We start from the raw sequence: 56,467 nt of genomic DNA, 5'->3' as shown, positions 1-56,467 counted from the left end.
GCGAACTCATCCTGGCGCGCGGTGTAGAGCAGGTAAGGCGTGAGATTGATATTCACCGAGGTGAATACGCCGCCGTCTTTTACCAACGGGTTACGATACCAGATGGCAATGGCGGGCCTGTTGGGCAACATGGGTGTGCCTGCAAGCAACGCCATATCAATCTGCTTGTCGATGTGCAACTCGGGTATCAGCTCCTCCATCGGGGTATTCATCGGGCCGGTGGCAGAAGAGCAGAAGGCCATTTTGTCTCTGACCAGCAGGAAAGCGCGAACGTTAATGCTAAAGGCGGCGCGCGAGGTGAGCTCCTGGTTGACGTCGTGACAGCTATTTAGCGTGAGCGGCTGGAGAACATCGACAGCGTGCTTTAACTCGTCGAAATAGCTCTCCATATAGATGCTGATATCGTGAATCAGGGTGTCAAATTTGACTTCCCGCTTATGGTAGCTCCAGAAAAATTGCAACGAACCCAGGAGCAGGGCGGCGATCAGGCCTGTGATAATACTGAGGATCAGTATCTTGCGATTGCTGGAGAAGTAGCGGGTGAACATAGACGTCGTGATTCCTGAAATGCCGCTCGATGTATTCAGTGTAATGGGCAAAAAAAAACACTGCCTAAGCAGTGCTTTTTTTCATCATATCGTCAGCCAAGGGATAACCGACGATACAATTATCATATTAACTGCGGGTCAGTACGCGACGCGCTTCGTTGTAGCGCTTCTTCCAGTACGGTTCGTTCATGCTGGAAATGGTCACACCGCTGCTGGTGGAGGCATGGACGAACTGATCGTTACCAATGTAGATGCCAACATGTCGACCTGTAGAACCTGCACGGAACAGAACTAAATCACCGGTGCGCAGTTTGGTACGTGAAATCGACTTGCCCATCTCCTGCTGTTCATAAGTTGAACGCGGAAGATCTAACCCAAATTGTTCGCGGAAGGTACGCTGTACAAAACCGGAACAATCAATACCTGTTTTCGTGCTGCCGCCAAGACGATAGCGCACGCCTTTCCAGTCAGCATACTGGTCCATAATGCGGGACTTCACGTCCAGATTACGTACCATATTTTCAAATTCATCCTGAGAGGCTTGCAGTGAAGAGGAATCTTCCATTCCCACAACACGCGTCTCAGGATGCATATTCTTTGCGGTGTTCGATGTACTACATGCAGATAACAGTACCGCGACTGCTATCGCCGGGATGCCCCGTAAGATATATCTCAGAAACGGTTGAGATTTGACCATTTTGTTTATTTTCCCTTGAAGTCCTTAACGATAAATATCGTTATAAAAATGCCAAACGTGACGAGACTAATTATCTGTTCACATTGAGACAATTCTTTCTGGTCACATTTGTGGCATAGCGCACAAAATTATTCACCATTGAAATAATTATCCCTATGGGGCAAAACGAGTTCGAGATTAACCGATTGCCTGGGGTATTGCGAGTAAAAAAAGCCCTTTTTTTATAAGAAAATGTGATACAGAAAGTAAAAATCCGTAATTGCTCAGAATGCAGTCAGATCCGACGCTTTATCGCGCAATTGCTTCATTTCTATCATGAATATGATGACGAGAATATGACAGTGGGGAAAGATCGTGGCGAGAACGCTATCAGGGATCATGTCGATCCCTGATAGCGCAGGTTAATTTAGGTTAGTTATTTGTTTAATTGTTGTTGCGTTTTACCGGGAAGATAGCGATCGAACATCGCTATTATCCTGTCGCTCAGTGGGGTCATTAAACACCACGGCAGCGCAATCAGCGCCACGGAGAGCGAACCGACGGCAATATCGGTGAACCAGTGAGCGCCAATCATTACGCGCGGGAAGGCAAAAACCACAAAAATAATCAGGGCTATGGCAAACGCTTTTCTGCCGAAATAGCGAAGCATGATTGCGGAAAAAATAAGCAACATCATGCCGTGATCGCCGGGGAAACTGTCCTTCGACGCATCTTTTGTTGGAATATGCAGCAGTTCGCTGACGCGATGAATATCGGTAAAGAAGAGCGTTGGGCTGGAACGCTTAACCGGAATAATCGCGTTGGCCAGCTGGTTAATGACAACGGCAAACAGCAGCATCACCAGGCCGATAATCAAAATACGTCGGCGTCCCGCCTTATCTTCTTTAAGCCAGAACGAGAGCATCAGGCAGCCCATCGCCAGCAGCGAGAAGCCGTCGAAGGCGCGGTTGTTGGTAATGGCCACCAGCCACAGGAACGCGTTGCTCTTCACCAGCTCCTGGTTGAAGAAGTGAAAAATGGCAGAATCCAGCGGGAACCAGAAACCGTGATCTGCCGGGATATACCAGGAGAAGAAAAGCGCCAGACCGGCGACATTAAGCAGTAAAATCAGGGGAAATCGAGTTGTCATAACGTTCAGCATAGTAAGAAAACTGGGGCAACGTTAGCCGCCCGAACTTAAACGAATCCTCAACAGGCTGGACTGCAGGGCATTCCAGTCGGCGTTAACCGCACTAATTAACTCTATACGGCTGTCGGGGGGAGCCACATTTTGCGTTTCAATAAAGAAATCGTCGCCCTGACGGTTGATCCGCACCAGGCCGTCCGGCGTGCGCATGATCCCCTTCACGCGATCGACGGGAGCATGTCGGGCCCACTCCAGGATCCCGATGGTATCGAAAACGGTGTCAGCATCAAAAATCCACCCGCAGGCCTGATATCCCTGACCGCTGTTCAGGTTACGACGCCAGCGCTGATGTTCGGGCAGGCTAAGGGCGGCTAACCCCTGTTTCACAGGATGGCGATGCGCATGTTCCGCGCTGGCCGGAAGTTCAGCCAGGTTGAGACGTGGAAGGTCAAGCAGAGCGATATCAATATTTCCCTGAGTGGCCTGCACCCGCGTGCGATTGCCGCCGAAGTGTTGCCACCACGCGTCCAGCGCGGCCTGGCTTTCAGCCGTGGCGCGATCGTCTTTATTGGCAACGATAACGTCAGCCGAGGCGAGCTGGTCACGGAAGTTCTCATTGGCCACCGCTTTGTCATCCAGGAGCTGGCGCGGATCGAGCAGGCACAGGGTAGCGCGCAGATCGATCCACGGCTCGTAAACCGGGGCGGTCAGTAAATCGAGGATCTGCTTCGGGTGACCCAGCCCGGTGGGTTCAATTAGCAAGCGGTCGGGTTTACCCTGACGCAGCAGCGTATTGAGCCCGACCTGCATCGGCAGGCCATTGACGCAGCACATGCATCCGCCGGGGATCTCTTTAATCATCGCGCCGCTGGATGACAGCAACGCGCCGTCGATGCCCACCTCGCCAAATTCATTGACCAGCACGGCCCACTTCTCGGCCGGATCTTTATTCGCCAGCAGGTGGAGAATTGAGGTGGTTTTACCGCTGCCGAGAAAACCGGTGATGAGGTTGGTTTTGGTCACGTGCGCTCCAGATGAGAATTGTGATGCTGTAACACTTCTCTCTATCCTGGCGAAAAACGTGACCGGTGAGAAGGGGAAGGGCGAACGGAGGCCACATCCGTTCGCCTTAAGCGCAATAATCGTTAAATATTTAACGTTTCGATAACAGCCTGACGCGCGCCGTGGCGGGTAATGCGCCGGTATGCCTGGCCGACAGCCTCCACAAACAGGCTGTTTTGCGGGAGATCGTGACCAAAGACTTCACTCAGCCCCAGCAGCGCGTTGACGCGGTCGGCGTTGCTGCTGGCGTTAACCACCGCGCGGATTTTATCGCTGAGGGGATCGCGAACGTCAATCGCGTTGCCGCGTTCATTGGTACCGCTGACGTAGCGTATCCAGCCGGCCACGCCGAGGGCCAGCAGCGGCCACGGCGTTTTTCGCTCAAGGTGGACGCGGATCCCGTCCAGCATTCTCTGGGGCAGTTTCTGGCTACCGTCCATCGCGATTTGCCAGGTCCGATGCTGCAGGGCCGGGTTGGCAAAGCGCTCAAGCAGGCTGTCGGCGTATGCGGTGAGGTCCACATCCTTAATCCGTAAGGTGGGCGCCTGCTCGTCCAGCATGAGGCGACGGGCGGCGTCGCGGAAAGCGGCGTCCTCCATGCATTCATTAATATGGGCGTAGCCCGCGAGATACCCCAGATACGCCAGGAAAGAGTGGCTGCCGTTGAGCATGCGTAATTTCATCTGCTCCCAGGGCAGAACATCCTGCACCATCTGAACGCCCGCGACTTCCCACGCCGGACGTCCAGCGACAAAGTTATCTTCCACCACCCACTGAATAAACGGCTCGCAGCTGATGGCGCACGGATCGTCCACGCCCAGCGCGTCGGTAATTTCCGCCAGCGAGGCTTCCGTGGCGGCGGGCACAATCCTGTCGACCATCGTTCCCGGGAAGCTCACGTGGCGATCAATCCATTCAGACAGTTCCGCAGAACGCTTTTGCGCCATGCCCAGTACCGCGTTTTTCACCACGTGACCGTTATCAGGGATGTTGTCGCACGAGAGCACGGTAAACGCTGGCAGGCCGCGCTCGCGGCGGCGGTGAAGCGCCTCGACCAGGATCCCGGGGGCGGAATGCGGCTCTGCGGGGTTTTCCAGGTCGTGGATTATCCGCGCGTTGTGCAGATCGAGCTTTCCGGTGGCGGGATCGATGCAGTAGCCTTTCTCCGTGATGGTAAGCGACACGATAGCGACCTGCGGCTCACAAAATTTCTCAATGATGGCGGGCAGGGAATCCAGCTTTGCGTTCAGGCACTCATGGACGGCACCGACGATAATCGCCTCATCACCTTCAGCTCCTTTTTCCAAAACGGTGAACAGATGATCCTGCGCGCGCAGCTGGCTCATCAGCACATCGCCGCTGAAGAGGCTAATCTCGCAAATGCCCCAGTCGCCGCCTTTTTCATTCAGCACCCGATTTGTTAACAATGCCTGGTGCGCACGGTGAAACGCGCCAAAGCCAAAGTGAACGATGCGGGAGCGTAGTTGCGCACGATCGTAGCGCGCTTGTTGAACCTGGGCTGGAAGGACGGCGGAGGCAATTGTCTTCATGAGATACACACCTGATTAACCATTAATTAACAATGTCAGTGTAAAGTTATATGACAGCAAATAAAATTGGTGAGCCGTAAATATCCCCGTTCTGTGAGTTTGATCAATCAATGTGTGGCGCTGTATTGACCCTTCACGGTAAACATGTATGGTAGTCGTCATTGCAGTATCACATATTGGTATAACAACTTAAGAGGGTGAGGCAATGGAACAAACCTGGCGTTGGTACGGGCCGAACGATCCGGTTTCTCTTGATGATGTGCGTCAGGCTGGCGCAACGGGTGTGGTCACGGCGCTGCATCATATTCCTAACGGTCAGGTTTGGCCGGTAGAGGAAATTCAACAGCGTCAGGCGCTGCTGGCGGAGAAGGGGTTAACCTGGTCTGTCGTGGAAAGCATTCCGGTTCATGAGGATATCAAAACCCATTCGGGTGAGTACCAAACCTGGATTGCTAACTACCAGCAGAGCATTCGCAACCTGGCGGCCTGCGGTATTGATACGGTCTGCTATAACTTCATGCCTATCCTCGACTGGACGCGAACCGACCTTGAATATCAGATGCCGGACGGTTCAAAAGCGCTGCGCTTCGACCAGATCGCCTTTGCGGCGTTTGAGCTGCACATTCTGAAACGTCCTGGCGCCGAAGCGGACTATACCGCAGAAGAGCTGCAGCAGGCGCGCGCGTGGTTTAACGCCGCCAGCGACGCGGACATCGAAAAGCTGACCCGCAATATCATTGCCGGCCTGCCGGGCGCAGAAGAGGGCTATACCCTGGATCAGTTCCGCGCGCGCCTGGCGGAATATGGCGATATCGATAAGCAGCAGCTGCGCGAAAACATGGCGTATTTCCTGCGCGCTATCGTGCCGGTCGCGGAAGAGGTCGGCGTGCGTCTGGCGGTGCATCCGGACGATCCACCGCGTCCTATCCTCGGTCTGCCGCGCATCGTCTCCACCCTTGAAGACATGCAGTGGCTGAAAGAGACGGTCAACAGCATCTATAACGGCTTCACCATGTGTACCGGCTCCTACGGCGTGCGTGCGGATAACGACCTGGTGCAGATGATTGAAACCTTTGGGGATCGTATCCACTTCACGCATCTGCGCGCGACCTGCCGTGAAGAGAATCCAAAGACCTTCCACGAGGCTGCGCATCTTGGCGGCGATGTGAATATGGTCGCGGTGGTAGACGCCATTCTGGCGGAAGAGGCGCGTCGTAAGCAGGCGGGCGATGTGCGTCCTATTCCGTTCCGTCCGGATCACGGCCACCAGATGCTGGACGATCTGCGTAAGAAAACCAACCCGGGCTACTCGGCGATTGGCCGTCTTAAAGGGATGGCGGAAATGCGCGGCGTTGAGCTGGCGCTGAAGATGACGAAGTATCCGGAGCTTCTGTAAGCTCTGTTGCCCGGTGGCGCTAACGCTTACCGGGCCTACAAAAAAACCGGCCCGAGAGCCGGTTTTTGCGTTTTGTAGGTCGGGTAAGGCGAAGCCGCTACCCGACACGTGCCGCACTCAGTCAGCGCGACCCATATAGCGTTTTTCTTCGATATGGATGCGGATCTTCTCGCCTGCAGAGAGGTATTCCGGCACCTGCACAACCAGGCCGGTGGTCAGGGTCGCCGGTTTGTTGCGGGCACTTGCTGACGCGCCTTTGATGCCTGGCGCGGTTTCAACGATTTCCAGATCGACGGTCTGCGGCAGCTCCAGCGCCAGCAGCACGCCGTCCCAGGTCAGAACCTGCATGTCAGGCATGCCGCCTTCCGGGATGAAGAGCAGCTCTTCTTCAATCTGATCTTTGGTGAAGATGTACGGGGTGTAATCTTCTTTGTCCATGAACACGTATTCGTTGCCGTCGATGTAGGAAAAATCAACATAGCGGCGGGTCAGGGTCACGGTATCGACGATATCGTCACCCTTGAAGCGCTCTTCCACCTTAAGGCCGGTGCGCACATCGGCGAAACGCATTTTGTACAGCGTTGCTGCACCACGGGCGCTCGGGGCCTGAATGTCGATATCTTTCACAATCAGCAGTTTGCCGTTGTAATTCAGCACCATACCTTTCTTAATTTCGTTCGCTCTTGGCATTGCAGTAATCCTGTTTACGGGAGGTAAAAAATATCGCGCCAAATTACTCGCGCGCGGCCTTTCAGGCAAGCGGAATTCGTGGCTTTTGCTATCAATACGCAAAAGGTGTTACTGTGCGCGCGATGCCCGACTGCGCGGGCATTAGCCCGCGAAAGAGAGCATTTATGGATTGCCGTTCCGATTGTGGCGCGTGCTGCACTGCACCGTCTATTTCAAGCCCCATTCCAGGAATGCCCGAGGGCAAGCCTAATAGTCAATTATTCACAGTTTAAAAATGTCATAGCTAAGTAGAAATGACTTTTTTGCTAAGTGTTTCAATTGAATGTGAAAAGCTTTCTCCATAGCCAGTTTTCGACAGCTGTAATAACTCATTTAGTCCAGAATGACTTGTAAACGAAAGGTTTTCATACAAGCATATAGGAAGTTCTGAATTGTCTTTAAATCTTCTGTCTGGGCCTCCAGACTTGTTCACATACTTCCATGTCCTGCCAACGACTATGGCATCTCCAGGTACACCTTCGCTTTCAATGAATCGACTGTCACCAACATTAACGAATAGCTGGTTATAACCAACAGCGCCAACACCTTCACGGTCATAAACGAGTACTCTATCTGGAAAAAAATGTAATGTTTGACGGCCGACATTGATAGCAATCGTCTCAATATTTGTTTTAACAAAGGGAGGCTTTGATTTGCTGATAGAGGTTATTTTTCTGCGTAGTAAGTTACCAGCCCCGGCATGATACTTGGGGTCATAAACGGCTCCAGAAGCTTCTATATGCCATACTTTTGAGCAGCTTGCGAGCTTGGCTCCACTATCATGAAGTTGCTGGTAACATGCCATCATTTGATCATCAAAGTCATAAAAAAGAACAGTAGTCTTTCTTAGCTGATCGTACATGTAAGCAAAAACAGAAATTGCTGCCCCTAAGATAAAACCTATGGCGAGGCACCACTCAGGCCATGCCTGTGAAAAACCGTAAAGTAACAGCGCAATCGAAAGGCAGAGGATCAAGGGCCATATTTGTGACTTCTTACGTTTGTTGTTCAACTCTTCAAGCAGTTCTCGGGAACTTGAATCAACGATTTCTGAGATATGGGATGACTCGATTTCCTCAAGAGGTGCATGTGTAGTGTCATGTCCTATTGGGGACTCGTCTGGTACATGTTGAACCTTCTTTCTGTTCTGTGGGACCAGGCTTGGTGAAAGCGAAGCACGATAATAGACTCCACCAGCACCGATGTGGATATAATTTCCTCTTGGGCCAGTCCCAAACCTCAGTCCTTTTATGCCAATTGATGCCCCGACTCCTGATTTAGTTAGGTTAAATCTCATCGGTCCAACGCGAATGCTTTTCTTGATATGAAAGCTCATTATAACTCCTGGTAAAGCGAGGGGCAGAATTCATCTTACGCTAGGGCGATCTAACTGATGGATTTTACTGCATACGCTTGAGATTTTTAAATGAGCATTAATCCATATGAGAGGACAATCGCGAATTTTATGCGGAATAGTTCTTAGTTACATACTGTCGCCCTGATTCTGACAATGTGTTAATGTTTTATTCGAATACAAAGAATCTGAGATGTCCTGATGGAATGCCGAATCGATTGTGGGGCCTGTTGCATCGCTCCTTCAATATCCAGCCCTATCCCTGGTATGCCGCAAGGGAAACCAGCAAATGTAAGGTGTGTTCAGCTATCTAATGATAATTTATGTAACATTTTTGGATCCCATCTTCGTCCTAAAGTTTGTAGTAGCCTGCAACCCTCTTTGGATATGTGTTCAACGAATCGAACAGATGCGATGACATACCTAATCAAACTCGAAGATGAAACTTGCCCCACTGCCACTTTGTAGGTATACGCTTATAAACTACTGTAGGGCAGGACTGTCTACCGGGGCGGGCTCAGTCAACTGCGAGTGCTAAGTCGTTTATTGCATGTGCTGCCGCTTTTTTGCTTTGTTTTGAATTAAAAAAACGATAAGATCTTAGTTGTAAACACAGTATATCGATAATTATTTTTACACTGGCTCTATATCTAGTGCCTTAGGTTTTTTGGTTAAAAGTTGTACTTCTATAGTTTGTCAGTCTTTATGCTTCAGCTGGTTTGGCTTTTTCACGTTTAAACCTCACTAGTACGTGGGATGTGATGGATAGAGTTGAATGAAGAGTCATGAGTATATTGTCATATGTGGACTTAATCGTAGTCAGGTTGGCAGATTGCTTGCGATCGTTGCCTCAACTTTGTCTGCTTTTATAATCTTTTCAATGTTGAAAGTGGCCGAGATGCTTAAGCATTTCAACTTCGACAGCCATATCCCTCCTTCTCTCCTATCACTTGGTGGGGCTGGAACCATTTACTTAATTCTCTATAAATTACTGGACAAATCCCTATGGAGAGCGCCGTTAGTAGGCAGAGCTCTGCGCGTGCCTGACCTCTCAGGTAAGTGGCAAGTTCAAGGTTTAACAAAAACGGAGGGGGGTAAGCCTTGGGAAGGTGTGCTAACAATCGTACAGTCATGGGATAAGGTCCGGATTGTTCTCAAAACTGCTCAATCGCAATCTGATAGTGTTACTGCATCGATAATTTACGATGAATGCATTGGTTATCAGTTGCTATACCACTATAAAAACCAACCAAAAATGGGCGAAGAGCACCTTCATGCACATATAGGATTTGCTGAATTCTGGTTTGATGAAGATTTATTAACGGCTGAAGGGCATTATTTCAACGCTCAAGGCCGAGCTACTTATGGCACCATGACAATCAAGAGGATCGCTAATGTCTAGTTCAACTTTCAGTGACCGCATTCAGCGGATGAAAAAACGCCGCAAGGGCTCCCCGGAACAAGTTAAGGTTGCGATGGAGTCTTATAGTGGTGTTGCAATGGATGGTCTTGAGAGTTATGAGATATTAGCAAATGTACTTTCCTCTCAGGAAGAATGGGAGCGTCGTGGCAGGGGAGATAACGCGACACGTTACGTCATAGGTGCTATGCAATCTGTCGAAACTCAATATACTGAGGTATCACTTAATACCGCAAAGCGGATTGAAAACCAGCTTGAAAAAAGACTGAGTGAATATAATCTTGACTTTCGTCTGCAAGGCTCTGTTGCTTTAGATATTCATATTAAGGGTTTCAGTGATGTTGATTTGCTTGTTATTGATAAGCAGATGCTAATGTATGATCGTGATGGGGTTAGACAGAGTCTATATACACCCACATCTAAGAAAGAAGATGATGTTATACTCACATTACGCAATACAGCACGCGATGAACTAAGAAAAGCATTTCCAGAAGCATACGTTGATGATGAAAATAATAAATCTTTGAGAATTACAGGTGGCTCATTACAACGGGAAGTAGATGTAGTACCCGCAATCTGGTGGGATAATATTGACTATCAGTTAAGTCAGGAAGAGAGCGACCGTGGGGTAATGATTCTACAAAGAGATGAGCGTAAACGAATTTATAACTCCCCATTTGTACATATAAAGCGAATTGAGAGTAAATGTGATCGTTCTAATGGTGGCTTGCGTAAAAGCATACGCTTACTGAAGACCATAAAGTCTGACTTCCAAGATGAGGAGGGTACAGAAATTGGTCTTAACAGCTATGATTTAACATCGATTATGTATCACGCCGATGAAAATAATCTGCGTCATAATGCATATTATGAGCTTGCTGTATTGGTGGAAACACATCGATGGTTAAACTATCTTTGTTCGCATCCTATTGAGGCGAAAAAATTGGATGTGCCTAATGGTACTAGAAAAATCTTCGAGGATGATAATTCATTAAATGAGTTGATGAAGCTAACTAATGTGGTTAATAACTTGGTTAATGAAGTAATGAATGAGCACATTGGTAATTTTGGACGGCAATTAGCACTCAACGAAAGTGAATTGCTCAAAGGCATTCAAGTACTTTAGCTTGAAAATAGAGGGGGGCAGTTAGCCTCCCTCTTTAAAATTTGATAGTTTAGTAAAAAGCATTCAGTCAGATTTTTTAAAATGATAATTTTATCATACAGCAATTTTACGTTGTGTGTTTTCGGCTTCTTTGTAGGATGCTATACCTTTACAGTCACGAGTGACGAGTCTTAAAGTTATCTCTCCGTGTGTTGGTGTATTTGTCCAATATGTTCCGTTCAAAGATAATTGATCTCCCGCTAACTTTAATTCCCCTGCACCGCTTGTTATTGAATGTGCGCCTGAAAAAACTTTCCTTAGTTCAAAGACATAGCAAAGCCTGGTCACGTCTGTTTTCGAGCTTCTTAAAAGAGCTTCAAGTCGGGATTCTCCTTCCTGTCTTTCGGTAAAAGATTGAATAGATAGAGTTAGATAGGTTTGTCGTATCACGAAAAAAATTGGAATGACCAATCGGTTTCCGTCAATAGCACCGTAGTCTGACCTTAGCTCTCCAACCCAAACGCCATGGACGAGTGGTCGATTCATCCATTTGGCTAGATGCTGCCAGCGCCAGGCTAATTTTGAAAATACCCCGAAGAATAAAACACAAAGACCAAGCGATGAGCTGAATGCCTTCCATGCAGCAGAGGGTATTGGTTGATGGAGGTAATACCATTGGATAAGAAAAATCAGCAAGCCTAGTAGCCCCAGCAGCCAGCCAAATACTTTTAGTAGGCGTTCAAACTCGGCAGTAGTTAGACTAAGATTATTCATTGGAGCTCACCAATTGTATCTTCAAAACCATTTTTATAAATGTGTATATATCCTTCCGCGGATATTATAGCGGCAGCTTCCACTTGTGGTAAGGTTGATATTAGCTTAGCTGTCATCTGACGAGCACCTTGCGGCCAAACAGCTAATGGGTTGGCAAGAGCAACATCGAGAGGAGGAGATACAAATTGCGCAATATGAGTGAGATCTCCGCTTTTTGCATCAATGAGGTGAAAACCATCATGCATAATGCTTCCACGAGTTGCCAACATTGCAAGAACCTTAAAGACGTGGTCTGCACCCGAAATGGGTAAGCCTTTATCTGCATTAAGGCGCGACCCTAAAGGAACTACAGGCAAGTTCTCGATAGTGCGATAAGCAATAACCCCAATTCCTACAAAATCGGTAGACCTTTGTGCTACTAGTCTAGTTAGAAGTTGATGAAGCCATAACTTGTTTATAAGTCTACCCTCGCCAGTTAAGCATTAACATGTGTGCAAGATCCTACCATCAAACAATTTTTGTATAAAAGGGGTTTATTCACATGAAGGTCTTTGAAACTAATTTTTTTCAATAAAAAAATGTAAGCATATTGCTCATAGGATCCTCTTAGGCATGATAGTAGTGCCTCATTGCGAAAGAAGTTTTGGGAATATACAAAACACAGATTTGCGTCGTTATAGTGACATCCTTGATGTTTCCTCGATGTGAGCTAGACCGTTTCCAGGCTGATCATGGCAAAGCAATATACGAAATGCTCCACCAATTGTGAGAAGAACTCCTAACTTTCGCATCGCGCTCAAAGCATATTATCAGATTCGATTGCATTCCGTCTGCTGAAACTATCAGTTCCAGCCCGTTCTAATAACTCTTTCTTGATGCGGTAAAAGGTTGCACGGCTTATATCTGCCGCTTTCATGATGTGGGCTGGTTTAACGTTCTGCGCCAGCATTTCGCGAACAGTCTCACGGGCTTCCATATCTTTTTCTTTCCCCGTATACAAACCAGCCTGTTTTGCTCTTGCTATACCCTGTGCCTGGCGTTTACGTCGGGTTTCATAATCTTGTCGTGCCATTGTCGCAAGAATATCGATCAGCATTGCATTGACTGCCCGAAGAATGCCACTGGTTAGGTCGTTACCGGATATTTCAACCATCTGCCAACTGGTCGGTAAGTCCATTGATACGATCACCAGCCCTTTACTGTTCAACGTAGCTTTGAGTTCAGCCCATTCTTCATATTGAAGACGACTGAGACGGTCAATCGCTTCAATTAGAAGCAAATCGCCAGGCTGTGCTTCCGCAAGTAGGCGCATCAGTTCCATACGTTCCAGCTTCGCACCGCTGGCATTCTCGATGTATTCTCCGGCTACTTGCCAGTTTTTGCTTTGCGCAAATTCGAGCAGGCTAACTAATGCACGATCAGCATGTTGGCCTTCGGTAGATGCACGGCAATAGATACGGACATTCATTATGTATTCTCTTTTGAATATTAAATGGACACCCATATGATACAGTACGTGTTTTTGTTTTCAATAGAGTTAAATTTAACCCTATTGAGACTTTGTATCATGGTCTTTATCAGGTATACCCAAAAGAGAAAGTACCTATAGTCTTATATCAAGAATGATTCTCATCAACTTACTGCGGAATTTGTGTTGTGTTTAGCAGCGAGGAACTATTTGTTGTGCAAGTAAGCGAGACAATAGAAAACCTCCATCATGAAGTGAACCCCGAAAGTTGGACATCCAACGATTAGGGGTTCACTTCACGAAGGTGGTTAAAGAACCCTGTATCTAACTGCGATCAATGAATGGTCGTCTATCGGACCAGCTCGCTCGATACGTTTATAGAGGCTGGATGCAAAACTTGAAGGGTTTTCTAATGTGTTCGGTGAGAAACGTGGTCTTTTTTCCCAGAATGCATGTGTACCATCTGACATCAAATATACGAATGCTTCGTCACGGTCATTAAGCAGCTCATCATGAGGGATAAAGGTTTGCTGGAAATCGAGCGGGATCGCATTCGCAATTGCCGTAGTGAGAGTATTCTTGCCCGGCAATTGTTTCAGCTCACTCTTGCTGTATATTTTATCATCAAGTAGCTTCTGGTGCTGGGTATGGTCTTTGGTTATTTGTTTGAGTTTAGAATCCGTTTTCACATACAAACGACAATCCCCAACATGTCCAATATGAAGGCCCTCATCATCAACAAAACAAAATGTCAGCGTTGTAGCTGCGTGAGAAAACTTGACGTTCATCTCAGACAATGAAGAAACCCCCTCCTTGAGAGAAAGAAAAAGGCTCGTCATATTTTGCAGATTTCCTTTTCTGACAAGTTCAGGTAGCTCTCTTATAGCTGATTGAGACGCGTTTTGTGCACCGTCATACGATCCAACGCCATCAGCTACAGCAATCAAAAAACCATTATTGATGAGTAGTGGTGGAAGGATGGTATCTTGATTTTCTCTGCGTGGCTCTTTTGAGAAGGAGAACAAGCCACAAGTTAATAATTCAATCATAACCCATTCCCTATAACTATTTTTTCCAAGTCTGCGAGCATTTCATGCACAGAACTATGTCTTTTGGGCGGTTTCCTAGCTGTACTTTTCGTAACCAAGTCATCTACGCCCGGTATTGCCCCTAAGTCCATGTCTTCAATGAGGACACCTAAGGCAAAGATATCTGTTTTTTCTGAATAGATTCCAGCGAAAACCTCTGGAGCCATATAACGCTCGGTACCCATGATTGCAGCTACCTTTGTTATCACCTCCGACTCGGCTTTTTGATCCGCATTCTTGACTAAACCGAAATCAGAAATTTTGTAAGTTCCGTCAGAAAACCTCAAAACGTTTTGAGGTTTTAAATCTCGGTGCCAATAGTTGTGATCGTGGAGGTATGCAACGCCTTCCAGTGTCATGCGAATTGCGCTGATCTTATCCCTTATTGTCATTTCGCCTGAACGCAAAGCCGTTACCAAATCTCCTTCGGCTAAATCCATCACAAACCAAGGCTCATCACCAACCAAGTGATGAAGATAAATAGGCACAATATTAGTATGCTTACAGTCCGCTTGGTAAGTGACCTCTCTTTCGAACCTACGGATGAATTCATCTCTATAGGCTGGGTCTTGTAGCGCGAAGACTTTTCTTGCATATGCTCCGCAGGTGTGACCTTGGTAATTTTGGAGCCGAATCTCTTCAACGTAGCCGAACCCGCCCTTACCAATGCGCCTTATCGGCTTGATAACATAGTTACCATGTGCATCATCCATTTTCACTTCCCGTGCTGGCACTTAATCGTGTGATTTTACATCAATCTTTCTGACGAAGCATGTGCAAACGTCACTGTATCTAAGGACAATCAAACACATGATAAATCTGCTCATAAAATGAGCAATTGTTGATGCCAAATTAATTTCCCGTCGTCTACCAGGAAAAGCTCAGAGCACTGTTACCTAAATGTACTCACTACTTACCTCTGGACTTGCGTGATAGCATGTACCTGTCATGTTGAACTGAGGTGCATTATTAATGAGCTATCCCCACCGCTTTATGAATGGCGAAGAAGACAAAACGGAAGAAATAATAAACACTATCCTTCGCTTCGGAATAAAAGAGGAAATGCTTACCAGAATTAGCGCGCTGCTGATTTTGCAACTTTACGGTTCTTTCATGTCCAGAAGTGAAAACCCTTTCATCATCGTTGATGAAATTTCTTGCCTGGAAGGCAATCCTTTACGGGGCGAAAGCAGAACTAAACCACCGACAATGTTTAACCGGAAGCCTTATCTTAGGGGACTATGGCACAAGCACTATCACGGTGCTGGTATAGATGTTATGGCTAGGAATATACAAATCGCTCTGAAAAATTACGGTTTACCTCGATTAGAAGCAGAAGTTGAAAAAGTCATGAAATCAGGTGAAGAACGATACTTTACAGCTGAAGATGCGGCCCTGATCGCTCATGAGGCTGTAACGGAGAATTGGTTGCGACGTTCGAACGAACAAAAAATAACCGGAGACTGGATTATTTATGCCATCCATGAAGGTAAAAATTACTATTTGAGCCTCGGTCGACATACCGATGATGAAGCAGAGCTTAGGCGACAAATCGAAACCGCATGTATGTATCAATTCCCTTTTTTGTCAGAAATACTTTGCCCCCTCACGGATTGAGTTTGTAGATTGTTCACTAGCCCCATCAGCCCTACCTTACAGATATTTGCTAAAGATCCGTTGGTTAGTATGCAAGCGATGTAAGCAAGCTAGGTCGTGCTGAGAATACGACTGAGAAATTTGCACTACTAGCTGTGTACAAGGTGAGGGGATTTCTGAAATTTCCGCGGCGGGGAGTTGGGTAAGTCGCCGGGAATTTTACCCGGCAGACCGTATGACAGATTACACCTTATTTTTGATAATGATCATTTTATTCTTTGCAACTATCGTAACGTCTTACTTCTTTTGATTCGTATATAGGGGCATATGCCCCTGTATTTGATGAAAATGAATGATACTACTTATGACAAATCTCCCGATCATAAATTCCACCGTTTAAAGCCAACATTTGCCTCTTCTTCTTTGAAACCATTTTTGTCATGATGTGCGAATCATCTAAGAAAATGCCTCCAAATGTTCCTGGTCGTGCATTCCATCCAGCAATAATCACTGTATCGCCCACGTTTAATGCTGCTACAGTATTGTTATCATAATCCGTATTTTCGAAAAAGAACTTCAGGCCTTCACTTGAATCAGGGATATGTAATGTTACTACCGGATTTTTACTGAAAGTGGCTGTGCTAATTCTTTTTATTTTTCCTGTAACCATCAATCGGCACTTTTTGAAGTCGTTTGTTGCTCTGAACTCATGTTCCTGAAATCGAGCATAAACTTCTTCGGTTGTATACATCCTTGGAAGTATATCGATTATCGATGGCTTTGTTGATTGTTCCGGTTGTTGTAAAGATGATGAACCCGCATCTGATACTTGTATTGATTCGGATTCTCTGGCCTGGCATGGGATTATTGCTAATCCATTCGATATATAAAGCCCGAATAACATGACAACAGTTGCAGTTGACTTTTTAAATTTTGAGGCCATTTTATTTCTCCATAACTTCTATTTTAACAATACGCTCTCCATTGCGGTATATTTTTACGTCGTCAGACGGATGTTTCACTGCATTACGGATCTCATCCATTGTGTCTTTAGATAGCATATCGCAACCTTCCATATACATAATCTTGCGGGTATCGGTATCTGATATGTTCGTGAAGCTACTACTGACCCATGAATCAGGTATTTCGATTCCATGTATCAGCTTCATATACTCAACGATAAACGCATCTGTCAGGTGAAATCGTCCGATCGTGTATTGCCCGGCATAGGCATTACCAGAAGACGAAGTTACCCAATCGTTTTTTAAAACCAAAGTCAGCATATTATTTTCCACGTTGAGACTCCAGTTCAGTAATACGCTTATTGGTCATGTCGATAAGACATTTCTGTTCATTATTGCAGTCAGACTTTTTCTTTATCCATTCTCTTTGAGAAGGGAGTAATCGTTTTCGGGTTTCAGGGCTAAGGCTTCTCCAGAGTGAATTAAGTTTCTCATCGCTTGCTTCATAATTGCGTGAATCGACATCTGAGATAGCTACATTATTTTTGGTGGCTTCACGGTTGTTATTATAGAAAATGGGTGCGCGAACTCCCTGAGCGTAGTCTTTAGCTGCTTTGTCCCACACTCCTTGACCATTGGCAGACAGTATTTTCCTGAACTCTGTAGTGTTGAAACTGTAATTGCGGATCTCGCCATTAAAATCCATCTTCACGTTGACAGTGGCTGACTTCGCAATGCCAGTCAAGAAATCCCCAGCTTCTGAACCAAGTGAACAGACTAATTCCTTCGTATCGTCGTTATTCTTTGGGCGCAGTCCGTGCAATGTGAATCTGCCGTTATCAGTTGTCGCAGTGATATCCACCAGCGGAACGATCGATGATGATTGATTTGCCATCGCGAAGCATATTCCCTTCAGATTTACATCCCTGTCCATCCCGAGAAACATCAGGGCTTTTTGGTCGCTGCTGGCGACACCTGCTGATTTTGCCTCTCGCAAGAAATAGACGGTATTAGATGCGGCAGCCATACATGCAATGAGAACAACGCCTGATGCCATGATTTTTAAAGTTTTTATAAGGATAGTCATTCTGGATACCTTCTTTCTTTCGCACTTGATCGGGGGGCAGAGCACTCGTTCCGTGAGTCTTGCTTGCGAGAAACACCAAGCGAAGAATCATGATCTTACATTGATCTGTTAAATCTATCAATATCGTAAAATTGATCTATAAAAACGATCGATTAATGCGAGAAAATATACCGAAAGTTACGGTGGTGAAAGTTAACTCTTTGTTATTTAAGCGTTTTAAGTTTTTTTTGGGATTGCGTGCGTGGGATGGAAAACTCCCCTTTGCTGGTTGTGTTGAGAAAGATTTCAGGCTCAAGTAGGCAAATCCACAATCCCCTTTGCATAAAGGTATATCTACCCGATAATCCAGCCCCCAGGTCTCGTGCATAGCGAAAACAGAAGTGTTCTATGCGATTGAGGAGGTAACTGCTTGGGTCACAATGTCTTTCCACCAATAGCGCTGGCTTTTAGTGTGTTTTGTCTTTTGAAGGCGTTGGTGAAAAGGGGGTGAGGTTGTCGATCTAGGGGGGCTGAAAACCGCATTCTATGACTGAGTTTTGTCGATCTAGGCGGCTGTAAACCCTTGCTGTAATAGGCTTTTAGTTCCCTTCTATATAGTAAAAATAACAATGATAACCATGTTACAAGGATAAAGGTCACTTCAAAAATCTACGAGCGAAGCGAGTGCGCGAAGCGCTATTGACCGTTATTAGATTTTGAACGATTGGATTCATTCACTAGATTTCTTCGCTACGCTCGAAATCCCTTCGGGCTTCGCCCTCCGGTCCTTACGTCCTTGAAGTTGTTGTAACGACTTCTGTAAGGTGTTTAACTCATTAATTTCGGAGGTTTATTTGGGTGAGAAACCCTGTCCAGGGAATCCCTTCTCTAACTAAAATAGAGATACCAGCAAAGCGAGATAACCAACTTCCCCGATCTATTTGCTGAACGCTCAGTTGATTAGAGCGTTACCAAAAGAGCTGTTGAGAGTTCATTGATTAGCTTTGGAGCAGTGATTGTTTGTGAGTATTCCAAGTCAACACTAAACTATCTAGTGAAAAACACCTTTTATTGACTAAGTAAAAGGTGTAAATGTCGTTTTTTATATAATTAAGAGGTTTTGTACCAAATTGAATGATACTTGTACAATTTCTTGGAGCGCGTGAAAAATGACGCTCTAAATAGAAATGTGATAACAAAAAACTTGTTAGCATTGACAACTTATAGGAAGCTAATAATAAATGTTTGCAACCAGGGAGTATTATATGAGACCAAGAAAACTATCAGGAGATGATCTTGTCATATTGGCTTCCAAATGGCTTACCGTTGATACTGAAGGTAAAAAAAACATTACCGAAAGAATCATGCATTTCAAAAGAAACTTTGTATCGTTCGATGGATATATTCGGATTAGCGTTCGTTAAATCGTTGAACTTAACCCAGACAAAAAGCCCCCTTCAACTAACAGAATACAATCAGAAGAATCGAATTCAACTCTAGAAAAAAAACAGGTAGTTATATGAACTTTATTCAGTACTTTTTTTATGATGGACGCATGAATCGCACTAACACAAAATATTCAAAGCATGACCAAAATGCCCCACTTTCTCCTATTGCGTATGTTGCGGAGTCCATAGAGGATTTAAAAAGAGCACTTCGTATTAGCGGTCTTTACGATAAAGCGATCCGGCAGGCTTTCCCGAAATTCATCAAGCAAGTTAATTCAATGGCGCTGGGTGATACTTACCGTTGCTTCTACACACAGAATAGCAAGATGAATAAACCTGCTCTGGGTGTTTGCTTCCGTCGCCGTGGGAACAATTGCGGCTCGGTCCTGATGCTTTCCGCAGACATTATCGTTGAGAAAAAGCATTCATGCGTGAACGCTCGACAAGATTACTTCCTTGGTATGTGGAAAAAGATTTCGGGAGATACCGCAAATGAATTCCTAATCGCATTCGAAGATACGAAGCCAATGAAAGCCCGTGGGGACGCTATGAAAGGCCAGTTAGTTAAAACCGATTCAGCGGCCCCAGAAGAAGCGATTATTGATGAACCGTACCAATACGCACCAGAGGACATTTTGGACGCAACAGAAACCGTACAGTTAGTGGAGCAAGCACCGGAAGATTTAGACGTAACAGAGCCTGTTTACGTTGCTGATTTAATCGAGACCGAAATTGATCCTGAAAGTGAACGTTTAGACCTGCTCAAGATTGAAGAAATAATTTACCATATTGAAAGCATGGAATACAGCAGCAACACGAAATAAATAGGCTGAGTATCGGCCTGCCCGCCATGGATTAAAATATAGTTAATTATTTATGCCTTCATCAATTATATGATTGAATCCCCATGAAGAACCAATTTTTGCTGAGAAGTAGAACGTCAGTATTATCCGGGAGATGAATCCAGTATAGGTTTATTGGGGAAGTTGGTTGGCTTCCCCTTGTCTAATAGGTAAGAGTGATTTTAGTTTGAAATTTTATTTAAGTCTTCTAGCGAGTTAATCACATGCTTAATGCCGTTGATCGTTGCATATGATTTGCTTGTAGTGCCATCCACCCTGATAGCTATTCCATTGACTTCATCGTGTCTAATACCATCTTCTAGCTCAGTGATATACGTCGGGTTAAGAAGGCTGACTTCGTGTTTTTCCTGAATATGCTGCGCAAATTTGTCAGGAGAAATAAGTACATCAATGAAGGAGTGCAGCACAAGTCCTTGCATTTTTAGTAAGTCATGATCATTGACTGTTTGCGCTTCTACATACGAAACTCCAGGTGATCGGTTGCGATTGAACTTAATCACGATTCTTTGCTTTGTCTCGTCCGCGAAGGTTACTTCGAAATGACCATGTCGCCCATCAATATCGTAACAATCAATGCGTCTGATAGCTTGCTTTACCTTTAATCTGATCTGCTTACGGTTAGGGTTCTTTGTATCATGCACATCAAATTGTCGGAATTGTTGCCAGCCCGTAGTTTGAATTTCTGAACGGTTGATTTTGTACTGATGAAATTCTCTCTCAAGCGTCGCTTTATTATGTTTATTCAGCTTAATCTGTTCTGCAAGCTCTTCAAGGCTATCCGTTAAAGTTGCCAGTTTCAGAAGCTTATCAATAGATTCTGAGGTCTTTTCAATCTCAGATTCATACCATGCCGTTTTATCTTCTTGGTGGTTGTTCCAGACGTGATCAGCGATTAGTTGCAAAACAGTGTGCTCAAGCTGGTATGCCGTAAACCCTTTTTTACCGCAAGGTTTACCCTGAACAATCTTTGAGCCACAGATATAACGGTATTTATTTTCGTTTGAACCTGATTTGAACATAAAAGAACCACACTTCCCACAGAAAAGAATTCCAATTCCTGATAGTAACGGGATTTCGGGTTCAGGGTTGCCCTCTGGGTATTTTGAGGAGCTTCTAGTTACCGCTCGGTGTCGGTCCAGTTTTGATAGAGTCAGATAGTCTATTTCTGAAATCAGTGCCGGGTAGTAATCAGGAATAACGAATATTTCTTTCAATGGTTCTTCTGAATCCGGATCGTATATCACGACACCTGATTCATCGCGCTTATCCAGCGTAAAGACCTTTTGTCCATAAACAGTAGGGTTCAAGAAGGTTCGAATTAAATGCTTGCCCCATTGTTCCGTTTTGGGCGTCAGTGCTTTACCTGTCTGGTCTTTATAAATCCTCTTTTTAGGGGCTGGGTAGTGTTCGTTAAGATATCGCTGGATTCCAAGAAGAGTTTCACCGTTTTGTTTCAGTTCTATAATCTTCTGCGCTGCTGAAAAATACATTGGGTGTGGGGTAACGTATCCTGATTTTGTATCTACCCACCAGACATTCTGACCCACTGATTCTATTGCTTTTGCTGGCGTTCCCGCTTTTCTTGTCAGGTTGTACCGTATCAGCGAACGGGCTTGGGCTTCAACCCGATTCTTTTTTGTCAACGATTCGTCGTGGGCGCGTGTGAACATCAACAATGAAATGATTAAATCGGTTGGATTATTCTTTACGTCCGCGTACTTATAGACCTTTTCATCCATGCCAGTAACAACAACTATCCCCTTGCTAAGTATGCTCTTGAATATATCCAAAGCGGTCCAGGCATCATCACGGCTAATGCGGTCAAGGTTTTCGACTACTAGCCACGAACCAACAGGAACTTTAACCCCAATCTGCTTGATGAACTCCGAAAGCTTCCCTTCATGAGCATTTCTTCCTTTGAACGCGGACATGCCGAGATCATGGAAAGCCGTTGTATCAAGTTCGAGATTATAACGGGCCGCGATTTTTAGAGCGGTATCTTGCTGACGCTCCAAGGAGTTACCTTCCCGTTGTTTCACAGATGAAAAACGCACGTACGAATACAGCTTAGGTTTCATTAAGTGTGATTCCCTTCGGATGGTATTGATTGATCAGATGGACCTGATGCTAACAGCAGGAATGTGAATTTTAAACACTGAATAATTATATGTTAGGCAAGCCTGCCAATACCCGCTGCGTTCAGCTCTCTGAAGCCAACCTGTGTATGATCTTTGGTTCGCCGCTGCGCCCGGAAGTCTGCTCCGGGCTTCAGCCCACGGCCGAAATGTGTGGCAGCACGCGCGAGCAGGCGATGACGTACCTTCTTGAGCTGGAAGCGCTCACCGCGCCTTAAACGTCTTTAATCTTCGCCAGACAGCCGAGCGTCAGCGTACACATCACCAGCGCAATCCAGAATACCGTGTGATAGTTCCAGATTTCAGCCACCACGCCGGCCAGGGAGCCAGCGATAATCCAGCCCACGCGGGTGGTATTAGTATACAGGGTAGTGGCAGAGCCTGCCTGGCCCGGCATCAGATCCTGGAAATAGAGCATGCCTATCCCGGCGAGAATGCCAATATAGATGGCGTTCAGCAGCTGTAAAGCCAGCAGCAGACCCGGCGTATGTACCGTCAGCATACCGATATAGAACAGCAGACCGGCGGAAGCGGCGATGCGCATTAAAAAACGCTTGCCGAAGCGCTTTGCGTAATACCCCGCTATCAGCATGGTCGGGATCTCCAGACCTGCGGCGGTGCCCATCATAATGCCGGCCAGCTTCTCCGGCAGGTGCAGTTCGTTAATAATAAACAGCGGCATATTGATGATATACAGGCTGTTAGTGCCCCACATCAGCGTGCAGATAACAAACAGGAGCAGGGCGTCGCGGCGGTTACGGCGCGGCGCTTCCAGTACGCCCGTTGCCACTTTGGGCTCTTTGCGCATGGACGGCAGGAAAAACCACACCAGCGCGCCGCACGCCACAAACGCGACGGCCGCACTCAGGTACATCACCGTAAAGCCAAAACCCATTGCCAGCGCGTAGGCCAGCGGCGGGCCAATCACCCATGCCAGCGACACCTGAGCGCGCAGGACAGAGCTGAACATCACCGCTTCACGTCCGGTGTGGTCGGCGTGTTCTCGGGCCAGCGCGAACAGCTGTGGGTTAGCCGTTGAGCCAAAGCTGCTCAGAAATACCCCGATGAAAAGCAGAATGAAGTAGTTGCGGTTCCAGGCAAACAGAATGCAGGCCATGACCCCCAGCAGACAGCAGAAAACGATCAGGCTTTTGCGATCGCCTTTTCTGTCGGATCGTCCCGCCAGAAACTGGCTTACCAGGATACCGATGATGGCGCTTCCTGTAAAAAAGAAGCCGACCATCGCCGGACGGACGTGAACCTCGTTGGTCAGAAACAGGCTCAATGTCGGCGTCTGTAACGCACCGGCAATGCCCGTGAAGAAGGCAACAATCAGAAACGCCGCTGAGGTTAAATCAAAGGGCTTCGGCGAGATGGCCGCAGGGGTGTTATGCATGTTTTATAATTAGCGAGTAGCAGAGAGGGGCGGAGTTTACGCCGTTAGCTAAAAAATAAACAGTGGGTGAAGTCAATGATGCCACGAAAAATCAAAATGGCATTTCAACTTACCTCTCATCCTGCTGACCTTAGCTGAAACTGGCTAGCTGAACTTCAGCAACATTCAGCTGAACGAAGAAGAAATGTGCTGTATCTCTAAATTCTGACATCAGAAATACGAGTTTACTTGCAAGGTATAGCAGAAAGCGCAAGACTTTTTGAAACGTTTCAGCGCTATCTTGTTTAAACAAACGGAGCAGGCTAGCGCATTTTTTCTCATTAAAGCTGAAACGATTCAAGTTCAGCAGGAGTGGAGAACCATGTTCCAGTTATCTGTTCAGGATATCCACCCGGGCGCTCAGGCCGGGGATAAAGAAGAGGCTATTCGCCAGGTTGCCGCTGCGCTTGTGCAGGCGGGTAACGTCGCGGACGGCTATGTCAACGGCATGCTGGCCCGCGAGCAGCAAACCTCCACCTTCCTCGGTAATGGGATTGCCATTCCGCACGGCACTACCGACACCCGTGACCAGGTGCTGAAAACCGGCGTGAAGGTTTATCAGTTCCCGCAGGGCGTGCTCTGGGGCGACGGTCAGGTGGCGTATGTGGCAATCGGGATCGCGGCCAGCAGCGATGAACACTTAGGCCTGCTGCGTCAGCTGACGCATGTCCTGAGCGATGACGCGGTGGCGGAACAGCTGAAGTCAGCAACGACAGCTGAAGAGCTGCGCGCCTTGCTGATGGGCGAAAAACAGAGCGAAGCGCTGAAGCTGGATAATGAAACGCTGACGCTGGATGTGGTTGCCTCCGATCTGGTGACGCTGCAGGCGCTGAACGCGGGTCGTCTGAAAGAGGCCGGCGCGGCGGATGCCACGTTTGTGACGCGCGTGATTAACGATAAGCCGCTGAATCTCGGTCAGGGTATCTGGCTGAACGACAGTGCTGAAGGCAACCTGCGCAGCGCTATCGCCGTGAGCCGTGCGGCCACTGCGTTTGACGTAGAAGGCGAGCGCGCGGCCATGCTGGTGACCGTAGCGATGAACGATGCACAGCCGGTTTCCGTGCTGAAGCGTCTGGGCGATCTGCTGCTGAACAACCAGGCTGAAAAGCTGCTGAACGCCGATGCCTCCACCGTGCTGGCACTGCTGACCAGCGATGATGCGCTGCAGGAAGACGTGCAGACCGCGGAGTTCGTGGTCCGTAACGAACACGGCCTGCATGCCCGTCCGGGCACCATGCTGGTGAATACCATTAAACAGTTCGAGAGTGAGATTACCGTGGCGAATCTTGACGGCACGGGCAAACCGGCCAACGGCCGTAGCCTGATGAAAGTGGTCGCGCTGGGCGTGAAGAAAGGTCACCGTCTGCGCTTCACCGCGCAGGGTGCCGATGCTGAACAGGCGCTGAAAGCGATTGGCGACGCCATCGCGGCGGGTCTGGGGGAGGGCGCATAATGAGCAGACGTGTTGCGACTATTACGCTGAACCCGGCTTATGACCTGGTGGGATTTTGCCCGGAGATTGAGCGCGGCGAAGTCAACCTCGTGCGTACCACCGGCCTGCATGCTGCGGGCAAAGGGATCAACGTCGCGAAAGTGCTCAAGGATCTCGGTATCGACGTCACCGTGGGTGGATTCCTCGGTAAAGATAACCAGGATGGTTTCCAGCAGCTGTTCAGCGAGCTGGGGATTGCTAACCGTTTTCAGGTTGTTCAGGGCCGTACCCGCATCAACGTTAAGCTGACGGAGAAAGACGGTGAAGTGACCGACCTGAATTTCTCTGGCTTCGAAGTCACCCCGTCGGACTGGGAGCGTTTTGTGAACGACTCTCTGACCTGGCTGGGCCAGTTTGACATGGTCTGCGTCAGCGGGAGCCTGCCGTCCGGCGTGAGCCCGGAAGCCTTTACCGACTGGATGACGCGCCTGCGCAGCCAGTGCCCGTGCATCATTTTTGACAGCAGCCGCGACGCGCTGGTTGCGGGCCTGAAAGCCTCTCCGTGGCTGGTGAAGCCGAATCGCCGCGAGCTGGAAATCTGGGCGGGCCGTAAGCTGCCAGAATTAAAAGATGTGATTGACGCTGCCCATGCGCTGCGCGAGCAGGGGATCGCTCACGTGGTTATCTCTCTTGGTGCAGAAGGCGCGCTGTGGGTTAACGCGTCTGGCGAATGGATCGCCAAACCGCCGTCAATGGAGGTTGTGAGTACCGTTGGCGCAGGGGATTCCATGGTTGGCGGCCTGATCTACGGCCTGCTGATGCGTGAATCCAGTGAACATACGTTACGTCTTGCCACCGCCGTTGCTGCCCTGGCCGTGAGCCAGAGCAATGTCGGTATTACCGATCGTACCCAGTTAGCCGCGATGATGGCGCGCGTTGACTTAAAACCTTTTAACTAACAGCAGGAGAGGAATAATGAAAACGCTGCTGATCGTTGACTCCGGTCTCGGACAGGCCCGCGCCTATATGGCGAAGACCTTGCTGGGCGCGGCGGCACAAAAAGCGCATCTGGAGATTATCGATAATCCAGTCGATGCAGAACTGGCCATTGTCCTGGGCGACAAAATCCCGGCTGACAGTGCGCTGAACGGCAAAAAAGTGTGGCTCGGCGATATTAATCGCGCGGTGGCCCATCCGGAACTGTTCCTGAGCGAAGCGAAAGGCCACGCGTCTGTCTACAGCGCGCCGGTCGCGACGGCTCCGGCCGCGGGTCCGAAACGCATTGTTGCGGTGACGGCCTGCCCGACGGGCGTGGCTCATACCTTTATGGCGGCTGAAGCCATTGAAACCGAAGCGAAAAAACGCGGCTGGTGGGTAAAAGTTGAAACCCGTGGCTCCGTGGGTGCCGGCAACGCTATCACCCCGGAAGAAGTGGCGGAAGCCGATCTGGTGATTGTGGCGGCGGATATCGAAGTGGATCTGGCGAAGTTTGCCGGTAAACCGATGTACCGCACCTCGACCGGCCTGGCGCTGAAAAAGACTGCTCAGGAGTTTGATAAAGCGCTGGCGGAAGCCAAACCTTACCAGGCTACCGGTGCGGCTAAAACCGCGACGGAAGGTAAGAAAGAGTCCGCAGGCGCCTATCGTCACCTGCTGACCGGCGTCTCTTACATGCTGCCGATGGTGGTGGCGGGTGGTCTGTGTATCGCGCTGTCGTTCGCGTTTGGTATTACCGCATTTAAAGAAGAAGGTACCCTTGCGGCTGCGCTGATGCAGATCGGCGGTGGTTCAGCCTTCGCGCTGATGGTGCCGGTTCTGGCAGGCTTTATTGCCTTCTCCATCGCTGACCGTCCTGGCCTGACGCCGGGTCTTATCGGCGGTATGCTGGCCGTAAGCACCGGTTCTGGCTTTATCGGCGGCATCATCGCCGGTTTCCTGGCCGGTTACGTCGCGAAGCTGATCAGCTCGAAGCTCAAGCTGCCGCAGAGTATGGAGGCGCTGAAGCCAATCCTGATCATCCCGCTGATTTCCAGCCTGGTGGTCGGCCTGGCGATGATCTACCTGATTGGTAAGCCGGTTGCGGGCATCCTGGCGGGCCTGACCCACTGGCTGCAAACCATGGGTACCGCGAACGCGGTTCTGCTGGGCGCAATCCTCGGCGGCATGATGTGTACCGACATGGGCGGTCCGGTGAACAAAGCGGCATACGCGTTTGGCGTTGGCCTGCTGAGTACCCAGACCTACGCGCCGATGGCGGCCATCATGGCGGCCGGTATGGTGCCACCTCTGGCGCTCGGCCTGGCGACCATTATCGCCCGTCGTAAGTTCGACAAAGCGCAGCAGGAAGGCGGTAAAGCGGCGCTGGTGCTGGGTCTGTGCTTCATCACCGAAGGGGCGATTCCGTTTGCGGCGCGCGATCCGATGCGCGTGCTGCCCTGCTGTATCGTTGGCGGTGCGGTAACGGGAGCCATCTCCATGGCGATTGGCGCGAAGCTGATGGCACCGCACGGCGGTCTGTTCGTCCTGCTGATCCCTGGCGCCATCACCCCGGTACTGGGTTACCTGCTGGCAATCATTGCCGGTACGCTGGTGGCGGGTCTCTCTTACGCGGTGCTGAAACGTCCGGAAGCGGAAGTGGTCGCAAAAGCGGCGTAAGCGATACGCAATAAAAAAGCCGGGTTGCATAGCACCCGGCTTTTTTTTATGCCGCCTGTTCGGCGGTTTGCTGTGCCTTCAGCCAGGCGATCTCTTCTGCCCAGATGTCCGGATTAATGGTCTCCAGCACCATCGGGATGCCGTCGAAGCGAGCATCCTGCATGATGAAGCGAAACGCATCGTGGCCAATATTGCCTTCGCCCAGGCTGTGGTGGCGGTCAACGCGGCTGCCAAAGGCGCTTTTCGCATCGTTTAAGTGCATGCCGCGCAGGTACTGAAAGCCCACAATGCGCTCGAACTCATCAAACGTGTTTTTCGTCGCCTCGGTTGTGCGCAGGTCATAGCCGGCCGCAAACGCGTGGCAGGTATCAATACACACGCCGACGCGGGATTTATCCTCCACGCCGTCAATGATTGCCGCCAGATGTTCGAACTTAAAGCCGAGGTTGCTGCCCTGACCGGCGGTATTTTCAATCACCGCCGTGACGCCTTTGGTCTTGTCCAGGGTGATGTTGATGGACTCGGCAATGCGCGCCAGGCAGGCGTCTTCATCGATCTGCATCAGATGGCTACCCGGGTGGAAGTTCAGCAGCGTCAGCCCCAGCTGTTCGCAGCGCTGCACTTCATCAAGAAACGCCTCGCGGGATTTTTCCAGCGCCTCTTCAACCGGGTGACCGAGGTTGATCAGGTAGCTGTCGTGGGGAAGGATCTGGCCGGGCCCGTAGCGGTATTTCTCACAGGCGGCTTTGAAATCATCAATCACCTCAGCGGTGAGCGGTGCGGCGCGCCACTGGCGCTGGTTTTTGGTGAACAGGGCGAAAGCGGTCGCCTCAATTTCGGCGGCGCGAATGGCGGCATTCGCGAGGCCACCGGCAGCGCTGACGTGCGCTCCAACATATTTCATAAAAAAACTCCTGCTAACCCGAAACGCCTATGATAGCGGGTTAGCAGGAGAAGGACGAGATGGTTTATGCCATCAGGCTATGGACCGCGAGGTTAATCGCGCCGCCCCCGACAATCAGCCAGATGAAAAGCACCAGCGCCATCAGCAGCGGTTTCGCCCCGGCTTTTTTCAGCGCGCTGACGTGCGTGGTCACCCCCAGCGCCGCCATGGCCATCGCCAGCAGCACGGTATCCAGCGTCACCAGCATATCCACGACCGCTTTCGGCAGCAGGTGGAAGGAGTTGAAAATTGCCACCACGATGAACAGGATCGCAAACCACGGAATGGTGATTTTACTCTTCTGATTGCTGTTTGCCGGTGCCAGCTGCTTAACCCGCGCCGCGAGGAAAATCAGGAACGGCGCCAGCATCATTACGCGCAGCATTTTGGCAATCACCGCCGCGTTTTCCGCTTCCGGGTTAATGGCGTGACCTGCCGCCACCACCTGAGCCACTTCGTGCATGGTCGAACCGATATAGATGCCGTAGGTTTCCGGGCTAAACCAGTGGGCCACCAGCGGATACATGGCCGGGTAGAGGAAGATCGCCAGCGTACCGAAGATGACGACCGTCGCCACCGCCACGGTCACCTTGCTGGCTTCGGCCTTAACGACGGGCTCCGTTGCCAGCACCGCCGCCGCGCCGCAGATGCTGCTCCCGGCGCCGATCAGCCAGCTGGTTTGCTTATCCAGTCCAAAGACTTTCTGCCCGATAAAGCAGGCCAGCAAAAAGGTGCTGGTCAGGGTCAGGACGTCAATGGCAATCCCGCTCACGCCCACGTCCGCAATCTGCGAAAAGGTGAGGCGGAAGCCGTAAAGAATGATCCCGAGACGCAGCAGGTGCTGTTTGGCAAAGATCACGCCGCCGTCGCAGGATTTCCAGATGTGCGGATAAACGGTATTTCCCACGACCATGCCGAGCAAAATAGCCAGCGTTAATGCACTAAACCCTGCACCGGCCACTGCCGGTATACTGCCGCCCCATAAGGCCACACCGGTGACGACGGCGCTGAGCGCAAGACCCGGCACGAAGTGCCACACTGTACGATGATGTTGTAAGGTGATTTCTGACATAACCTTCTCCTTTGTCTGGCTAAAGGTTACGGCGCTCTGGCTTAAAAATAAAATTGATTATATACTTATAATCAATCTATATAAGTGGTAAGCAACCATGCACATTACCTTGCGTCAGCTGGAAGTGTTTGCCGAGGTGCTGAAAAGCGGCTCGACGACCCAGGCGTCACAAATGCTGGCGCTCTCACAGTCTGCGGTCAGCGCGGCGTTGACCGATCTTGAAGGACAGCTGGGCGTTCAGCTCTTTGACAGGGTAGGGAAGCGTCTGGTGGTCAACGAGCACGGCCGTCTTCTTTATCCACGCGCGCTGGCGCTGCTGGAGCAGGCTATCGAAATTGAGCAGCTGTTCCGCGAAGACAACGGCGCGATACGCGTTTACGCCAGCAGCACCATCGGAAACTATATCCTGCCGGAGGTGATTGCCCGCTACCGCCGGGATTTCCCGACGCTTCCGCTCGAGATGAGCGTGGGCAATAGCCAGGACGTGATCAACGCGGTGATCGATTTCCGCGTGGATATTGGTCTTATTGAAGGCCCGTGCCACAACGTCGATATTATTGCCGAGCCCTGGCTGGAAGATGAGCTGGTGGTGTTTGCCTCCCCGGCCTCGTCGTTACTGCAGGGCGAGGTGACGCTGGAGCGCCTGGCGCAGGCGCAGTGGATCCTGCGCGAACAGGGCTCCGGCACGCGTGAAATAGTCGATTACCTGCTGCTGTCTCATCTGCCGCATTTCCAGTTGGGGATGGAGCTGGGGAACTCGGAGGCCATCAAGCACGCGGTGCGCCACGGTCTGGGGATCAGCTGTCTTTCCCGGCGGGTGATTGCCGAACAGCTTGAGACCGGATCGCTGGTTGAGATCCCGGTTCCATTGCCGAAGCTGGTGCGCACGCTGTGGTGCATTCACCATCGTCAGAAACACCTTTCCAGCTCGCTGCAGCGTTTTCTGCGCTACTGCGCCATTTAACATTCGCCTCACTCTCCCCAAAGGGGAGAGGGAAAAATGATGCTTTACTTATAATCCTGGCCGCGTCATGAAGCTCTCTTATAACTGGGTATTTCTGCCGGAAGGAATGGCGATCGTCTGCTACAATCGCGCCTCATTTATTGAATGGACAGCATTTTCACATGGTTTCAGAAATTAAAACCACAGAAGCGCCCACGCTACGTCGTGAACTCAAGGCGCGTCACCTGACGATGATCGCCATTGGCGGCTCAATCGGTACAGGTCTTTTCGTTGCCTCTGGCGCAACGATTTCGGCAGCCGGCCCGGGTGGGGCATTATTCTCTTATATTCTGATTGGCCTGATGGTGTACTTCCTGATGACCAGTCTCGGCGAACTGGCCGCGTATATGCCGGTATCCGGTTCGTTCTCGACCTACGGTCAAAAATACGTTGAGGAAGGCTTTGGCTTCGCGCTGGGCTGGAACTACTGGTACAACTGGGCGGTCACTATCGCCGTTGACCTCGTCGCCGCGCAGCTGGTGATGAACTGGTGGTTCCCGGATACGCCGGGCTGGATCTGGAGCGCCCTGTTCCTCGCCGTCATCTTCCTGCTGAACTACATCTCCGTGCGCGGTTTCGGCGAAGCGGAATACTGGTTCTCTTTGATCAAAGTGGCAACCGTCATCATCTTTATCGTCGTCGGTGTGGCGATGATCGTTGGTATTTTCAAAGGCGCAGAACCTGCGGGCTGGAGCAACTGGACAATAGGCGATGCGCCGTTTGCCGGCGGACTGTCGGCCATGATTGGCGTGGCGATGATTGTCGGCTTCTCCTTCCAGGGGACCGAGCTGATTGGTATCGCCGCCGGTGAGTCAGAGAACCCGGAGAAAAACATTCCGCGCGCGGTTCGCCAGGTCTTCTGGCGTATCCTGCTGTTCTATGTGTTCGCGATCCTGATTATCAGCCTGATCATTCCGTATACCGATCCAAGCCTGCTGCGTAATGACGTTAAAGACATTAGCGTCAGCCCGTTCACGCTGGTCTTCCAGCACGCCGGTTTGCTTTCAGCCGCGGCAGTGATGAACGCCGTTATCCTGACCGCCGTCCTGTCAGCCGGTAACTCCGGGATGTACGCCTCTACCCGTATGCTCTACACGCTGGCCTGCGACGGTAAGGCGCCGCGTATTTTCGCGAAGCTGTCCCGCGGCGGCGTACCGCGTAACGCGCTGTACGCTACAACGGTGATTGCCGGTCTGTGCTTCCTGACCTCCATGTTTGGCAACCAGACGGTATACCTGTGGCTGCTGAACACCTCCGGGATGACGGGCTTTATCGCCTGGTTGGGGATTGCCATCAGCCACTACCGTTTCCGCCGTGGCTTCGTCAAGCAGGGTCACGATATTAACTCGCTGCCGTATCGCTCCGGCTTCTTCCCGCTGGGTCCCATTTTCGCCTTCATTCTGTGCCTGATCATTACGCTGGGACAGAACTATGAAGCGTTCCTGGCGGACACCATTGACTGGGGTGCCGTCACGGCGACCTACATTGGTATTCCGCTGTTCCTCGTCATCTGGTTTGGTTACAAGCTGACGAAAGGAACACACTTCGTTCGCTACAGTGAAATGGAATTCCCGGAACGATTTAAACAATAACCGCAATTCCTCTCTTTCAACCCGCTCATTCGAGCGGGTTTTTTTATGCCCGCACGCTGAAACAAAGATATATTTCTTAACAATTTAATTGATAATAATTATCGTTTGCTTTATCGTTATCAAAAATAAACGTGTCACTGACCCACCGCAGACGTGGGCGGCAAGGAAGACGCGTGAGCAATGATGATTTGATTGAGTTGTATTTACCTCATGGAGATATGGAATGTTTAGGTTGAATCCCTTCGTCAGGGGAGGACTTTGCGCGTCCGCAATGTCCCTGGCCCTGCCTGTTATCGCAGCGGAATCCGGCGACACAATGGTTGTCACGGCCTCCGCGACCGAGCAAAACCTGAAAGACGCGCCGGCAAGCATCAGCGTCATCACCCAGGAAGATTTGCAGCGCAAACCCGTTCAGAACCTGAAAGATGTGTTACGGGATGTGCCGGGCGTACAGCTCACCAGCGAAGGGGACAACCGTAAAGGGGTAAGCATTCGCGGCCTGGACAGCAGCTATACGCTGATCCTGATCGACGGCAAGCGCGTCAATTCCCGTAACGCGGTATTCCGCCATAATGATTTCGACCTCAGCTGGGTGCCGGTTGACGCCATTGAACGCATCGAAGTGGTGCGCGGCCCGATGTCCTCGCTATACGGCTCCGATGCGCTGGGCGGCGTGGTGAACATCATTACCAAAAAAATCGGCCAGAAATGGACGGGCACCCTGAGCGCCGATTCCACCATTCAGGAGCATCGCGATCGTGGAGACACCTACAACGGTCAGTTCTATACCAGCGGCCCGCTGGTGGACGGCCTGCTGGGGCTCAAAGCCTACGGTAGCCTCGCAAAGCGTGAGAAAGACGGCCAGCAGAAGTCCTCTACTACGGCGAGCGGTGAAACCCCGCGCATTGAGGGCTTTACCAGCCGCGATGCCAACGTGGAGTTCGCGTGGACGCCGTCTGAAAATCACGACTTTACGGCGGGCTACGGTTTTGACCGTCAGGATCGCGACTCGGATTCCCTCGACAAAAACCGCCTCGAGCGTCAGAACTACTCTCTCAGCCACAACGGCCGCTGGGGTGTGGGCAACAGCGAGCTGAAGGTTTACGGCGAGAAGGTCGATAACAAAAACCCGGGCAACAGCAATCCGATCACCTCCGAGAGCAACGCGGTGGACGGGAAATACGTGCTGCCGCTGGGCGAAATCAACCAGATGATGACCTTCGGCGGCGAATGGCGTCACGATAAGCTGAAAGATCCGGTCAACCTGACGGGCGGCTCCGGCAGCAGTACGTCGACAAGCCAGTACGCGCTGTTCCTTGAGGATGAGTGGCGCATCTTTGAACCTCTGGCGCTGACCACCGGCATCCGCATGGACGACCATGATACCTACGGCGACCACTGGAGCCCGAGGGCGTATCTGGTCTACAACGCGACGGATACCGTCACGGTGAAGGGGGGCTGGGCTACGGCGTTTAAAGCCCCGTCACTGCTCCAGCTGAGCCCGGACTGGATCACCGGCTCGTGCCGCGGTGCCTGTGAGATTGTGGGTAACCCGGACCTGAAGCCGGAAACCAGCGAGAGCTTCGAATTCGGTCTTTACTACAGCGGGGAAGAGGGCTGGCTAGAGGGCGTACAGGCCAGTATCACCACCTTCCAGAATAATGTTGATGACCGCATCAGCATTAGCCGTACGGCGAACGTGAACCAGGCGCAGAGTTACCCTAACTACGTTGGCCTGAACGCGGACGGCGAGCCGATTTTCCGCTACTACAACGTTAACAAGGCGCGCATCCGCGGGGTGGAGACCGAGCTGAAATTCCCGCTGGCGGACGACTGGAAGGTGACTCTGAACTACACCTACAACGACGGGCGTGATATCAGCAACGGCGGCAACAAGCCGCTGTCCGATCTGCCGTTCCACACCGCCAACGGAACCGTTGACTGGAAGGCGACGCAGGACTGGTCGTTCTATGTTCAGGGCAACTACACGGGTGAAAAACGCGCGCTGACCAGCAGTGCACCAACGCCGGGTGGCTATGTTATCTGGAATACCGGCGCCGCGTGGCAGGCGACGAAAAGCGTGAAGCTGCGCGCGGGCGTGCAGAACCTGCTGGACAAAGATCTGAGTCGGGACGATTACAGCTATACGGAAGATGGCCGTCGCTACTTTGTGGGCGTGGATTATACGTTCTGATGTAACGTTAATGCCCGGTGGCGCTTCGCTTACCGGGCCTACAAAACCCACGAATGTAGGCCGGGTAAGGCGAAGCCGCCACCCGGCAATCAGCCGCACTTACCCAAACAAATGCGCCGCATGGAAGCGGAGGTGATCCTCAATAAAGGACGCCATAAAGTAATAGCTGTGATCGTACCCGGGCTGAATGCGCAGCGTGAGCAGCCACTCTTTCTGACGCGCCGCTTCGGCAAACACGGCGGGCTGGAGTTGCCCGGCGAGGAACTGATCCGCATCGCCCTGATCGATAAGCATTGGGATCGCATTCGCTGAGTCGCTCGCCAGCATCAGCGCGCAGCTGTCCCATTCCTGCCATTTCGCTTCATCGTTACCCAGATAGTGGGTGAAGGCTTTTTGCCCCCACGGCACCTGTGTGGGGTTCACAATCGGCGCAAAGGCAGAGACGCTGGTATATGTACCCGGGTTTTTCAGCGCCATAATCAGCGCCCCGTGCCCGCCCATGGAATGTCCGCTAATGGCACAGCGGTTGCTCACCGCAAACCCGGACTGAATCAGCGCGGGCAGCTCATCGCGAATGTAATCATACATACGGTAATGACGCGCCCAGGGCTGCTCGGTGGCATTCAGATAAAACCCGGCGCCTTTGCCCAGGTCATATCCCGCATCGTCGGCCACTTCATCCCCGCGCGGACTGGTGTCGGGCATCACCAGCGCAATGCCCAGCTCGGCGGCAATACGCTGCGCGCCCGCTTTGGTGGTGAAGTTTTCGTCATTGCAGGTCAGGCCGGAAAGCCAGAATAAAACCGGTGGATTTTCCGCCGGGGGCAGGAAAATGCTGAACGTCATGGCACAGTTCAGGGTGGTGGAGTCGTGCCGCCAGCGCTGCTGTCGACCTTCAAAACAACGGTGCTCTTCGAGCAGTTCCATGCAGGGCTCCTTAATGAGAATGCGTATTCATAAAAACCATAATACAGCCTTTTCATTGACCTGTGAGTAACTTTCACTTTCGCCAGACGGCGAGATGCTGCATCATAAATTTACTTTTCTTTAACAATTGGAGCGGTCATGGCGCTGCGTATTGCGCTCAGTGGGTTTGTCGTGCTGGTGGTGGCGATGGGGATAGGGCGCTTTGCCTTTACGCCCCAGGTGCCGCTGATGATTGCTGCCGGACAGCTTACGCTGACCAGCGCGGGTCTGGTGGCGGCGATGAACTATCTGGGCTATCTGGTGGGTGCGTGGGATGCGATGCGTGCGCACCGCTTCGTTGAAACGCGCCTCTGGCTTGGCATCACCGGCGCGGTAGCGCTGACGCTGCTCTCCGCCGCGGCGGATAACGCCATCGTGCATGGCCTGCTGCGTTTTGTCATCGGCTGCATGAGCGGCTGGTCGATGGTACTGATTGCCGCCTGGACCAACGAGCGGCTGGGACAGCTGGGCAAACCGGGTCTGAGCGCCGCCGTGTTTGCCGGGCCGGGGGCAGGCATTGCCCTGAGCGGGCTGCTCGCCGTCTATATCCAGGCGAAATCCCTTTCGGCCGGGGCGGCATGGCAAATCTACGGGGTGCTGGCGCTGGTGCTGATTGCGCTGGTGGCACGCTATCTGCCGCGCGCGGGTCAGCTTCATCGCCCGGGGACTGCGCCTGAGCCGCTGCTGCTGACCGCGGATTTAAAGCGCCTGGTCTGGAGCTACAGCCTGGCGGGATTTGGCTATATTCTTCCGGCGACCTTTTTATCGCAAATGGCCGCCGTGCGTTTTCCCGGCAGCCTGTTTGCCCAGTTCGTCTGGCCGATATTTGGCCTCGCCGCCGTGGTGGGCATTGCGCTGAGTATTCTTTTGCGCCACACCTCAACGGCTAACCGCAGGCTGGCTATCGTCCTGTGGTTACAGGGGGCGGGCGTGCTGGCGGCCTGGCTGCTGCCGGGAATTGGCGGGTTGCTGACGGGCGGGCTGCTGGTGGGCGGCGGCTTTTTGTGCGCCGTGCAGCTCTCTCTTTTATACGGTCGCGAGCTGGCGCCCAACCACACGCGCTATATGGCAGGCCTGCTCACCACCGGGTATGCGATTGGGCAGCTGGTGGGGCCGGTCACCTCGGCGTTATCCACCTGGCTTACCCACCGGCTGGAGCCCGCGCTGGGGCTGGCGGGCGTAGCGCTGTTCGTCGGGGGAGCCCTGGTCTGGAATCGTCACGCTGAAAGGCAACAGCAATTGCAATAATTATCGTCGTGAATACTGGATTATGTGCGCCGCCTCACGCACAATGAACGCATACTTTTGCCACAACGAGGGCAAAAGACGCCACACCTGCAGGAGAACAAAATGTCATCACTCAGTAAAGAAGCTGCCCTGGTCCACGAAGCCCTGGTTGCGCGCGGTCTTGAAACGCCACTGCGTCCGCCCGTCCAGGATATGGACAATGAAACCCGCAAGCGTCTGATTGCCGGTCATATGACCGATATCATGGAGCTGCTGAATCTCGATCTGAGTGACGACAGTCTGATGGAGACGCCGCACCGCATCGCGAAAATGTACGTCGACGAAATTTTCTCCGGTCTGGACTACGCCAACTTCCCGAAAATCACCGTCATTGAAAACAAGATGAAGGTGGATGAGATGGTGACGGTGCGCGACATCACGCTGACCAGCACCTGTGAACACCACTTCGTGACCATTGACGGTAAAGCGACCGTGGCGTATATCCCAAAAGATACGGTGATTGGCCTGTCTAAGATCAACCGCATCGTGCAGTTCTTTGCTCAGCGTCCGCAGGTGCAGGAACGTCTGACGCAGCAGATCCTGACCGCGCTGCAAACGCTGCTGGGCACCAATAACGTGGCCGTTTCTATCGATGCGGTTCACTACTGCGTGAAGGCGCGCGGCGTACGCGATGCGACCAGCGCAACGACCACCACCTCGCTGGGCGGTCTGTTTAAATCGAGCCATAATACCCGCCAGGAGTTCCTGCGCGCCGTACGTCACCACAACTAAGTTTTACAGGGCAGGGACCATGGAGCGAAACGTCACGCTCGATTTTGTTCGCGGCGTCGCCATTCTCGGTATCCTGCTGCTTAATATCAGCGCCTTCGGTCTGCCGAAGGCCGCTTATCTTAATCCGGCCTGGTATGGCGACATCACTCTTCGCGATGCCTGGACCTGGGCTGTCCTCGATCTCTTCGCGCAGGTTAAATTCCTCACGCTTTTTGCCCTGCTGTTTGGCGCAGGTCTTCAACTTCTCCTCAAACGCGGCACCCGCTGGATCCAGTCGCGGCTGACGCTGCTGGTGATCCTCGGGTTTATTCACGGCCTGTTCTTCTGGGACGGCGATATTCTTCTCGCGTATGGGCTAGTCGGGCTTATCTGCTGGCGTCTCATTCGCGATGCGCACAGCGTAAAAAGCCTGTTTAACACCGGCGTAATGCTCTATGTGATGGGGCTTGGGGTGCTGCTGCTGCTGGGGACGATCTCCGGCGAGACGACTAACCGTGCCTGGATCCCGGATGCGGCTAACCTGCAGTACGAACAGTTCTGGAAGCTGAAAGGCGGTACGGAAGCGATAAGCAACCGTGCGGATATGCTGGGGGATAGCCTCCTTGCGCTGGGCGCGCAATACGGCTGGCAGCTGGCGGGGATGATGCTGATGGGCGCGTCGCTGATGCGCACCGGCTGGCTCAAAGGGGAATTCAGCCTGCGTCACTATCGCCGTACCGGCGCAGGGCTGGTCCTGCTCGGCGTGCTGATTAACCTCCCGGCGGTGATAACGCAGTGGCATATCCACTGGGATTACCGCTGGTGCGCGTTCCTGCTCCAGGTGCCGCGCGAACTGAGCGCGCCGTTTCAGACCATCGGCTACGCGGCGTTGATCTACGGCTTCTGGCCAACGCTTTCTCGCCTTTGGATTGTCAGCGCTATCGCCTGCGTGGGCCGCATGGCGCTGAGTAATTACCTTCTGCAAACGCTGCTTTGCACCACGCTTTTCTATCGCTTTGGCCTGTTTATGAAATTCGACCGCCTCGCGCTGCTGGCGTTTGTTATCCCGGTCTGGGCGATTAACCTGGCGTTTTCCGTCATTTGGCTACGCTATTTCCGCCAGGGGCCGCTGGAGTGGGTGTGGCGTCAGTTAACCGCACATGCTTCAGGGATATCATTGAGGAATACATCCAGATAACGATCTGGATCACAATCATTAACAAAACGGATGTAAGCGTTTTCATGAGTGTGAGCTTCTTCACGTAGTCCCCTTTCTCTCGCTGCCAAAATAGCCACCTTGCTAAACACAGGGGGTGTCTGTGAGTTGCTGCAATCCTTTGAAGGATGGTGAATATGATCACCATTCGTGACGTCGCCCGTCAGGCGGGTGTTTCCGTGGCCACCGTCTCACGCGTGCTGAATAACAGCGCGCTGGTTAGCCCTGAAACCCGTGAAACCGTAATGAAGGCCGTCACCCAGCTCGGGTACCGGCCAAATGCCAACGCCCAGGCGCTTGCCACGCAGGTCAGCGACACCATCGGCGTGGTGGTAATGGATGTATCGGATGCCTTTTTCGGCGCGCTGGTGAAGGCGGTCGACGTGGTCGCCCAGCAGCACCAGAAATATGTCCTGATCGGCAATAGCTATCATGAGGCGGAAAAAGAGCGCCACGCCATCGAGGTCCTGATTCGACAGCGCTGTAACGCCTTAATTGTCCATTCAAAGGCCCTGAGCGATGAAGAGCTAACCGGCTTTATGGATCAGATCCCGGGCATGGTGCTGATCAACCGCATCGTTCCCGGCTATGCCCATCGCTGCGTCGGGCTGGATAACGTCAGCGGCGCGATGATGGCCACGAAAATGCTCATTAACAACGGACATCAGCGGATCGGCTATCTGGCCTCCAGCCATCAGATTGAGGATGACGAGCTGCGGCGCGAAGGGTGGCAAAACGCCCTGAAAGAGCACGGCATTACGCCATCCGAGAGCTGGGTGGGAACCGGCACGCCGGACATGCAGGGCGGTGAGGCGGCCATGGTGGAGCTGCTGGGCCGCAATCTGCAGCTCTCTGCGGTGTTTGCCTATAACGACAGCATGGCGGCAGGCGCCCTGACGGCGCTGAAGGATAACGGCATTGCGGTGCCACCGCATTTGTCACTCATTGGTTTTGATGATATCCCGATTGCCCGTTACACCGACCCGCAGCTGACAACCGTGCGCTACCCCATCGCCTCAATGGCGAAACTGGCGACGGAGCTGGCGTTGCAGGGGGCGGCAGGGCTGCTGGATCCGGGGGCAACACATTGTTTCATGCCGACTTTAGTGCGTCGCCACTCGGTCGCCGTCCGGCAAATTGTGGTTCCGATCACTAACTGATTACATCAGGTGATGTAACCGTTTTCAATCTGTGAGTAAATTCACAGTATCTTAACAAGGCGCTGACTATGATGTCAGCGTTTTAGGGACTGAAACGCTATGTAACGGTGATTATTCACTTTCACTATAGCCAATGTGCCGCAAACAACGAATAAAACGCATTTCTGGAGCGTTACCGAACACGGAAGAAAGAAATTTTATAAGTGAACTTCGGCTGTCAGTAACGTTTTATTAACACCTGCCCGCCGATCGTTATTCACCAGAACTACCCTGCATAAAAAAAACCGGAGATACCATGAATAAGAAGGTGTTGACCCTGTCTGCTGTAATGGCAAGCATGCTTTTTGGTGCAGCAGCGCACGCTGCGGATACCCGTATTGGTGTGACCATCTATAAATACGACGACAACTTCATGTCTGTTGTGCGTAAAGCGATTGAGAAAGATGCGAAAGCAGCGCCAGACGTTCAGCTGCTGATGAACGACTCCCAGAACGACCAGTCCAAACAGAACGACCAGATCGACGTTCTGCTGGCGAAAGGCGTGAAAGCCCTGGCCATCAACCTGGTTGACCCGGCTGCAGCAGGCACGGTAATTGAAAAAGCGCGCGGCCAGAACGTGCCAATCGTCTTCTTCAACAAAGAACCTTCCCGTAAGGCGCTGGATAGCTATGACAAAGCGTATTACGTCGGTACCGACTCCAAAGAGTCCGGCATTATTCAGGGCGACCTGATTGCGAAACACTGGGCGGCGAACCCGAACTGGGACCTGAACAAAGACGGTCAGATCCAGTTCGTGCTGCTGAAAGGCGAACCTGGCCACCCGGATGCTGAAGCCCGTACCACCTACGTCATCAAAGAGCTGAACGACAAGGGTCTGAAAACCCAGCAGCTGGCGTTAGATACCGCGATGTGGGATACGGCTCAGGCGAAAGATAAGATGGACGCGTGGCTGTCCGGCCCGAACGCCAACAAAATTGAAGTGGTTATCGCCAACAACGATGCGATGGCAATGGGGGCGGTTGAAGCGCTGAAGGCCCACAACAAATCCTCTATCCCGGTATTCGGCGTGGATGCGCTGCCAGAAGCGCTGGCGCTGGTTAAATCCGGTGCGATGGCCGGTACCGTGCTGAACGATGCCAACAACCAGGCGAAAGCCACCTTCGATCTGGCGAAAAACCTGGCCGATGGCAAAGGCGCGGCAGACGGCACCAGCTGGAAAATTGAAAACAAAATCGTTCGCGTACCTTACGTTGGCGTAGACCAGTCCAACCTGGCTGAGTTTATCGGTAAATAAGTTTTTAGTACTGTCTCCACTGGGCGCAATTCGTTGCGCCCTTTTATAACGCGATATGCGAGGCCAACAAGGTATAATTATGGTCAGCACAACTACTCAGTCATCCGGTGAATACCTGTTGGAAATGAGCGGTATCAACAAGTCATTTCCCGGCGTTAAGGCACTCGATAATGTTAATTTAAAAGTTCGTCCTCACTCTATTCATGCTTTAATGGGGGAGAACGGTGCAGGTAAATCAACATTATTAAAATGCCTTTTTGGGATCTATCAAAAAGATTCTGGCAGTATTCTTTTTCAGGGGAAAGAGATCGATTTCCATTCAGCGAAAGAAGCGCTGGAAAACGGTATCTCGATGGTTCACCAGGAATTAAACCTGGTGCTGCAGCGTTCAGTCATGGATAACATGTGGTTGGGGCGTTATCCCACCAAAGGTGTCTTTGTCGATCAGGACAAAATGTATCGCGACACCAAGGCGATTTTCGACGAGCTGGATATTGATATCGATCCGCGCGCCCGCGTGGGGACATTATCCGTCTCCCAGATGCAGATGATCGAAATTGCCAAAGCGTTCTCCTATGATGCGAAAATCGTCATCATGGACGAACCGACATCGTCATTAACGGAAAAAGAGGTTAATCACCTTTTTACCATCATTCGCAAGCTTAAAGATCGCGGCTGCGGCATTGTGTATATCTCCCACAAAATGGAAGAGATCTTCCAGCTGTGCGATGAGATCACCATCCTGCGCGACGGCCAGTGGATTGCCACGCAGCCGCTGGAAGGGCTGGACATGGACAAGATCATCGCCATGATGGTCGGCCGCTCCCTGAACCAGCGCTTCCCGGATAAAGAAAACAAGCCGGGGGAAGTGATCCTGGAGGTGCGTAACCTCACGTCACTGCGTCAGCCCTCAATTCGCGATGTCTCCTTCGACCTGCACAAGGGCGAAATTCTGGGGATCGCCGGGCTGGTGGGCGCCAAACGTACCGATATCGTGGAAACCTTATTTGGTATCCGTGAAAAATCGGGCGGCACCATTACGCTGCACGGGAAGAAAATTAATAACCACAACGCCAACGAAGCCATCAATAATGGTTTTGCGCTGGTGACCGAAGAGCGCCGCTCGACCGGTATTTATGCCTACCTGGATATTAACTTTAACTCGTTAATTTCTAATATCCGCAACTATAAAAGCAAAATCGGCCTGCTGGATAATTCCCGCATGAAGAGCGATACCCAGTGGGTGATTGATTCCATGCGCGTAAAAACGCCAGGACACCGCACCCAGATTGGTTCGCTGTCGGGCGGTAACCAGCAGAAAGTTATTATCGGACGTTGGTTATTAACCCAGCCAGAAATTCTGATGCTGGATGAACCGACCCGCGGTATTGACGTCGGCGCGAAGTTTGAAATCTATCAGCTGATTGCCGAGCTGGCGAAAAAGAATAAAGGGATCATTATTATTTCTTCCGAAATGCCGGAACTGTTAGGGATCACAGATCGTATTCTGGTTATGAGCAATGGTCTCGTTGCCGGTATTGTTGACACCAAAACGACAACGCAAAACGAAATTTTGCGTCTTGCGTCTTTGCACCTTTAAGATCAGGGGCTCCTCATGAGTGCGTTAAATAAAAAAAGTTTTCTCACTTACCTGAAAGAAGGCGGTATTTACGTTGTTCTTTTAGTCTTGCTGGCAATCATCATTTTCCAGGACCCTACGTTCTTAAGCCTGCTGAACCTGAGTAACATTCTGACCCAGTCCTCCGTGCGTATTATCATTGCGCTGGGCGTGGCGGGGCTGATCGTGACCCAGGGGACGGACCTTTCTGCCGGACGCCAGGTGGGACTGGCGGCGGTTATCGCGGCAACCCTGCTGCAGTCGATGGAAAACGCCAACAAGGTCTTCCCGGAAATGGCGACCATGCCGATTTTCGTAGTGATCCTGATTGTCTGCGCCATCGGGGCGGTGATTGGTCTGATCAACGGTATTATCATCGCCTACCTGAACGTGACGCCGTTTATCACCACGTTGGGTACGATGATCATCGTTTACGGTATCAACTCCCTGTACTACGACTTCGTGGGCGCGTCCCCCATTTCGGGCTTTGACAGCGGCTTCTCGACCTTTACGCAAGGGTTTATCGCGCTGGGCAGCTTCCGCCTGTCGTATATCACCTTCTATGCGCTGATTGCGGTGGCCTTCGTCTGGATCCTGTGGAACAAAACGCGCTTTGGTAAAAACATCTTCGCCATCGGCGGTAACCCGGAAGCGGCGAAAGTGTCCGGCGTAAACGTGGCGCTGAACCTGCTCATCATCTATGCCCTGTCAGGCGTGTTCTACGCCTTCGGCGGGATGCTGGAAGCGGGACGTATCGGCTCTGCCACCAACAACCTTGGCTTCATGTACGAGCTGGATGCGATTGCAGCCTGCGTGGTGGGCGGCGTCTCCTTCAGCGGCGGCGTCGGGACGGTACTCGGCGTTGTGACCGGTGTGATCATCTTCACCGTCATCAACTACGGGTTAACCTACATCGGCGTGAACCCGTACTGGCAGTACATCATCAAAGGCGGGATCATTATCTTCGCCGTTGCGCTGGATTCCCTGAAGTACGCGCGTAAGAAGTAATCATCTCTGGCTATACCCGGCCCGCTCACCGAGCGGGCTTTTTTATGCCTTATGCCAGATGCGACTCCTCGTGCGTCACAATGCGTTCAAACCAGTCGAGTTCAGAGAGCTTGCAGGCGACCCACTGTTCGGAAAAGGCCTCGCCCAGGCTGTCGGTGAGGTACTGACAGCGGGCAAAAGCCTCAATCGCTTCCTGCTGGAACAGCGGCAGAACGGATTGTTCGTGCTGCGGTTCAGGTAAATCCCCCTCGTCGATATGTTCCAGCCCGTACAGCATGCCGGTAAGAATAGTGGCTACCGCCAGATACGGATTGGCGTCAGCCCCGGCCAGCCGGTACTCGATGCGACGGTTGCGGTCTTCCGAGCAGGGAATGCGCAACGCGGCGCAGCGGGTGTTATAGCCCCAGGAGTTAAAGACGGGCTCGGTCAGATTTTTGCGCAGGCGGCGGAACGCGTTGACGCCCGGTGCAAGAATGGCGACGGAGGCGGGCATCAGCGCCAGCTGGCCCGCGATGCACAAGCGCATCATGCTGTTAGGCGCGTTCACCGGGGAAGCAAAGACGTTTTCGCCGTGACGATCGTTCAGGCTGAAATGGACGTGCAAACCGCTGCCGGAAAGCTCGCTGAACGGCTTAGCCATAAAGTTGGCCTGCAGGCCGTGCTTTTCGGCAACGTATCGGGTCAGGCGGCGCAGCGCCAGCACGCTATCGCAGACCTCAACGACGCGATGGCTGTGCTTCAGGTTTAATTCGTACTGGCCGGATTCGGCCTCCGCCACGACGCCGGACAGAGGGATGCGCTGAAGGTGCGCCAGCTGTTCCAGCTCGTCAAACAGCGCCGCATGCGCCGACGAGGTATCCATATGAAAACAGCCCTGATTTTGCGGATTGCGATCGCCCCGTCCCGTCAGGTAGAACTCGATTTCCGGGGCAATGACCGGAAAGAGGCCGTGCTGGTGGAAGCGGGCCAGCACGTTCTGCAGTATCACGCGGGGCTCAAGCGGGCAGGGGGTATCGTCGCTGTCTTTCATCGTCAGCAGGATCTGCGCGTTGTGCTCCGGATCCTGCGGACAGGGGCGAAGGGAGCCGGCAACCGGGACGCAGAGTCGGTCCGGTTCTTCATAAAGCGGGGCGGCGATTTTTCCCTTCTGGTCCATCGAATAGACGGAAAGCGGAAAATAACAGCCTTTTTCCAGATTTAGCATGCTCTCCACCGAGAGGCGCTTGCCGCGCATCGTGCCGTTGATATCGTTCAGGTAAACGTCGATATGATTCGTATGCGGGTAACGTTCAAGATAATCGGCCACTTCCACGGCGACGCTGTGCTGCAGGGCGTCAATTTTTTCATCCAGCCAGAGACCAGAATTGAGCGCGCCGGGGAGTGATAAGCCGGGAAAGTTAAAATACGGACGGAGACTTTTGAGGAAAAACGCGTTCATTATCGAGTTCATAGTCATTCTTCAATGAAGCCGTAGCGGCAATGAACTCAGCTTAAAAGAGCCGACGTAAAGGGGAGATAAAAAGGGTCAGCACTGGCGTAAAGAAAGTATAAAGGCGGCCCTGTTATTTCTCTTTTTTCTGCATATCAAGCAGCTGTTCGGGCGTTACCGCCGGGTAGCCCTGCGCGTCTTCCGGCACTTCGTGCATCGTCGGAATCGGCACCAGCGGGCCTAAAAAGCGCGGTTCGCGTTTGAAGATATACAGGTCTGCCAGCGCACCAAAGCGGGCACCAAACTCGCGGACGCGCACGCTGAGCATATCTTTTGGCGACGGCACCGCGTAACACTGCGCCTGAATGCCCATATGCAGCGCGATAAACAGCGCGCGTTCGCAGTGGAAGCGCTGGGTGATGATGATGAAGTCGTTGGTGTCGAAGACCTTGCGCGTGCGGACGATGGAGTCCAGGGTGCGGAACCCGGCGTAGTCGAGCACGATATCGGCAGGATCCACGCCCCCGGCAATCAAATCCTTACGCATCGTCACCGGCTCATTGTAGCTTTGCAGGGCGTTATCACCGCTTAACAGCAGATAGTTCACCTTGCCGCTGTTGTAGGCGTTCAGCGCGCCCTGAATGCGGTAGCGGTAATACTGATTGATCACGCCGGTGCGGTAATACTTGGCGGTGCCGAGCACCACGCCAACCTGACGGTAGGGCAGGTCCTGCAGGTCGTCAAAGATGTAGGGGGCGGTTTTCCAGCTCATCCAGCGGTCGAGACCGAGCACGATCAACAGCAGTATGCCGACCAGGACAGACAGGCTGTAAAAAACGCGCTTTAACATGCAGATGGCTCGTACCGAAGGTGAAATTTAACTCAGGCTACTTTACCCGCCTGGTTAGCGCAAGAAACAGCGACTCAACTGAGGGGTTTTTCAGCAAACTGGCGGGCATTTCTGCCCGCCGGAAGGATTACGCCAGCAGTACGCGGTCAATCGTCGTGCAGCCCAGCGCCTTAAGCGTTGCGGCGGTGGCATCCCACTGAATCAGCGGCGCATCGGCGATTTCAGCCAGAATGGCGCGCTGAATGTCGGGATAATCATAGCCGTTCAGGCTCAGCAGATTGAGCGCGCCCTGCAGCGGCGGCAGCGTTGGGTTAAACGCGGCGTTTTCCGCATAGCTGCCGGTGAAGATTCGGCCATCGCGGCACTGCAGCGCCACGCCGCTCGGAGATTTGCTGTACGGCGTATGGCTCTTGTTGGCAGCGCGAATGGCCGCCTGGCTCAGGTCATCGCCGGACAGGGCGAAACCGTGGTCCTGATCGTCCATCAGCAGGGTTTTGATCTCCAGATCTTTCGGGCCAAACGCGTCAGGCAGGTAATCCGCCAGCGTGTGCGGCGCGCGGCCAGGCAGGTTGATGCGCAGCTGCAGCCCGCTGTTCAGCTCGTTCATAAACTGACGGCAGTGTCCGCACGGGGTGTAGTTAACGGTAATCGCGCTCAGCGCTTTTTCACCGCGCAGCCAGGCGTGACTGATGGCGCTCTGCTCGGCGTGCACGGTTTGCTGCATGGTGGCGCCCAGGAACTCCATATTGCCGCCGAAGTACCAGGTTCCGCTGACGCCGCGCGCAATGGCCCCGACGTTGAAGTGGGAGAGATCGGCCCGCGCGCAGGCGGCAGCCAGAGGAAGCAGTGCGAAAGCCAGCGCGTCTTCGTCCAGTCCCGTTGCCTGTTTCAGCATCGTGACCTGCTCCGCGGTCAGCAGGGCGGGGAAGTGCGCATCTGCCAGTACGGGAGCCAGGGCTGACTGCAAATTCTCTGCAAGCTGGGCGAAAGCAGCTTGAAAACGTGGGTGCATGGCGTTTGCCTCATAAAGGTTAATGGATCGGTAGTTTACGGAGCCGTTAGGGCTTTATATGTGATCCACTTCTCATTATGTATGCAACTTATGAAATCAAAATGAAATTTGCGCGACGCATCGCAAATTTTAGCCCATCACCGCCAGGATCAGCGGGAAAATGAACGGGGCCAGCAGGGAGGTGATAATCCCGCAGATCACCAGCGCCAGGGAGCTAAACGCCCCTTCCTGATAGTCCAGCTCCGCGCAGCGGGCAGTCCCCAGCGCGTGCGAGGCGGTGCCCATCGACAGCCCCCGCGCCGCTTTCGTATGAATACGCATCCCGTTCAGCAGGGTGTGGCCAAACACCGCGCCGAGAATGCCGACAAAAATGACGCACATCGCGCTGATGGCCGGGATCCCGCCGAGGCTGCCGCCAACGGCCATCGCGATAGGCGTGGTCACCGATTTAGGCAGAATAGAGGCGGCAATCTGCGGGGAGGCCCCCATCAGCAGCGCCACCGACGTGCCGGTGATCATCGCCACCAGGCTGCCCACAAAACAGATGGTAATGATGGATTTCCAGCGGGCGCGGATCTGGTGCAGCTGCTCATATAAAGGAAAGGCAAGCGCCACGACGGCGGGCTGCAGCAGGTCGTTTAAAATTTTGCTGCCGGCAAAGTAGCGTTCGTAAGGAATGCCGGTGAGCAGCAGGAATGGAATAATCACCACCATCGCCACCAGCAGTGGGTTCAGCAACGGCATTTTGAAACGCGCGGCAAGCTTACGTGCGGCGAAAAACACTGCCAGAGTGAGCGGCAGCGACCACCAGATATTGGCCATCATTTTTTGGTTTTCTCCCCAATCACGTTACGTTCGCCGTGCACCAGATGCGAACTCCAGCTCACCACCAGGAAAACCACCAGCGTGCTGACCGCGCAGGAGACCACGATCGGGCCGAACTGGGCCTTGAGCAAGTCAAAATACTGCATGACGCCGACGCCGATGGGCACGAAAAGCAGCGCCATATAGCGGATGAGGACAAAGCAGCCGGGGTTGACCCATTTTGCGGGCAGGATCTGCAGCGCCAGCAAGACGAAGAGGATCAGCATCCCGATAATGCTGCCGGGGATGGTGATGGGCAGCAGCGACGCGACGAAAATCCCGGCATAGAGGCAGGCGTAAATCAGGACGAATGCGCGCAGATATTGCCAGATAATGTTCAATGATTTGCTCATGGTGATAGTCCTTGCTGAAACGCATTCATCATACAATTAAACCTAAAAATGTGCCACGGATCACATCATGAAATTTGAGCATACCAGACATTCCGGAATGGAACGTCGTGCTTTCCACGCACAGACGGAGCAGATACTATAGCGCGTCTTTTTTCACAGGTGCTGCTATGCGTGTTTTACTGGCCCCAATGGAAGGCGTGCTCGATTCTCTCGTGCGCGAGCTTCTGACCGAGGTAAACGACTACGATCTCTGCGTGACGGAGTTTCTGCGCGTGGTCGATATGCTGTTGCCGGTAAAATCCTTCTATCGGCTGTGCCCCGAGCTGCATAACCAGAGCCGGACCTCTTCCGGGACGCTGGTGCGCATTCAGCTCCTCGGCCAGTATCCTGAATGGCTGGCGGAAAACGCCGCCCGCGCGGTGGAGCTGGGCTCTTACGGCGTCGATCTCAACTGCGGCTGCCCGTCAAAGCTGGTGAACGGCAGCGGCGGCGGGGCGACGCTGCTGAAGGATCCGGAGCTGATCTACCGCGGCGCGAAAGCCATGCGCGAGGCCGTGCCCTCGCATTTGCCGGTGACGGTTAAAGTGCGCCTGGGATGGGACAGCGATGCCCGACAGTTCGAGATCGCCGATGCGGTGCAGCAGGCCGGGGCCACCGAGCTGGTGGTGCATGGCCGCACAAAAGAAGATGGCTACAAAGCCGAGCGCATTAACTGGCAGGCTATCGGCGAGATCCGCAAACGCCTCACCATTCCGGTGATCGCCAACGGCGAAATCTGGGACTACGAGAGCGCGCAGGCCTGTCTGCAGGCCACCGGCTGCGATGCGGTCATGATCGGCCGCGGCGCGCTGAACGTGCCTAATCTCAGCCGGGTAGTGAAATATAACGAACCGCGTATGCCCTGGGCAGACGTTGTCACGCTGCTGCAAAAATACAGCCGTCTTGAAAAGCAGGGCGACACCGGTTTGTATCACGTCGCGCGAATTAAGCAGTGGCTGAGTTATTTACGCAAAGAGTATGACGACGCGCTGGGATTATTCCAAGAGATCCGTACGTTACAGACGTCGGCTGATATTGCCCGGGTTATTCAGTCGAAGTAACCTATTCATTTGATAAATAATTTTCTGATTATGTAAATGTATAACAATTTACGCATTGCCACGCATTACTAAAAAAACAAATAGCATCAAGCGTAATTTGCGCCTTTATTTTTTGAGTGTATGGCGTAATGAAACGTTTTCTTATTTTATCTCTGAGTGCTCCCTTTGCATTAATTCTGGCTGCCTGCGCGCCTGAGCATGCCACCGTCTCGCCGCTGAATACGCAAGCGGCCGCTGCTTCCGTGAAGACCACATTGCCCCCGGCCGCATGGCCGAAAAATGAGTGGTGGAAAGACTATAACGATCCCGAACTGAATTCGCTGATTGCGAAAGCGTTGAGCGATGCGCCGGATATGCAAATTGCCCGTCAGCGCATTACGCTTGCCGAAGCCCAGGCCAAAGCCACGATGGCTGCCGACGGTCCGCAAATTGATTTCTCCGCGGATGCGGAACGCCAGAAAATGTCCGCCGAAGGGCTGATGGGGCCCTTTGCCCTTACCGATCCGGCGGCGGGGACAACCGGGCCCTGGTACACCAACGGCACCTTTGGCCTGACCGCAGGCTGGGATCTCGATCTGTGGGGAAAAAATCGCGCCCGGGTCGAAGCCCGAATTGGCAAAGTGAATGCGCAAAAAGCGGAGATGGAACAGACCCGTCAGCTGCTGGCCAGCAGCGTGGCGCGGCTCTACTGGGAGTGGCAAACGCAGGCCGCCGCGGGGGAGGTCCTCGCGCAGATCAAACATGAACAGGAGAATATCATCGGTGCCGACCGCGAGCTTTATCAGCACGGGATCACCTCCTCCGTGGAGGGCGTTGAAACCGATATCAACGCCAGCAAAACCGAAGAGCAGCTGGCCGGGGTCAACGGCAAGATGAAAGCCATCGAGGCGCGTCTGGTCGCGCTAACGAATTCCTCCTCCGTGAAGCTTACGCGGCACGCGCTGCCGACGGTCGACGCGGCGTTACCGTCGACGCTTGGATATGAACTGCTGGTACGCCGTCCGGATCTTCAGGAGGCGCACTGGTATATCGAAGCCTCCATGAGCGAGGTGGAGGCCGCCAAAGCGGCGTTCTATCCTGACGTAAACCTGATGGCGTTCTTGCAGCAGGATGCCCTCCATCTGAGCGATCTGTTCCGTTCTTCCGCCCAGCAGATGGGCGTGACCGCCGGGCTGACGCTGCCCATTTTTGACAGCGGCAGGCTAAACGCCAGCCTGGATATTGCCCAGGCGCAGAACAACCTCTCGGTGGCAAACTACAACAAAGCGGTGGTGGAGGCCGTCAATCAGGTGGCGCGCACGGCCAGTGAAGTCGAAACGCTGATGGCGAAGAACGGCCATCAGCAGCAGGTTGAAAAAGACGCGGCACGGATTGTGGCGCTGGCGCAGGCCCGTTTTAGCGCGGGTATCATTGCGGGCTCCCGGGTGAGTGAAGCCAGAATACCGGCCCTCAAAGAGCATCTCGAAGGATTGCTGCTGAAAGGCCAGTATGTCGACGCCACGCTGCAGCTGACGTCGGCGCTGGGCGGTGGCTATCATCATGGCTAAAAAAGGGCATTATCTATACTTACCTCCTGGCTGTTTTTCAGGAGGTGAGTATGACCAGAGTAGCGATTGTGACCGCATCGGATTCCGGGATTGGGAAAACCACGGCCCTGATGCTGGCCGAGCGCGGGTTTGATATCGGCGTCACCTGGCACTCGGATGAAAAAGGGGCGCTGGATACCTGCCGTGAAGTTGAAGCAAAGGGGCAGCGCGCAGAGGCTATCCATCTTGATTTAAGCACGCTGCCGGAAGGCGCAGAGGCCATTGACGCGCTGATTGCGCGCTTTGGGCGGCTGGACGTGCTGGTCAATAATGCGGGTGCGATGACCAAAGCGCCGTTCCTTGATATGACGTTTGACGACTGGCGGAAGATTTTCACCGTCGACGTGGACGGCGCGTTTCTCTGTTCACAAATTGCCGCCCGGCAGATGGTGAAGCAGGGGAAAGGGGGGCGGATTGTGAACATCACCTCGGTACATGAACACACGCCCCTGCCGGAAGCGAGTGCCTACACGGCGGCGAAACACGCGCTCGGCGGGTTAACCAAATCCATGGCGTTGGAGCTGGTTAAGCACAACATCCTGGTGAACGCCGTCGCGCCGGGTGCCATTGCCACACCGATGAACGACATGGACGACAGCGGAGTGAAGGAGGGATCGATGCCGGAAATCCCGCTGGCAAGACCGGGCCACACCAAAGAGATTGCCAGCCTGGTGGCGTGGCTGTGCGACAGCGACGCCAGCTACACGACGGGGCAATCGTTTATCGTCGACGGAGGGTTTATGCTGGCGAACCCGCAGTTTAAGCCGGAGGGGTAGATTCCTTCCTCCCTTTCCATATGGCTGGATTGTTGATCAGATATACGGTGCTTTACAGTAAAATAAAAAAGGGACTCATTAGAGTCCCTTTTTCTTAAGCTACTGCTCTTTCATTCCAGGTGTCTTTAAACGTTATGTTCCCATCGCAATATTTCCATTCGATAGATTCATAACGGATTTCAACTTCTTCCATATGTTTACCTGCAACGCCAAGAGGAACTAAAACTGGAGAGATTTTTGTTATTTTCACATTTTCCAATATTATATTGAAATATTCTATCTCTATTCCTGCCTCATTAATTCTGTACATTTTAATTATTGCTGAATTAAAGGTTCTACCCTGACACAGCCCTCTGAATAAATAGGGGGTGAGCCGATCCATCTCTTTTTCAAAAGTAATAGGTACATGTAGACGTGTTCCAGTAAGTTTTCCAGTGTTATGATCTGTGGGAATCCATACAGAATGATTGAAAGATTTGAGTTCTGTGGAGCCCAATCGTGTAGGCATTTGACATTCACCGATTAAAGGTGAGTTATTTTCATCGGTAAGCCAAATATGTGCGGGTATAGACATTTATTTTTTTCTCTCATAAAAAAATGAAAAATATAAAACAGTAATAATTATAATTCCGACTATAACAATAGTGATAGCAGGGTTATCAATATGCTTTACAGGTATATAGGCTAATAAAATTATAACTAAAATAGTTAAGTAAGTTTTCAATTGAAGGGTTAAATCATCAAAGATAAGCCTAAATATTTCTTTTAATATCTTATTCATAGGCTAGCCATTCGTTTTAATGCATTAATTATTTCAGCATTTGATGCAGTGCTTATATTTATATAACCAATATCTAAGACTAATGGCTCTATTAAAAAGTACATCATCTCAAGTTTTTCCGCGTAAAGAGCATTGTAGTACAGTGGCAGAAAATATTTTAAATTATGTGCGCTATCAGCCGCATGTTGAACCGTACCGTATGTACTTAATGCTATTAACCCCCCTGACGTAAAGCCTCCCATTTTTTTCATCATTGCACTTTGTATAACTCCATTGATTTTACTCCCGTAGCAAATATATTTAACAACAGAATATACCAGTGCAAACCTTGAAGCTTGCATAACTGAATAGTGCTTTGTAGGCGGTACAACTTTTCTAAGAATAATGTTTTTTTCACTTTCAGATTTATTCTTAAGTAACGTTTCAACATAAATTAATATTAACCTAAAAATTATATCTCTATGCTTGATCAGTTCATATAAACCCAGTATAAAACGCTTATCTTCATTTTCAAGCCGTTTACACACATCTTTATAATTTTCTGTAAAGCAAGACGTGTAATAAACTGCTCTTGTTGCACCATCACCGAGATTATTTACATATTCGATAAATCCATCTTTCACACCAGCCAAAGCTTTATCTAATCTCACAGCTAATTCTTTGTCGGTACCTATTTTCTTAATAATATCTTCACTGTAATACATAATATTTCCCTGTGATTTGATACGTTAATCATCTTATACGTTTCGCTTTGTTCAAAGTGATCGCGCTCTCATTTTTTTTGTAAATAGTAAAAAAAAGCCATCTTTGTATTATCTGAATAAATGAGTGATATTAAATAATTAAGCTGGTGAATGTAATGTTGAATTAGTTGTTGTTCATTATTTCTTTCAGCTTATTTCCCCATTTTAAAAGCGATTCCAGTTTTTCTTCATAGTAATCATATCTATCGTAATGGAACATTGATAAGTCATGTAAAGCATGACGCTGAATTCTGTCACGAATCTCTTTTGTGATTTTCAATTGTCCAGCCAGTGTTTTAAATGTTCTACGGAAATCTCTCGGGATAAATGAATCAACATGCTTTCGTTCACAAAAGCGTTTAACGTTATCCGAGAGTAAATCGCCAGTCATAAATTTTGTAGAGGCAACGGAATCCTCATCCAGTGGTGAGGGCATCAGACCGCACTCACTCCTCATCCCGCCTGTTATCCCGGTGCTTCAGCCACAGCCGAACCCCAATCACCGCCACGACCACCAGAATCAACCACGCCCAGTGCTTCAGGTGCTGGTCGAGATTGTGCAGCCAGGGACCAATCACCTCGCCACCCACGTAACCGAGCGTCGTGAAGATCGCCGCCCACGCAATGGCGCCAAGAATATTCAGCGGCAGGAAAATTTTCGGGGGCAGACGGCTGGCCCCAATCAGTATCGGCCCGATTATCCTGAAGCCGTACATAAAACGGGTGCCAATCACGAACAGGTAAGGGTGTCGCTGGATCAGGCGCTGCGCGCGGTTTATTTTCTTTTTGTGTTTAGCGAAACGCTTGAGCAGCGTGGGCCCAAAGCGCAGCCCCAGAAAGTAGAGCAGCTGATCGCCTATCATACCGCCGAGGGCGACCGCGGCGACCACCAGAGGAAATTTCAGCAACCCCTGATGCGCAGCGACGCCACCTAGCAGCGTGATGGTTTCCCCTTCTGCTACGCTGCCGATGACCAGCGCGGCATAGCCATATTGTTCAATGAGTGCGTTAATATCCATTACGTAACTGTTATCTCCCTCAGCGTACCTCGTTTAATCATATACCCCATGAATCAACAGCGGGGAAATCAACGGAAATTTCCCACTGTACATAAAATAATCTAAAGCCTGCATTATACTTGAAGTATCGCTGACGGGCCGACAACAAGGGGGCGCTATGAACCATGTCTGGGGACTTTTCTCCCATCCCGATCGTGAAATGCATGTCATCAAAAGTGAGAACGAAACGGTCTCGCATCATTACACGCATCACGTGCTGCTGATGGCTGCGGTGCCGGTAATATGCGCATTTATCGGAACAACACAAATCGGCTGGAACTTCGGTGACGGCACCGTGGTTCAGCTTTCCTGGTTTACCGGACTCTATCTGGCCATCGTCTTTTATGGCCTGATGCTGGCGGGTGTGGCGGTCATGGGGCGCGTCATTTACTGGATGGCGCGTAACTACCCGCAACGTCCATCGCTGGCGCACTGTATGGTCTTTGCCGGATACGTCGCGACCCCGCTGTTCTTAAGCGGTATTGTTGCGCTCTATCCATTGGTCTGGCTGTGCGCGCTGACCGGTACCATTGCCCTCTTTTACACTGGCTATCTGCTGTATCTGGGGGTGCCAACCTTCCTCAATATCAATAAAGAAGAGGGCCTGAGCTTCTCCAGTTCTACGCTCGCTATCGGGGTGCTGGTGCTGGAGGCGCTGCTGGCGCTGACGGTTATTCTTTGGGGTTATGGATACCGTCTCTTCTAAGCTCACTGCATTGCTGGCGTAAATGCCAGCAATGCAGCATCTGTTCACGATTATCCGCTAGCGGCAACGCCCGGTGACCGCTATGATGCCGAAGCCAGCCTGTATTTATCCGCTGATACAGGCGGTGTACGTCATGACGTGCGTGAATAATTATCAGAAGTCTCACCATGCTGAAATTCCGAGTCTCTTTACTTAGCCTGGCGCTGCTGCTGGGCGCGTCCGCTGCCGTGCCGGCCGTCGCCAAAACGCCCGCGGTGACCGCCGCCGCTGCCCAGCCGCAAATTGCGTCCGGCAGCGCGATGATTGTCGACCTCAACACCAATAAGGTGATCTACGCCAGCCATCCGGACCTGGTGCGCCCGATCGCCTCGATTACCAAATTAATGACCGCGATGGTGGTGCTTGACGCCCATCTGCCGCTGGACGAAAAGCTGAAAGTGGATATCAGCCACACGCCGGAGATGAAAGGGATCTACTCTCGCGTGCGGCTGAACAGTGAAATCAGCCGTAAAAATATGCTGCTGCTGGCGCTGATGTCGTCCGAAAACCGTGCTGCGGCGAGCCTGGCGCACCACTACCCGGGCGGCTACGATGCCTTTATCCGCGCGATGAACGCGAAAGCGAAAGCGCTGGGGATGACCAATACGCACTATGTTGAACCGACGGGTCTGTCGATCAACAACGTCTCCACCGCCCGCGATCTGACGAAACTGCTGATTGCCAGCAAGCAGTATCCGCTGATCGGTCAGCTCAGCACTACCCGGGAAGAGATGGCGACGTTTGCGAACCCGGCCTATACGCTGCCGTTCCGCAACACTAACCATCTGGTTTACCGGGATAACTGGAATATTCAGCTGACGAAAACCGGTTTTACCAACGCGGCGGGGCACTGTCTGGTGATGCGGACTGTGTTTAACGGCAAGCCGGTGGCGCTGGTGGTGATGGATGCCTTCGGCAAATACACCCACTTCGCGGATGCAAGCCGCCTGCGTACCTGGATTGAAACAGGAAAAGTGCAGCCCGTACCGGCCGCGGCGCTGACGTATAAAAAGCAGAAAGCCGAGCAGATGGCGACGGCGCAGAACGATTAGGTAAATGCAAAACGGTAACCCTGGTTACCGTTTTTTATGTTTTCTCCCTCTCCCTGTGGGAGAGGGCTGGGGTGAGCAGCTGTGTTTAAAGTCAACAGCTGACGACTAAGCTGCCGCCCATTTTTTATTGTCCCGCACCATCGCA

Annotated in this window: 55 protein-coding genes and 1 pseudogene (1 of these 56 cut by a window edge); 26 read left to right on the top strand and 30 right to left on the bottom strand. The window is 51.7% G+C overall.

Going from position 1 to position 56,467, the window contains the following annotated elements:
- The 5 genes from L6R44_RS19990 to L6R44_RS19970 form a co-directional block, all read right to left on the bottom strand.
- Positions 1–548 carry the beginning of a cyclic di-GMP phosphodiesterase gene (locus L6R44_RS19990; RefSeq protein ID WP_032641811.1) on the bottom strand. It extends 1,009 nt beyond the left edge of the window, so only the first 548 of its 1,557 coding nucleotides appear in the window; the start codon lies at positions 546–548; its stop codon lies off the left edge, out of view.
- Between the two features lie 127 nt (positions 549–675).
- Positions 676–1,245, bottom strand: a complete 570-nt coding sequence (mepS, locus tag L6R44_RS19985; RefSeq protein ID WP_008500946.1) for a bifunctional murein DD-endopeptidase/murein LD-carboxypeptidase — start codon at positions 1,243–1,245, stop codon at positions 676–678.
- A 415-nt stretch (positions 1,246–1,660) separates the two neighbouring features.
- A complete protein-coding gene (locus tag L6R44_RS19980) occupies positions 1,661–2,374 on the bottom strand; it encodes a phosphatase PAP2 family protein (protein ID WP_167513853.1) in 714 nt (237 codons plus the stop codon).
- Between the two features lie 33 nt (positions 2,375–2,407).
- On the bottom strand, positions 2,408–3,394 hold the full coding sequence (locus L6R44_RS19975) for a CobW family GTP-binding protein (protein WP_237425205.1): 987 nt from the start codon (positions 3,392–3,394) through the stop codon (positions 2,408–2,410).
- Between the two features lie 122 nt (positions 3,395–3,516).
- Positions 3,517–4,983, bottom strand: a complete 1,467-nt coding sequence (locus L6R44_RS19970) for a mannitol dehydrogenase family protein (protein ID WP_237425204.1) — start codon at positions 4,981–4,983, stop codon at positions 3,517–3,519.
- Between the two features lie 205 nt (positions 4,984–5,188).
- Between L6R44_RS19970 and uxuA the strand changes: the two genes are divergently transcribed.
- Complete coding sequence (uxuA, locus tag L6R44_RS19965) at positions 5,189–6,379, top strand: mannonate dehydratase (RefSeq protein WP_237425203.1); 1,191 nt, start codon at positions 5,189–5,191, stop codon at positions 6,377–6,379.
- Positions 6,380–6,496: 117 nt separating this feature from the next.
- Here uxuA and yeiP read toward each other — a convergent pair whose 3' ends face one another.
- Positions 6,497–7,069 (bottom strand): elongation factor P-like protein YeiP, encoded by a 573-nt coding sequence (gene yeiP / locus L6R44_RS19960; protein ID WP_008500940.1) that lies wholly within the window; start codon positions 7,067–7,069, stop codon positions 6,497–6,499.
- Positions 7,070–7,233: 164 nt separating this feature from the next.
- Between yeiP and L6R44_RS19955 the strand changes: the two are divergent.
- A pseudogene (locus L6R44_RS19955) lies at positions 7,234–7,317 on the top strand (YkgJ family cysteine cluster protein); the annotation flags it as partial.
- A 35-nt stretch (positions 7,318–7,352) separates the two neighbouring features.
- Here L6R44_RS19955 and L6R44_RS19950 read toward each other — a convergent pair.
- Complete coding sequence (locus L6R44_RS19950) at positions 7,353–8,444, bottom strand: DUF4236 domain-containing protein (protein WP_047355795.1); 1,092 nt, start codon at positions 8,442–8,444, stop codon at positions 7,353–7,355.
- Between the two features lie 219 nt (positions 8,445–8,663).
- Here L6R44_RS19950 and L6R44_RS19945 point away from each other — a divergent pair, with 219 nt between their 5' ends.
- From L6R44_RS19945 to L6R44_RS19935, 3 genes are all read left to right on the top strand, one after another.
- Positions 8,664–8,930 carry a YkgJ family cysteine cluster protein gene (locus L6R44_RS19945; protein WP_072059494.1) on the top strand — a complete coding sequence of 89 codons (267 nt, stop codon included), beginning with the start codon at positions 8,664–8,666 and terminating at the stop codon, positions 8,928–8,930.
- 307 nt (positions 8,931–9,237) lie between these two features.
- Complete coding sequence (locus tag L6R44_RS19940; protein WP_047355794.1) at positions 9,238–9,864, top strand: hypothetical protein; 627 nt, start codon at positions 9,238–9,240, stop codon at positions 9,862–9,864.
- Positions 9,857–11,008: a hypothetical protein gene (locus L6R44_RS19935; protein WP_047355793.1), complete on the top strand. Its 1,152-nt coding sequence runs from the start codon at positions 9,857–9,859 to the stop codon at positions 11,006–11,008. Before L6R44_RS19940 ends, L6R44_RS19935 begins: the two co-directional genes overlap by 8 nt.
- 93 nt (positions 11,009–11,101) lie before the next feature.
- On the opposite strand, the gene L6R44_RS19930 is transcribed toward L6R44_RS19935, so the two are convergent.
- The 5 genes from L6R44_RS19930 to L6R44_RS19910 all read right to left on the bottom strand — a co-directional run bounded on the left by L6R44_RS19930 (position 11,102) and on the right by L6R44_RS19910 (position 15,030).
- Positions 11,102–11,761, bottom strand: a complete 660-nt coding sequence (locus L6R44_RS19930; protein ID WP_226834868.1) for a hypothetical protein — start codon at positions 11,759–11,761, stop codon at positions 11,102–11,104.
- Positions 11,758–12,030 (bottom strand): hypothetical protein, encoded by a 273-nt coding sequence (locus L6R44_RS19925; RefSeq protein WP_237425202.1) that lies wholly within the window; start codon positions 12,028–12,030, stop codon positions 11,758–11,760. The genes L6R44_RS19930 and L6R44_RS19925 overlap by 4 nt, the downstream gene beginning before the upstream one ends.
- A gap of 527 nt (positions 12,031–12,557) precedes the next feature.
- Positions 12,558–13,229, bottom strand: coding sequence for a recombinase family protein (locus L6R44_RS19920; protein ID WP_237425201.1), 672 nt, complete (start codon positions 13,227–13,229; stop codon positions 12,558–12,560).
- A gap of 308 nt (positions 13,230–13,537) precedes the next feature.
- Positions 13,538–14,278: a PP2C family protein-serine/threonine phosphatase gene (locus L6R44_RS19915; protein WP_047355790.1), complete on the bottom strand. Its 741-nt coding sequence runs from the start codon at positions 14,276–14,278 to the stop codon at positions 13,538–13,540.
- Positions 14,275–15,030 carry a serine/threonine protein kinase gene (locus L6R44_RS19910; protein WP_047355789.1) on the bottom strand — a complete coding sequence of 252 codons (756 nt, stop codon included), beginning with the start codon at positions 15,028–15,030 and terminating at the stop codon, positions 14,275–14,277. The genes L6R44_RS19915 and L6R44_RS19910 overlap by 4 nt, the downstream gene beginning before the upstream one ends.
- A gap of 259 nt (positions 15,031–15,289) precedes the next feature.
- Here L6R44_RS19910 and L6R44_RS19905 point away from each other — a divergent pair, with 259 nt between their 5' ends.
- Positions 15,290–15,934, top strand: a complete 645-nt coding sequence (locus L6R44_RS19905; protein ID WP_047355788.1) for a hypothetical protein — start codon at positions 15,290–15,292, stop codon at positions 15,932–15,934.
- 337 nt (positions 15,935–16,271) lie between these two features.
- Here L6R44_RS19905 and L6R44_RS19900 read toward each other — a convergent pair whose 3' ends face one another.
- Genes L6R44_RS19900 through L6R44_RS19890 form a run of 3 tightly spaced genes read right to left on the bottom strand, consistent with a single transcriptional unit; the run spans position 16,272 to position 17,962 of the window.
- Positions 16,272–16,856 (bottom strand): hypothetical protein, encoded by a 585-nt coding sequence (locus L6R44_RS19900; RefSeq protein WP_047355787.1) that lies wholly within the window; start codon positions 16,854–16,856, stop codon positions 16,272–16,274.
- A 1-nt stretch (position 16,857) separates the two neighbouring features.
- Complete coding sequence (locus tag L6R44_RS19895) at positions 16,858–17,208, bottom strand: hypothetical protein (protein WP_047355786.1); 351 nt, start codon at positions 17,206–17,208, stop codon at positions 16,858–16,860.
- Positions 17,198–17,962, bottom strand: coding sequence for a lysozyme inhibitor LprI family protein (locus L6R44_RS19890; RefSeq protein ID WP_196298442.1), 765 nt, complete (start codon positions 17,960–17,962; stop codon positions 17,198–17,200). The genes L6R44_RS19895 and L6R44_RS19890 overlap by 11 nt, the downstream gene beginning before the upstream one ends.
- Before the next feature lie 1,498 nt (positions 17,963–19,460).
- Here L6R44_RS19890 and L6R44_RS19885 point away from each other — a divergent pair.
- On the top strand, positions 19,461–20,213 hold the full coding sequence (locus L6R44_RS19885; RefSeq protein WP_237425200.1) for a hypothetical protein: 753 nt from the start codon (positions 19,461–19,463) through the stop codon (positions 20,211–20,213).
- A gap of 200 nt (positions 20,214–20,413) precedes the next feature.
- On the opposite strand, the gene L6R44_RS19880 is transcribed toward L6R44_RS19885, so the two are convergent.
- Positions 20,414–22,330 carry a recombinase family protein gene (locus tag L6R44_RS19880; protein WP_237425199.1) on the bottom strand — a complete coding sequence of 639 codons (1,917 nt, stop codon included), beginning with the start codon at positions 22,328–22,330 and terminating at the stop codon, positions 20,414–20,416.
- Between the two features lie 89 nt (positions 22,331–22,419).
- On the opposite strand from L6R44_RS19880, the gene L6R44_RS19875 reads away from it, so the two are divergent.
- Positions 22,420–22,605 (top strand): Fe-S-cluster oxidoreductase, encoded by a 186-nt coding sequence (locus L6R44_RS19875; RefSeq protein WP_237425198.1) that lies wholly within the window; start codon positions 22,420–22,422, stop codon positions 22,603–22,605.
- Here the strand turns inward: L6R44_RS19875 and setB are convergent.
- Complete coding sequence (setB, locus tag L6R44_RS19870; RefSeq protein ID WP_237425197.1) at positions 22,602–23,783, bottom strand: sugar efflux transporter SetB; 1,182 nt, start codon at positions 23,781–23,783, stop codon at positions 22,602–22,604. The genes L6R44_RS19875 and setB overlap by 4 nt on opposite strands.
- 361 nt (positions 23,784–24,144) lie before the next feature.
- Here setB and fruB point away from each other — a divergent pair, with 361 nt between their 5' ends.
- The 3 genes from fruB to fruA are packed head-to-tail and all read left to right on the top strand — an operon-like array spanning position 24,145 to position 27,909.
- On the top strand, positions 24,145–25,275 hold the full coding sequence (fruB, locus tag L6R44_RS19865) for a fused PTS fructose transporter subunit IIA/HPr protein (protein ID WP_237425196.1): 1,131 nt from the start codon (positions 24,145–24,147) through the stop codon (positions 25,273–25,275).
- Entirely contained in the window at positions 25,275–26,213 is a 939-nt protein-coding gene (gene fruK / locus L6R44_RS19860) for a 1-phosphofructokinase (protein WP_008500936.1), read from the top strand. Before fruB ends, fruK begins: the two co-directional genes overlap by 1 nt.
- A gap of 16 nt (positions 26,214–26,229) precedes the next feature.
- Entirely contained in the window at positions 26,230–27,909 is a 1,680-nt protein-coding gene (fruA, locus tag L6R44_RS19855) for a PTS fructose transporter subunit IIBC (protein WP_237425195.1), read from the top strand.
- Between the two features lie 46 nt (positions 27,910–27,955).
- Here fruA and nfo read toward each other — a convergent pair whose 3' ends face one another.
- Together nfo and L6R44_RS19845 are read right to left on the bottom strand one after the other, a co-directional pair.
- On the bottom strand, positions 27,956–28,813 hold the full coding sequence (gene nfo, locus L6R44_RS19850; protein WP_032641793.1) for a deoxyribonuclease IV: 858 nt from the start codon (positions 28,811–28,813) through the stop codon (positions 27,956–27,958).
- A gap of 64 nt (positions 28,814–28,877) precedes the next feature.
- On the bottom strand, positions 28,878–29,924 hold the full coding sequence (locus tag L6R44_RS19845; RefSeq protein ID WP_237425194.1) for a YeiH family protein: 1,047 nt from the start codon (positions 29,922–29,924) through the stop codon (positions 28,878–28,880).
- A 97-nt stretch (positions 29,925–30,021) separates the two neighbouring features.
- On the opposite strand from L6R44_RS19845, the gene yieE reads away from it, so the two are divergent.
- From yieE to cirA, 3 genes are all read left to right on the top strand, one after another.
- Positions 30,022–30,888, top strand: a complete 867-nt coding sequence (gene yieE, locus L6R44_RS19840) for a DNA-binding transcriptional regulator YeiE (protein ID WP_023312476.1) — start codon at positions 30,022–30,024, stop codon at positions 30,886–30,888.
- Positions 30,889–31,049: 161 nt separating this feature from the next.
- Entirely contained in the window at positions 31,050–32,519 is a 1,470-nt protein-coding gene (locus L6R44_RS19835) for an amino acid permease (RefSeq protein ID WP_237425193.1), read from the top strand.
- Between the two features lie 223 nt (positions 32,520–32,742).
- Positions 32,743–34,713 carry a catecholate siderophore receptor CirA gene (gene cirA / locus L6R44_RS19830; RefSeq protein WP_237425192.1) on the top strand — a complete coding sequence of 657 codons (1,971 nt, stop codon included), beginning with the start codon at positions 32,743–32,745 and terminating at the stop codon, positions 34,711–34,713.
- 99 nt (positions 34,714–34,812) lie between these two features.
- On the opposite strand, the gene fghA is transcribed toward cirA, so the two are convergent.
- A complete protein-coding gene (gene fghA, locus L6R44_RS19825; protein ID WP_237425191.1) occupies positions 34,813–35,640 on the bottom strand; it encodes an S-formylglutathione hydrolase in 828 nt (275 codons plus the stop codon).
- A gap of 138 nt (positions 35,641–35,778) precedes the next feature.
- Between fghA and L6R44_RS19820 the strand changes: the two genes are divergently transcribed.
- From L6R44_RS19820 to mglC, 7 genes are all read left to right on the top strand, one after another.
- The gene (locus L6R44_RS19820) at positions 35,779–36,927 is read left to right on the top strand and encodes a YbfB/YjiJ family MFS transporter (protein WP_237425190.1); all 1,149 of its coding nucleotides are present in this window, start codon (positions 35,779–35,781) and stop codon (positions 36,925–36,927) included.
- A gap of 102 nt (positions 36,928–37,029) precedes the next feature.
- The gene (gene folE, locus L6R44_RS19815; protein WP_237425189.1) at positions 37,030–37,698 is read left to right on the top strand and encodes a GTP cyclohydrolase I FolE; all 669 of its coding nucleotides are present in this window, start codon (positions 37,030–37,032) and stop codon (positions 37,696–37,698) included.
- Positions 37,699–37,717: 19 nt separating this feature from the next.
- Positions 37,718–38,875, top strand: a complete 1,158-nt coding sequence (gene yeiB / locus L6R44_RS19810; RefSeq protein WP_237425188.1) for a DUF418 domain-containing protein YeiB — start codon at positions 37,718–37,720, stop codon at positions 38,873–38,875.
- A 155-nt stretch (positions 38,876–39,030) separates the two neighbouring features.
- Positions 39,031–40,053 (top strand): HTH-type transcriptional regulator GalS, encoded by a 1,023-nt coding sequence (galS, locus tag L6R44_RS19805; protein WP_032641776.1) that lies wholly within the window; start codon positions 39,031–39,033, stop codon positions 40,051–40,053.
- Between the two features lie 295 nt (positions 40,054–40,348).
- Positions 40,349–41,347, top strand: a complete 999-nt coding sequence (gene mglB, locus L6R44_RS19800) for a galactose/glucose ABC transporter substrate-binding protein MglB (RefSeq protein WP_023312468.1) — start codon at positions 40,349–40,351, stop codon at positions 41,345–41,347.
- Positions 41,348–41,426: 79 nt separating this feature from the next.
- Positions 41,427–42,947, top strand: a complete 1,521-nt coding sequence (gene mglA, locus L6R44_RS19795; RefSeq protein WP_237425187.1) for a galactose/methyl galactoside ABC transporter ATP-binding protein MglA — start codon at positions 41,427–41,429, stop codon at positions 42,945–42,947.
- A 15-nt stretch (positions 42,948–42,962) separates the two neighbouring features.
- Positions 42,963–43,973 (top strand): galactose/methyl galactoside ABC transporter permease MglC, encoded by a 1,011-nt coding sequence (gene mglC / locus L6R44_RS19790; protein WP_237425186.1) that lies wholly within the window; start codon positions 42,963–42,965, stop codon positions 43,971–43,973.
- A gap of 49 nt (positions 43,974–44,022) precedes the next feature.
- On the opposite strand, the gene L6R44_RS19785 is transcribed toward mglC, so the two are convergent.
- The 5 genes from L6R44_RS19785 to L6R44_RS19765 form a co-directional block, all read right to left on the bottom strand.
- Positions 44,023–45,411 carry a glutamine synthetase family protein gene (locus L6R44_RS19785; protein ID WP_237425222.1) on the bottom strand — a complete coding sequence of 463 codons (1,389 nt, stop codon included), beginning with the start codon at positions 45,409–45,411 and terminating at the stop codon, positions 44,023–44,025.
- Positions 45,412–45,535: 124 nt separating this feature from the next.
- On the bottom strand, positions 45,536–46,252 hold the full coding sequence (gene sanA / locus L6R44_RS19780; protein WP_032641770.1) for an outer membrane permeability protein SanA: 717 nt from the start codon (positions 46,250–46,252) through the stop codon (positions 45,536–45,538).
- Between the two features lie 127 nt (positions 46,253–46,379).
- Positions 46,380–47,264 carry a cytidine deaminase gene (gene cdd / locus L6R44_RS19775; protein ID WP_045328031.1) on the bottom strand — a complete coding sequence of 295 codons (885 nt, stop codon included), beginning with the start codon at positions 47,262–47,264 and terminating at the stop codon, positions 46,380–46,382.
- Positions 47,265–47,393: 129 nt separating this feature from the next.
- On the bottom strand, positions 47,394–48,089 hold the full coding sequence (locus tag L6R44_RS19770) for a CidB/LrgB family autolysis modulator (protein WP_029740398.1): 696 nt from the start codon (positions 48,087–48,089) through the stop codon (positions 47,394–47,396).
- The gene (locus L6R44_RS19765) at positions 48,086–48,481 is read right to left on the bottom strand and encodes a CidA/LrgA family protein (protein ID WP_023336341.1); all 396 of its coding nucleotides are present in this window, start codon (positions 48,479–48,481) and stop codon (positions 48,086–48,088) included. The genes L6R44_RS19770 and L6R44_RS19765 overlap by 4 nt, the downstream gene beginning before the upstream one ends.
- A gap of 167 nt (positions 48,482–48,648) precedes the next feature.
- On the opposite strand from L6R44_RS19765, the gene dusC reads away from it, so the two are divergent.
- The 3 genes from dusC to L6R44_RS19750 all read left to right on the top strand — a co-directional run bounded on the left by dusC (position 48,649) and on the right by L6R44_RS19750 (position 51,943).
- Positions 48,649–49,581, top strand: coding sequence for a tRNA dihydrouridine(16) synthase DusC (gene dusC, locus L6R44_RS19760; protein ID WP_237425185.1), 933 nt, complete (start codon positions 48,649–48,651; stop codon positions 49,579–49,581).
- 128 nt (positions 49,582–49,709) lie between these two features.
- Positions 49,710–51,128, top strand: coding sequence for a multidrug resistance outer membrane protein MdtQ (gene mdtQ, locus L6R44_RS19755; RefSeq protein WP_237425184.1), 1,419 nt, complete (start codon positions 49,710–49,712; stop codon positions 51,126–51,128).
- A gap of 50 nt (positions 51,129–51,178) precedes the next feature.
- Complete coding sequence (locus L6R44_RS19750) at positions 51,179–51,943, top strand: SDR family oxidoreductase (protein WP_237425183.1); 765 nt, start codon at positions 51,179–51,181, stop codon at positions 51,941–51,943.
- Between the two features lie 94 nt (positions 51,944–52,037).
- Here the strand turns inward: L6R44_RS19750 and L6R44_RS19745 are convergent, their stop codons facing one another.
- The 5 genes from L6R44_RS19745 to L6R44_RS19725 form a co-directional block, all read right to left on the bottom strand.
- Positions 52,038–52,517 (bottom strand): Hcp family type VI secretion system effector, encoded by a 480-nt coding sequence (locus L6R44_RS19745; RefSeq protein ID WP_032641759.1) that lies wholly within the window; start codon positions 52,515–52,517, stop codon positions 52,038–52,040.
- Positions 52,518–52,724 carry a hypothetical protein gene (locus tag L6R44_RS19740; RefSeq protein ID WP_237425182.1) on the bottom strand — a complete coding sequence of 69 codons (207 nt, stop codon included), beginning with the start codon at positions 52,722–52,724 and terminating at the stop codon, positions 52,518–52,520. It lies immediately after the preceding gene.
- Positions 52,721–53,428 carry a hypothetical protein gene (locus L6R44_RS19735; protein ID WP_237425181.1) on the bottom strand — a complete coding sequence of 236 codons (708 nt, stop codon included), beginning with the start codon at positions 53,426–53,428 and terminating at the stop codon, positions 52,721–52,723. Before L6R44_RS19735 ends, L6R44_RS19740 begins: the two co-directional genes overlap by 4 nt.
- 163 nt (positions 53,429–53,591) lie before the next feature.
- The gene (locus tag L6R44_RS25050) at positions 53,592–53,903 is read right to left on the bottom strand and encodes a hypothetical protein (protein WP_442876514.1); all 312 of its coding nucleotides are present in this window, start codon (positions 53,901–53,903) and stop codon (positions 53,592–53,594) included.
- A 10-nt stretch (positions 53,904–53,913) separates the two neighbouring features.
- Positions 53,914–54,486: a DedA family protein gene (locus tag L6R44_RS19725; protein WP_237425180.1), complete on the bottom strand. Its 573-nt coding sequence runs from the start codon at positions 54,484–54,486 to the stop codon at positions 53,914–53,916.
- Positions 54,487–54,643: 157 nt separating this feature from the next.
- On the opposite strand from L6R44_RS19725, the gene L6R44_RS19720 reads away from it, so the two are divergent.
- The gene (locus L6R44_RS19720; RefSeq protein WP_045328046.1) at positions 54,644–55,231 is read left to right on the top strand and encodes a Yip1 family protein; all 588 of its coding nucleotides are present in this window, start codon (positions 54,644–54,646) and stop codon (positions 55,229–55,231) included.
- Between the two features lie 167 nt (positions 55,232–55,398).
- Entirely contained in the window at positions 55,399–56,322 is a 924-nt protein-coding gene (gene pbpG, locus L6R44_RS19715; protein ID WP_023312453.1) for a D-alanyl-D-alanine endopeptidase, read from the top strand.
- Positions 56,323–56,467 lie beyond the last annotated feature (145 nt).

This window comes from Enterobacter cloacae complex sp. ECC445, assembly GCF_021892025.1.
GTDB lineage: Bacteria > Pseudomonadota > Gammaproteobacteria > Enterobacterales > Enterobacteriaceae > Enterobacter > Enterobacter chengduensis.
The sequence above is the reverse complement of the archived record's forward strand: the minus strand, read 5'-3'. Positions and strand labels throughout refer to the sequence as shown.

What these genes read in the sequence shown, in the direction of transcription:
- mepS (WP_008500946.1), bottom strand. Translation starts at nt 1,245, where the DNA reads ATGGTCAAATCTCAACCGTTTCTGAGATATATCTTACGGGGCATCCCG.
- L6R44_RS19980 (WP_167513853.1), bottom strand. Translation starts at nt 2,374, where the DNA reads ATGACAACTCGATTTCCCCTGATTTTACTGCTTAATGTCGCCGGTCTG.
- L6R44_RS19970 (WP_237425204.1), bottom strand. Translation starts at nt 4,983, where the DNA reads ATGAAGACAATTGCCTCCGCCGTCCTTCCAGCCCAGGTTCAACAAGCG.
- uxuA (WP_237425203.1), top strand. Translation starts at nt 5,189, where the DNA reads ATGGAACAAACCTGGCGTTGGTACGGGCCGAACGATCCGGTTTCTCTT.
- yeiP (WP_008500940.1), bottom strand. Translation starts at nt 7,069, where the DNA reads ATGCCAAGAGCGAACGAAATTAAGAAAGGTATGGTGCTGAATTACAAC.
- L6R44_RS19950 (WP_047355795.1), bottom strand. Translation starts at nt 8,444, where the DNA reads ATGAGCTTTCATATCAAGAAAAGCATTCGCGTTGGACCGATGAGATTT.
- L6R44_RS19945 (WP_072059494.1), top strand. Translation starts at nt 8,664, where the DNA reads ATGGAATGCCGAATCGATTGTGGGGCCTGTTGCATCGCTCCTTCAATA.
- L6R44_RS19940 (WP_047355794.1), top strand. Translation starts at nt 9,238, where the DNA reads ATGAAGAGTCATGAGTATATTGTCATATGTGGACTTAATCGTAGTCAG.
- L6R44_RS19935 (WP_047355793.1), top strand. Translation starts at nt 9,857, where the DNA reads ATGTCTAGTTCAACTTTCAGTGACCGCATTCAGCGGATGAAAAAACGC.
- L6R44_RS19930 (WP_226834868.1), bottom strand. Translation starts at nt 11,761, where the DNA reads ATGAATAATCTTAGTCTAACTACTGCCGAGTTTGAACGCCTACTAAAA.
- L6R44_RS19925 (WP_237425202.1), bottom strand. Translation starts at nt 12,030, where the DNA reads ATGTTGGCAACTCGTGGAAGCATTATGCATGATGGTTTTCACCTCATT.
- L6R44_RS19920 (WP_237425201.1), bottom strand. Translation starts at nt 13,229, where the DNA reads ATGAATGTCCGTATCTATTGCCGTGCATCTACCGAAGGCCAACATGCT.
- L6R44_RS19915 (WP_047355790.1), bottom strand. Translation starts at nt 14,278, where the DNA reads ATGATTGAATTATTAACTTGTGGCTTGTTCTCCTTCTCAAAAGAGCCA.
- L6R44_RS19910 (WP_047355789.1), bottom strand. Translation starts at nt 15,030, where the DNA reads ATGGATGATGCACATGGTAACTATGTTATCAAGCCGATAAGGCGCATT.
- L6R44_RS19905 (WP_047355788.1), top strand. Translation starts at nt 15,290, where the DNA reads ATGAGCTATCCCCACCGCTTTATGAATGGCGAAGAAGACAAAACGGAA.
- L6R44_RS19900 (WP_047355787.1), bottom strand. Translation starts at nt 16,856, where the DNA reads ATGGCCTCAAAATTTAAAAAGTCAACTGCAACTGTTGTCATGTTATTC.
- L6R44_RS19890 (WP_196298442.1), bottom strand. Translation starts at nt 17,962, where the DNA reads ATGACTATCCTTATAAAAACTTTAAAAATCATGGCATCAGGCGTTGTT.
- L6R44_RS19885 (WP_237425200.1), top strand. Translation starts at nt 19,461, where the DNA reads ATGAACTTTATTCAGTACTTTTTTTATGATGGACGCATGAATCGCACT.
- L6R44_RS19880 (WP_237425199.1), bottom strand. Translation starts at nt 22,330, where the DNA reads ATGAAACCTAAGCTGTATTCGTACGTGCGTTTTTCATCTGTGAAACAA.
- L6R44_RS19875 (WP_237425198.1), top strand. Translation starts at nt 22,420, where the DNA reads ATGTTAGGCAAGCCTGCCAATACCCGCTGCGTTCAGCTCTCTGAAGCC.
- setB (WP_237425197.1), bottom strand. Translation starts at nt 23,783, where the DNA reads ATGCATAACACCCCTGCGGCCATCTCGCCGAAGCCCTTTGATTTAACC.
- fruB (WP_237425196.1), top strand. Translation starts at nt 24,145, where the DNA reads ATGTTCCAGTTATCTGTTCAGGATATCCACCCGGGCGCTCAGGCCGGG.
- fruK (WP_008500936.1), top strand. Translation starts at nt 25,275, where the DNA reads ATGAGCAGACGTGTTGCGACTATTACGCTGAACCCGGCTTATGACCTG.
- fruA (WP_237425195.1), top strand. Translation starts at nt 26,230, where the DNA reads ATGAAAACGCTGCTGATCGTTGACTCCGGTCTCGGACAGGCCCGCGCC.
- nfo (WP_032641793.1), bottom strand. Translation starts at nt 28,813, where the DNA reads ATGAAATATGTTGGAGCGCACGTCAGCGCTGCCGGTGGCCTCGCGAAT.
- L6R44_RS19845 (WP_237425194.1), bottom strand. Translation starts at nt 29,924, where the DNA reads ATGTCAGAAATCACCTTACAACATCATCGTACAGTGTGGCACTTCGTG.
- yieE (WP_023312476.1), top strand. Translation starts at nt 30,022, where the DNA reads ATGCACATTACCTTGCGTCAGCTGGAAGTGTTTGCCGAGGTGCTGAAA.
- L6R44_RS19835 (WP_237425193.1), top strand. Translation starts at nt 31,050, where the DNA reads ATGGTTTCAGAAATTAAAACCACAGAAGCGCCCACGCTACGTCGTGAA.
- cirA (WP_237425192.1), top strand. Translation starts at nt 32,743, where the DNA reads ATGTTTAGGTTGAATCCCTTCGTCAGGGGAGGACTTTGCGCGTCCGCA.
- fghA (WP_237425191.1), bottom strand. Translation starts at nt 35,640, where the DNA reads ATGGAACTGCTCGAAGAGCACCGTTGTTTTGAAGGTCGACAGCAGCGC.
- L6R44_RS19820 (WP_237425190.1), top strand. Translation starts at nt 35,779, where the DNA reads ATGGCGCTGCGTATTGCGCTCAGTGGGTTTGTCGTGCTGGTGGTGGCG.
- folE (WP_237425189.1), top strand. Translation starts at nt 37,030, where the DNA reads ATGTCATCACTCAGTAAAGAAGCTGCCCTGGTCCACGAAGCCCTGGTT.
- yeiB (WP_237425188.1), top strand. Translation starts at nt 37,718, where the DNA reads ATGGAGCGAAACGTCACGCTCGATTTTGTTCGCGGCGTCGCCATTCTC.
- galS (WP_032641776.1), top strand. Translation starts at nt 39,031, where the DNA reads ATGATCACCATTCGTGACGTCGCCCGTCAGGCGGGTGTTTCCGTGGCC.
- mglB (WP_023312468.1), top strand. Translation starts at nt 40,349, where the DNA reads ATGAATAAGAAGGTGTTGACCCTGTCTGCTGTAATGGCAAGCATGCTT.
- mglA (WP_237425187.1), top strand. Translation starts at nt 41,427, where the DNA reads ATGGTCAGCACAACTACTCAGTCATCCGGTGAATACCTGTTGGAAATG.
- mglC (WP_237425186.1), top strand. Translation starts at nt 42,963, where the DNA reads ATGAGTGCGTTAAATAAAAAAAGTTTTCTCACTTACCTGAAAGAAGGC.
- L6R44_RS19785 (WP_237425222.1), bottom strand. Translation starts at nt 45,411, where the DNA reads ATGAACGCGTTTTTCCTCAAAAGTCTCCGTCCGTATTTTAACTTTCCC.
- sanA (WP_032641770.1), bottom strand. Translation starts at nt 46,252, where the DNA reads ATGTTAAAGCGCGTTTTTTACAGCCTGTCTGTCCTGGTCGGCATACTG.
- cdd (WP_045328031.1), bottom strand. Translation starts at nt 47,264, where the DNA reads ATGCACCCACGTTTTCAAGCTGCTTTCGCCCAGCTTGCAGAGAATTTG.
- L6R44_RS19770 (WP_029740398.1), bottom strand. Translation starts at nt 48,089, where the DNA reads ATGATGGCCAATATCTGGTGGTCGCTGCCGCTCACTCTGGCAGTGTTT.
- L6R44_RS19765 (WP_023336341.1), bottom strand. Translation starts at nt 48,481, where the DNA reads ATGAGCAAATCATTGAACATTATCTGGCAATATCTGCGCGCATTCGTC.
- dusC (WP_237425185.1), top strand. Translation starts at nt 48,649, where the DNA reads ATGCGTGTTTTACTGGCCCCAATGGAAGGCGTGCTCGATTCTCTCGTG.
- mdtQ (WP_237425184.1), top strand. Translation starts at nt 49,710, where the DNA reads ATGAAACGTTTTCTTATTTTATCTCTGAGTGCTCCCTTTGCATTAATT.
- L6R44_RS19750 (WP_237425183.1), top strand. Translation starts at nt 51,179, where the DNA reads ATGACCAGAGTAGCGATTGTGACCGCATCGGATTCCGGGATTGGGAAA.
- L6R44_RS19745 (WP_032641759.1), bottom strand. Translation starts at nt 52,517, where the DNA reads ATGTCTATACCCGCACATATTTGGCTTACCGATGAAAATAACTCACCT.
- L6R44_RS19740 (WP_237425182.1), bottom strand. Translation starts at nt 52,724, where the DNA reads ATGAATAAGATATTAAAAGAAATATTTAGGCTTATCTTTGATGATTTA.
- L6R44_RS19735 (WP_237425181.1), bottom strand. Translation starts at nt 53,428, where the DNA reads ATGTATTACAGTGAAGATATTATTAAGAAAATAGGTACCGACAAAGAA.
- L6R44_RS25050 (WP_442876514.1), bottom strand. Translation starts at nt 53,903, where the DNA reads ATGCCCTCACCACTGGATGAGGATTCCGTTGCCTCTACAAAATTTATG.
- L6R44_RS19725 (WP_237425180.1), bottom strand. Translation starts at nt 54,486, where the DNA reads ATGGATATTAACGCACTCATTGAACAATATGGCTATGCCGCGCTGGTC.
- L6R44_RS19720 (WP_045328046.1), top strand. Translation starts at nt 54,644, where the DNA reads ATGAACCATGTCTGGGGACTTTTCTCCCATCCCGATCGTGAAATGCAT.
- pbpG (WP_023312453.1), top strand. Translation starts at nt 55,399, where the DNA reads ATGCTGAAATTCCGAGTCTCTTTACTTAGCCTGGCGCTGCTGCTGGGC.